At 66.9% G+C, this 56912-nt stretch carries 52 protein-coding genes, 1 tRNA gene and 1 pseudogene (2 of these 54 cut by a window edge); 20 read left to right on the forward strand and 34 right to left on the reverse strand.

Features of this window, described 5'->3' with window-relative positions; genetic code table 11:
* From rpsA to polA, 3 genes are all read right to left on the reverse strand, one after another.
* A protein-coding gene (gene rpsA / locus ACV095_RS10600; protein ID WP_018770974.1) for a 30S ribosomal protein S1 crosses the window boundary here: on the reverse strand, nucleotides 1-1260 show its 5' portion. It extends 216 nt beyond the left edge of the window; 1260 of the gene's 1476 nt are visible here — the first part of the coding sequence; it begins with the start codon at nucleotides 1258-1260; its stop codon lies off the left edge, out of view.
* Between the two features lie 277 nt (nucleotides 1261-1537).
* On the reverse strand, nucleotides 1538-2836 hold the full coding sequence (locus ACV095_RS10605; protein ID WP_208324280.1) for a GNAT family N-acetyltransferase: 1299 nt from the start codon (nucleotides 2834-2836) through the stop codon (nucleotides 1538-1540).
* A gap of 50 nt (nucleotides 2837-2886) precedes the next feature.
* Nucleotides 2887-5529, reverse strand: coding sequence for a DNA polymerase I (gene polA, locus ACV095_RS10610; RefSeq protein WP_478223443.1), 2643 nt, complete (start codon nucleotides 5527-5529; stop codon nucleotides 2887-2889).
* A 217-nt stretch (nucleotides 5530-5746) separates the two neighbouring features.
* Between polA and ACV095_RS10615 the strand changes: the two genes are divergently transcribed.
* Nucleotides 5747-6211 carry a hotdog fold thioesterase gene (locus ACV095_RS10615; RefSeq protein WP_026266023.1) on the forward strand — a complete coding sequence of 155 codons (465 nt, stop codon included), beginning with the start codon at nucleotides 5747-5749 and terminating at the stop codon, nucleotides 6209-6211.
* Nucleotides 6212-6221: 10 nt separating this feature from the next.
* On the opposite strand, the gene ACV095_RS10620 is transcribed toward ACV095_RS10615, so the two are convergent.
* The 6 genes from ACV095_RS10620 to ACV095_RS10645 all read right to left on the reverse strand — a co-directional run bounded on the left by ACV095_RS10620 (nucleotide 6222) and on the right by ACV095_RS10645 (nucleotide 10247).
* Nucleotides 6222-6782 carry a dihydrofolate reductase family protein gene (locus tag ACV095_RS10620; protein WP_134165375.1) on the reverse strand — a complete coding sequence of 187 codons (561 nt, stop codon included), beginning with the start codon at nucleotides 6780-6782 and terminating at the stop codon, nucleotides 6222-6224.
* A gap of 89 nt (nucleotides 6783-6871) precedes the next feature.
* A complete protein-coding gene (locus tag ACV095_RS10625) occupies nucleotides 6872-7093 on the reverse strand; it encodes a hypothetical protein (RefSeq protein WP_018770979.1) in 222 nt (73 codons plus the stop codon).
* On the reverse strand, nucleotides 7090-8337 hold the full coding sequence (locus ACV095_RS10630; RefSeq protein WP_018770980.1) for an inorganic phosphate transporter: 1248 nt from the start codon (nucleotides 8335-8337) through the stop codon (nucleotides 7090-7092). Before ACV095_RS10630 ends, ACV095_RS10625 begins: the two co-directional genes overlap by 4 nt.
* A gap of 153 nt (nucleotides 8338-8490) precedes the next feature.
* Nucleotides 8491-8997, reverse strand: a complete 507-nt coding sequence (locus ACV095_RS10635) for an HAD domain-containing protein (RefSeq protein ID WP_056390203.1) — start codon at nucleotides 8995-8997, stop codon at nucleotides 8491-8493.
* Between the two features lie 18 nt (nucleotides 8998-9015).
* Entirely contained in the window at nucleotides 9016-9720 is a 705-nt protein-coding gene (locus ACV095_RS10640; protein WP_134165376.1) for a hypothetical protein, read from the reverse strand.
* Between the two features lie 95 nt (nucleotides 9721-9815).
* A complete protein-coding gene (locus ACV095_RS10645; protein WP_134165377.1) occupies nucleotides 9816-10247 on the reverse strand; it encodes a VOC family protein in 432 nt (143 codons plus the stop codon).
* 212 nt (nucleotides 10248-10459) lie between these two features.
* Between ACV095_RS10645 and ACV095_RS10650 the strand changes: the two genes are divergently transcribed.
* Nucleotides 10460-11080 (forward strand): L-threonylcarbamoyladenylate synthase, encoded by a 621-nt coding sequence (locus ACV095_RS10650; RefSeq protein WP_134165378.1) that lies wholly within the window; start codon nucleotides 10460-10462, stop codon nucleotides 11078-11080.
* Between the two features lie 123 nt (nucleotides 11081-11203).
* Here ACV095_RS10650 and ligD read toward each other — a convergent pair whose 3' ends face one another.
* Nucleotides 11204-12241 (reverse strand): non-homologous end-joining DNA ligase, encoded by a 1038-nt coding sequence (gene ligD / locus ACV095_RS10655; protein ID WP_134165379.1) that lies wholly within the window; start codon nucleotides 12239-12241, stop codon nucleotides 11204-11206.
* A 67-nt stretch (nucleotides 12242-12308) separates the two neighbouring features.
* On the opposite strand from ligD, the gene ACV095_RS10660 reads away from it, so the two are divergent.
* Complete coding sequence (locus ACV095_RS10660; protein ID WP_134165380.1) at nucleotides 12309-12986, forward strand: alpha/beta family hydrolase; 678 nt, start codon at nucleotides 12309-12311, stop codon at nucleotides 12984-12986.
* A 5-nt stretch (nucleotides 12987-12991) separates the two neighbouring features.
* Here the strand turns inward: ACV095_RS10660 and ACV095_RS10665 are convergent, their stop codons facing one another.
* The 9 genes from ACV095_RS10665 to ACV095_RS10705 all read right to left on the reverse strand — a co-directional run bounded on the left by ACV095_RS10665 (nucleotide 12992) and on the right by ACV095_RS10705 (nucleotide 22812).
* Entirely contained in the window at nucleotides 12992-13138 is a 147-nt protein-coding gene (locus ACV095_RS10665) for a hypothetical protein (RefSeq protein ID WP_018770987.1), read from the reverse strand.
* 150 nt (nucleotides 13139-13288) lie between these two features.
* Nucleotides 13289-15910, reverse strand: a complete 2622-nt coding sequence (hrpB, locus tag ACV095_RS10670; RefSeq protein ID WP_478221791.1) for an ATP-dependent helicase HrpB — start codon at nucleotides 15908-15910, stop codon at nucleotides 13289-13291.
* Between the two features lie 42 nt (nucleotides 15911-15952).
* Nucleotides 15953-16561 carry a hypothetical protein gene (locus tag ACV095_RS10675; RefSeq protein ID WP_018770989.1) on the reverse strand — a complete coding sequence of 203 codons (609 nt, stop codon included), beginning with the start codon at nucleotides 16559-16561 and terminating at the stop codon, nucleotides 15953-15955.
* Nucleotides 16551-16853 (reverse strand): hypothetical protein, encoded by a 303-nt coding sequence (locus ACV095_RS10680; RefSeq protein WP_018770990.1) that lies wholly within the window; start codon nucleotides 16851-16853, stop codon nucleotides 16551-16553. The genes ACV095_RS10675 and ACV095_RS10680 overlap by 11 nt, the downstream gene beginning before the upstream one ends.
* A gap of 137 nt (nucleotides 16854-16990) precedes the next feature.
* Complete coding sequence (locus ACV095_RS10685) at nucleotides 16991-17506, reverse strand: flavin reductase family protein (protein ID WP_018770991.1); 516 nt, start codon at nucleotides 17504-17506, stop codon at nucleotides 16991-16993.
* A 210-nt stretch (nucleotides 17507-17716) separates the two neighbouring features.
* Nucleotides 17717-18655 (reverse strand): 5'-3' exonuclease, encoded by a 939-nt coding sequence (locus ACV095_RS10690; protein ID WP_478221792.1) that lies wholly within the window; start codon nucleotides 18653-18655, stop codon nucleotides 17717-17719.
* A 61-nt stretch (nucleotides 18656-18716) separates the two neighbouring features.
* On the reverse strand, nucleotides 18717-19334 hold the full coding sequence (locus ACV095_RS10695; protein ID WP_377204693.1) for a dihydrofolate reductase family protein: 618 nt from the start codon (nucleotides 19332-19334) through the stop codon (nucleotides 18717-18719).
* 74 nt (nucleotides 19335-19408) lie between these two features.
* Nucleotides 19409-21409 carry a vWA domain-containing protein gene (locus ACV095_RS10700; protein WP_478221793.1) on the reverse strand — a complete coding sequence of 667 codons (2001 nt, stop codon included), beginning with the start codon at nucleotides 21407-21409 and terminating at the stop codon, nucleotides 19409-19411.
* Nucleotides 21410-21423: 14 nt separating this feature from the next.
* Nucleotides 21424-22812 (reverse strand): sigma 54-interacting transcriptional regulator, encoded by a 1389-nt coding sequence (locus tag ACV095_RS10705; protein WP_018770995.1) that lies wholly within the window; start codon nucleotides 22810-22812, stop codon nucleotides 21424-21426.
* A gap of 159 nt (nucleotides 22813-22971) precedes the next feature.
* Here ACV095_RS10705 and ACV095_RS10710 point away from each other — a divergent pair, with 159 nt between their 5' ends.
* Nucleotides 22972-23604 (forward strand): MSMEG_4193 family putative phosphomutase, encoded by a 633-nt coding sequence (locus ACV095_RS10710; protein WP_142073092.1) that lies wholly within the window; start codon nucleotides 22972-22974, stop codon nucleotides 23602-23604.
* 25 nt (nucleotides 23605-23629) lie between these two features.
* Nucleotides 23630-24364, forward strand: coding sequence for an SCO1664 family protein (locus tag ACV095_RS10715; protein ID WP_478221794.1), 735 nt, complete (start codon nucleotides 23630-23632; stop codon nucleotides 24362-24364).
* A 36-nt stretch (nucleotides 24365-24400) separates the two neighbouring features.
* Here the strand turns inward: ACV095_RS10715 and ACV095_RS10720 are convergent, their stop codons facing one another.
* A complete protein-coding gene (locus tag ACV095_RS10720) occupies nucleotides 24401-25141 on the reverse strand; it encodes an SGNH/GDSL hydrolase family protein (protein ID WP_018770998.1) in 741 nt (246 codons plus the stop codon).
* A gap of 226 nt (nucleotides 25142-25367) precedes the next feature.
* On the opposite strand from ACV095_RS10720, the gene ACV095_RS10725 reads away from it, so the two are divergent.
* Entirely contained in the window at nucleotides 25368-26168 is an 801-nt protein-coding gene (locus tag ACV095_RS10725; protein WP_478221795.1) for an MBL fold metallo-hydrolase, read from the forward strand.
* Between the two features lie 47 nt (nucleotides 26169-26215).
* Here ACV095_RS10725 and ACV095_RS10730 read toward each other — a convergent pair whose 3' ends face one another.
* On the reverse strand, nucleotides 26216-27040 hold the full coding sequence (locus ACV095_RS10730; protein WP_018771000.1) for a DUF1206 domain-containing protein: 825 nt from the start codon (nucleotides 27038-27040) through the stop codon (nucleotides 26216-26218).
* A gap of 184 nt (nucleotides 27041-27224) precedes the next feature.
* Between ACV095_RS10730 and ACV095_RS10735 the strand changes: the two genes are divergently transcribed.
* The 5 genes and pseudogenes from ACV095_RS10735 (at nucleotide 27225) to ACV095_RS10755 (ending at nucleotide 33065) form a co-directional block, all read left to right on the forward strand.
* Entirely contained in the window at nucleotides 27225-29828 is a 2604-nt protein-coding gene (locus ACV095_RS10735; protein WP_478223444.1) for an excinuclease ABC subunit UvrA, read from the forward strand.
* A gap of 99 nt (nucleotides 29829-29927) precedes the next feature.
* Nucleotides 29928-30701 (forward strand): annotated as a pseudogene (locus tag ACV095_RS10740) (SDR family NAD(P)-dependent oxidoreductase).
* A 113-nt stretch (nucleotides 30702-30814) separates the two neighbouring features.
* On the forward strand, nucleotides 30815-31114 hold the full coding sequence (locus ACV095_RS10745) for a hypothetical protein (RefSeq protein ID WP_478221796.1): 300 nt from the start codon (nucleotides 30815-30817) through the stop codon (nucleotides 31112-31114).
* 266 nt (nucleotides 31115-31380) lie between these two features.
* Nucleotides 31381-32814, forward strand: coding sequence for a flotillin family protein (locus tag ACV095_RS10750; protein WP_056390168.1), 1434 nt, complete (start codon nucleotides 31381-31383; stop codon nucleotides 32812-32814).
* 8 nt (nucleotides 32815-32822) lie between these two features.
* Complete coding sequence (locus ACV095_RS10755; protein ID WP_056390165.1) at nucleotides 32823-33065, forward strand: hypothetical protein; 243 nt, start codon at nucleotides 32823-32825, stop codon at nucleotides 33063-33065.
* A 32-nt stretch (nucleotides 33066-33097) separates the two neighbouring features.
* Here ACV095_RS10755 and ACV095_RS10760 read toward each other — a convergent pair whose 3' ends face one another.
* From ACV095_RS10760 to ACV095_RS10775, 4 genes are all read right to left on the reverse strand, one after another.
* Nucleotides 33098-34129, reverse strand: coding sequence for an aldo/keto reductase (locus ACV095_RS10760; protein WP_134165391.1), 1032 nt, complete (start codon nucleotides 34127-34129; stop codon nucleotides 33098-33100).
* 15 nt (nucleotides 34130-34144) lie between these two features.
* Nucleotides 34145-35038 carry an SMP-30/gluconolactonase/LRE family protein gene (locus ACV095_RS10765; protein ID WP_134165392.1) on the reverse strand — a complete coding sequence of 298 codons (894 nt, stop codon included), beginning with the start codon at nucleotides 35036-35038 and terminating at the stop codon, nucleotides 34145-34147.
* Between the two features lie 99 nt (nucleotides 35039-35137).
* A complete protein-coding gene (locus ACV095_RS10770) occupies nucleotides 35138-37273 on the reverse strand; it encodes a bifunctional polysaccharide deacetylase/glycosyltransferase family 2 protein (RefSeq protein ID WP_261377335.1) in 2136 nt (711 codons plus the stop codon).
* A gap of 43 nt (nucleotides 37274-37316) precedes the next feature.
* Nucleotides 37317-37892 (reverse strand): ribosomal eL19 family protein, encoded by a 576-nt coding sequence (locus ACV095_RS10775; protein WP_134165394.1) that lies wholly within the window; start codon nucleotides 37890-37892, stop codon nucleotides 37317-37319.
* 273 nt (nucleotides 37893-38165) lie between these two features.
* On the opposite strand from ACV095_RS10775, the gene ACV095_RS10780 reads away from it, so the two are divergent.
* Together ACV095_RS10780 and ACV095_RS10785 are read left to right on the forward strand one after the other, a co-directional pair.
* Entirely contained in the window at nucleotides 38166-40238 is a 2073-nt protein-coding gene (locus ACV095_RS10780) for an SGNH hydrolase domain-containing protein (protein ID WP_134165395.1), read from the forward strand.
* A 201-nt stretch (nucleotides 40239-40439) separates the two neighbouring features.
* Entirely contained in the window at nucleotides 40440-41606 is a 1167-nt protein-coding gene (locus ACV095_RS10785; protein ID WP_478221797.1) for a cytochrome P450, read from the forward strand.
* 75 nt (nucleotides 41607-41681) lie between these two features.
* Here the strand turns inward: ACV095_RS10785 and ACV095_RS10790 are convergent, their stop codons facing one another.
* Entirely contained in the window at nucleotides 41682-42434 is a 753-nt protein-coding gene (locus tag ACV095_RS10790) for a lytic transglycosylase domain-containing protein (RefSeq protein WP_018771012.1), read from the reverse strand.
* 121 nt (nucleotides 42435-42555) lie between these two features.
* On the opposite strand from ACV095_RS10790, the gene ACV095_RS10795 reads away from it, so the two are divergent.
* Nucleotides 42556-43071 carry an AAA family ATPase gene (locus tag ACV095_RS10795; RefSeq protein WP_478221798.1) on the forward strand — a complete coding sequence of 172 codons (516 nt, stop codon included), beginning with the start codon at nucleotides 42556-42558 and terminating at the stop codon, nucleotides 43069-43071.
* Nucleotides 43072-43080: 9 nt separating this feature from the next.
* Here the strand turns inward: ACV095_RS10795 and ACV095_RS10800 are convergent, their stop codons facing one another.
* Nucleotides 43081-43278, reverse strand: a complete 198-nt coding sequence (locus ACV095_RS10800) for a hypothetical protein (RefSeq protein WP_134165398.1) — start codon at nucleotides 43276-43278, stop codon at nucleotides 43081-43083.
* Between the two features lie 901 nt (nucleotides 43279-44179).
* On the opposite strand from ACV095_RS10800, the gene bioB reads away from it, so the two are divergent.
* From bioB to ACV095_RS10820, 4 genes are all read left to right on the forward strand, one after another.
* Nucleotides 44180-45232, forward strand: coding sequence for a biotin synthase BioB (gene bioB / locus ACV095_RS10805; RefSeq protein WP_056390141.1), 1053 nt, complete (start codon nucleotides 44180-44182; stop codon nucleotides 45230-45232).
* Nucleotides 45229-45462, forward strand: a complete 234-nt coding sequence (gene bsaP / locus ACV095_RS10810) for a biotin synthase auxiliary protein BsaP (protein WP_223995005.1) — start codon at nucleotides 45229-45231, stop codon at nucleotides 45460-45462. The genes bioB and bsaP overlap by 4 nt, the downstream gene beginning before the upstream one ends.
* Nucleotides 45463-46081: 619 nt before the next feature.
* On the forward strand, nucleotides 46082-47152 hold the full coding sequence (locus ACV095_RS10815) for a zinc-dependent alcohol dehydrogenase (protein WP_056390138.1): 1071 nt from the start codon (nucleotides 46082-46084) through the stop codon (nucleotides 47150-47152).
* Entirely contained in the window at nucleotides 47149-47946 is a 798-nt protein-coding gene (locus tag ACV095_RS10820) for a sugar phosphate isomerase/epimerase family protein (RefSeq protein WP_134165400.1), read from the forward strand. The genes ACV095_RS10815 and ACV095_RS10820 overlap by 4 nt, the downstream gene beginning before the upstream one ends.
* A gap of 82 nt (nucleotides 47947-48028) precedes the next feature.
* On the opposite strand, the gene ACV095_RS10825 is transcribed toward ACV095_RS10820, so the two are convergent.
* A complete protein-coding gene (locus tag ACV095_RS10825; protein WP_134165401.1) occupies nucleotides 48029-48511 on the reverse strand; it encodes a hypothetical protein in 483 nt (160 codons plus the stop codon).
* A 229-nt stretch (nucleotides 48512-48740) separates the two neighbouring features.
* Here ACV095_RS10825 and ACV095_RS10830 point away from each other — a divergent pair, with 229 nt between their 5' ends.
* Nucleotides 48741-49619, forward strand: coding sequence for a type II CAAX endopeptidase family protein (locus tag ACV095_RS10830; RefSeq protein ID WP_134165402.1), 879 nt, complete (start codon nucleotides 48741-48743; stop codon nucleotides 49617-49619).
* Here ACV095_RS10830 and selB read toward each other — a convergent pair.
* The 3 genes from selB to ACV095_RS10845 form a co-directional block, all read right to left on the reverse strand.
* Nucleotides 49616-51412 carry a selenocysteine-specific translation elongation factor gene (gene selB, locus ACV095_RS10835; protein WP_478221799.1) on the reverse strand — a complete coding sequence of 599 codons (1797 nt, stop codon included), beginning with the start codon at nucleotides 51410-51412 and terminating at the stop codon, nucleotides 49616-49618. The two genes, ACV095_RS10830 and selB, sit on opposite strands and share 4 nt — an antisense overlap.
* Nucleotides 51413-51415: 3 nt before the next feature.
* Nucleotides 51416-52747: an L-seryl-tRNA(Sec) selenium transferase gene (gene selA, locus ACV095_RS10840; RefSeq protein WP_018771021.1), complete on the reverse strand. Its 1332-nt coding sequence runs from the start codon at nucleotides 52745-52747 to the stop codon at nucleotides 51416-51418.
* A 36-nt stretch (nucleotides 52748-52783) separates the two neighbouring features.
* Nucleotides 52784-52878, reverse strand: a tRNA-Sec gene (locus ACV095_RS10845).
* Between the two features lie 89 nt (nucleotides 52879-52967).
* Between ACV095_RS10845 and selD the strand changes: the two genes are divergently transcribed.
* Entirely contained in the window at nucleotides 52968-53948 is a 981-nt protein-coding gene (selD, locus tag ACV095_RS10850; RefSeq protein WP_026266032.1) for a selenide, water dikinase SelD, read from the forward strand.
* A gap of 15 nt (nucleotides 53949-53963) precedes the next feature.
* Here selD and nrfD read toward each other — a convergent pair whose 3' ends face one another.
* The 3 genes in view from nrfD to fdh are tightly spaced (each overlapping or abutting the next) and all read right to left on the reverse strand, a layout consistent with a single transcriptional unit that may run on beyond the window.
* Nucleotides 53964-55055: an NrfD/PsrC family molybdoenzyme membrane anchor subunit gene (gene nrfD, locus ACV095_RS10855; protein ID WP_056390125.1), complete on the reverse strand. Its 1092-nt coding sequence runs from the start codon at nucleotides 55053-55055 to the stop codon at nucleotides 53964-53966.
* Nucleotides 55052-56062 (reverse strand): 4Fe-4S dicluster domain-containing protein, encoded by a 1011-nt coding sequence (locus ACV095_RS10860; protein WP_018771024.1) that lies wholly within the window; start codon nucleotides 56060-56062, stop codon nucleotides 55052-55054. Before ACV095_RS10860 ends, nrfD begins: the two co-directional genes overlap by 4 nt.
* Nucleotides 56063-56912, reverse strand: partial view of a formate dehydrogenase gene (fdh, locus tag ACV095_RS10865; RefSeq protein WP_134165406.1) — the final stretch only. 2477 nt of this gene lie beyond the right edge of the window; only the last 850 of its 3327 coding nucleotides appear in the window; its start codon lies beyond the right edge, outside the window; the stop codon is at nucleotides 56063-56065.

The raw sequence follows: 56912 nt of genomic DNA on the forward strand, positions 1-56912 counted from the left end.
CCAAGCGGCGCGCTGGGTCTCGTAGCCTTCGAGCCATTCGTTGGACTCGGGGTCGAAGCCCTCGGGGTACTTGTAGTTGCCCTCTTCGTCGTACTCTGCGGCCATGCCGTACAGAGCCGGATCGAATTCGGTGCTGTCGGCGTCGACGCCCTCGTTGGCCTGCTTGAGGGACAGCGAGATGCGGCGGCGTTCCAGGTCGATGTCGATGACCTTGACGAACAGTTCGTCGCCAACGGAGACAACCTGCTCGGCCAGCTCCACGTGGCGCACGGCCAGCTCGGAGATGTGGACCAGGCCTTCGATGCCGTCTTCGACGCGGACGAACGCACCGAACGGAACCAGCTTGGTGACCTTACCCGGGACAACCTGGCCCAGGGCGTGGGTGCGGGCGAAGGTCTGCCACGGGTCTTCCTGCGTAGCCTTGAGCGACAGGGAGACGCGCTCGCGGTCCAGGTCGACCTCGAGGACCTCGACGGTGACTTCCTGGCCAACCTCGACAACCTCGGACGGGTGGTCGATGTGCTTCCAGGACAGCTCGGAAACGTGGACCAGGCCGTCTACGCCGCCCAGGTCCACGAAGGCACCGAAGTTGACGATGGAGGAAACAACGCCGGGACGGACCTGGCCCTTTTCCAGCTTGTTGAGGAAGGTGGAGCGGACCTCGGACTGGGTCTGCTCCAGCCATGCACGGCGGGACAGGACCACGTTGTTGCGGTTCTTGTCCAGCTCGATGATCTTGGCTTCGATCTGCTGGCCGATGTACGGAGCCAGGTCGCGCACGCGGCGCATCTCGACGAGGGATGCGGGCAGGAAGCCGCGCAGGCCGATGTCGAGGATAAGACCACCCTTGACAACCTCGATGACGGTACCGGTGACGACACCGTCTTCTTCCTTGACCTTCTCGATGTCGCCCCAGGCACGCTCGTACTGAGCGCGCTTCTTGGAGAGGATCAGGCGGCCTTCTTTGTCTTCCTTGGTGAGCACCAGGGCTTCGACCTGATCGCCAACGGAGACGACGTCTCCGGGGTCAACGTCGTGCTTGATGGAAAGCTCGCGGGAGGGGATGACACCTTCGGTCTTGTAACCGATGTCGAGCAGAACTTCGTCGCGGTCGACCTTGACGACGGTACCTTCGACGAGGTCTCCGTCGTTGAAGTACTTGATGGTCGCGTCGACTGCTGCGAGGAAGTCCTCAGCGGTACCGATGTCGTTAATGGCGACTACGGGGGTACCGGGCTTCTCGGTGGAGGTGATGGTCATGTAGTAGGGGCTCCGTTGTGGATAGTTAGTCGGTCAGGCAAACCGGCGCGCCCGCGTTATGGAACGCAGGCGCGATTCGCGGTGAATCCGACGGATCCTCCGGGTCATCCTGATTTTGTGGATTGCTTTCAATGCGCCCCGCGAGGGGACGCAAGTGCGTGCACGTGGTACACGCCCGTTTATTCTAGTCGCTGCCCGCAATTCGGGTCAAAGCGGGCAGGCGCAGTACGCCGGTGGCGCGTTCACCCAGGACCGGACCCCATGCAGTCAACCGACCTCAGAAGTGGGTGAGGCAGTGCGTCGCCCGTTCGACGGCGAACATCTGCATGGCCGTCAACGCCGAACCTGCCGTGTGCTCCCGGATTTTGCCGGCTGCCGCCAGCGTAACCGGACTGACCCCGCCGACGTAGATGGACGACAGGGCGGACACATCGAGGGTCAGGTCCGCCTCCGCGGTTTCCGGCAGGCGCTCGACGGTGGCCTGGCTGCCGTCAGACGAAAGGGCGTATGTTCCAGCCGTGAGGCCGAGCGGGTCCAGGACTTTCAGCGCCAGGCGGCCTGCAGTTGGGTAATGCCGCCCGGAGAGTGCCTTGGGGACATCGAGGATGCGCAGCCAGAGCATGTCCCGGCTGTCCGAGGAGTCGATGCAGCGGGGATCGTCCAGGGCCCAGGCCAGGGGGTCGTCCAACGGGGCTTCCGTCCAGGACACGCGGTCCACCAGATCGATGGCACCAAGGAACTGCCAGAGTTCCAGGTAGGCATCGTTGCTGCCGGCCAGCAGGTCCACTACTTCCACGGTGTAGGGCTCGGTGTCCCAGCCGAGGAACTTGTAGGAAACGTAGCCGTCAATGTCGCCGCCCGGGCCGTAGTGGAGCGCCACCTTGATGGCGGGATCCTCCTTGCCGTCGCGGCCGAGCGCGCCCGACGCAAGCAGCCGATACCAGTCCTGCCGGCCTACGGACCCCGGAGTCAGCCGGTGCACCTGGTCGAAGACTTCAGGAGCCAGCTGCAGCAGGGCCTTGGGGTCGGCGACCTCCACGGTGCCGGTGGCCTGGTGCCGCAGGCTGAACCGCGCAGTGGTGTCCACCTTGGCAGTGCGTTCAAAGCTGGCCACGCCGTAGCCGAACCGGCCATAGATGGTTCCCTCTGATGCGGTCAGCGCCGCCACCGCCACCCCGTCGTCCTTCGCGAGCTGCAGGTCCTCGCTCATCATCCGCCGCAGCAGCCCCCGCCGCCGGTGCGAGGTGCGGACGGTAACGGCGGTGACCAGGTGGGCTTCCACCAGGCGCCCGAAGCCTACGTTGAGGGTATTGCGCATGGTGCCGAAGGTGGCCACCGGCACGTCCGCGGGCAGCGACGAGGGCGCTACCGGGCCCGTTTGGTAGGCGCCGGTGAGGACGCGCCGGTCTGCCTCATACGTTTCGAGCGTCTTCGCGACGTGTTCCGGGGTGCGGGTGGATTCGTGGAAGCCGAAGGATACGGCGCGGCTCCAGGTTTCCGCCTGGGCGTAACCGTCTTTGCCCCTGGATACAGCACCAAAGCGCCGGATTTCGTAGTTTCCACTCAGATCAGCCACGCACCTGAGCCTAGCCAAGACCTCCGGCGCCTGGCCAGCATCAACACACGTTAGTGCCCGGCGTCGTACCAGCTGGGTCCGACACCGATCTGGACTTCCAGGGGCACGCTCAGGTCCGCGGCTGCCGCCATCTGCTCGGTCACCAGTTTCTCCACGGCGGCCCGCTCCCCGGCAGCGACTTCCAGGACCAGTTCGTCATGGACCTGGAGCAGCATCCGCGATTTCAGGCCCTGCGCCTGCAGTTCGGCATGGACACCCAGCATGGCGCGCTTGATGATGTCCGCCGCCGAACCCTGGATGGGGCTGTTGAGCGCGATGCGCTCGGCGTTCTCGCGCAGCTGGCGATCGGTGCTGGTCAGGTCCGGCAGGTAGCGGCGGCGCCCCTCAATGGTGGCGGTGTAGCCGTCAACCCGGGCCTGGTCCACCACTCCCCGGAGGTAGTCGCGGACGGCGCCGAAGCGGTCGAAGTAATCCTTCATCAGGGTCCGTGCCTCATCAACGGAAATCTCCAGCTGCTTGGACAGGCCGAAGGACGTCAAACCATAGGCAAGCCCGTAGGACATGGCCTTCACCTTGGAGCGCATGGCGCTGGTGACCTGGTCCGTGGGGACGTGGAAGATGTTGGAGCCGACGAAGCGGTGCAGGTCCTCGCCGTCCCTGTAAGCCTGGATCAGGCCCGCATCTCCCGAAAGATGCGCCATGATGCGCATCTCGATCTGGGAGTAGTCGGCGGACAACAGGCATTCGTAGCCATCGCTGACCACGAAGATGCCACGGACGCGCCGGCCTTCCTCGCTGCGGATGGGGATGTTCTGCAGGTTGGGGTTGTTGGACGAGATCCGGCCGGTGGCGGCCACGTTCTGGGCGTAGGTGGTGTGGATCCGGCCGTCCTCCGCCACGGACTTCTTCAACGATTCGAGCATCTGGCGCAGCTTGGCCGCCTCGCGGTGCGCCATGAGCTGCACCAGGAACTCGTGCCCTGTCTTTTCCAGGAGGTTCTTCAGGGAAGCGGCGTCCGTGGTGTAGCCGGACTTGATCTTCTTGGTCTTGGGGAGCTGCAGTTCGTCGAACAGGACGGTCTGCAGCTGCTTGGGCGAGCCCAGGTTGACCTCGTGGCCGATGGCAGCGAAGGCCTGTTCCTGCGCCTGGTCGATCACCCGCGCGAGGTCGGCAAGCTGTTCATCCATCTTGTCCATGTCGATGGCGATGCCGGCGAGTTCCATGTCGGCGAGGACCCGGCTGACCGGCAGTTCCAGGGTGGACAGCAGTTCCTCCGCCTTGCGCTCCTTGAGCTCGTCCTCGAAGTAGCGGCTCAGGGCCAGCACGACGGCGCCGGCCTGGACCAGGGCGTCGGCGGCTGCGGTGTCGTCGCCGTCGAACGACAGTTCCAGCTGCCCGGCCTTGGCCGTGGCGGCGGGGATTCCCACGTTGAGGTGGTGCTGGGCGAGTTCGGCGAGTTCATAGGTGCGGCGGTCCGGCTGGATGAGGTAGCCCGAGATGGAGGTGTCGTCCACCACGCCCTCCAGCTCCAGGCCGCGGGCAGTGAGTGCCTTGAGCGCGGCCTTGAAGCCGTGCATCACCTTGGGTGCTTCGGGGTCGCGCAGCCATCCGGCCAGTACATTTTCGGTTTCGGCGTCCTGGCCGGCGAGGTCGACGTAGACGGCGGCGTCGCCGCGCACGATGGCCAGCGCGGCGGCGTCCTCGCCAATGCGGCCGGGCACGAGGTCCACAGCGAGGGCGGTCCGCTGGCCGGCGCCTGGGGCCAGAAAGGCGGCCAGTTCGGCGGCACCGGCAGGCGTGGTGTAGTGCGGTGTTTCGATGCTGTCGCGTTCGGCGGCGGGAGTGTCAGCGTCGCCGTAGAGGGCAAACAGCCGGCCGCGGATGGCCTTGAACTCCAGCTGGTCGAAGAGGTCCTCAATCGCGGCCTGGTCGGGGCGCGGCTGGTAGAGGTCGTCCAGGGTGACGGGGAGGTCAAGATCGGTGTGGAGCTGGTTCAGCCGGCGGTTGCGCTTCACGGCGTCGACGTTCTCCCGCAGGGCGTCGCCCACCTTGCCCCCGATGGAGTCAAGGTGCTCCAGGACGCCTTCCAGGCCGCCGTACAGGTTGATCCATTTCGCCGCGGTCTTGGGCCCGACGCCGGGCACGCCCGGCAGGTTGTCGGCCGTCTCCCCCACCAGGGCGGCAAGGTCCGAGTAGCGGGACGGGCTGACGAAGTATTTCGCTTCAATGGCCGCAGCGTCCATCCGCGGGATGTCGCTGACGCCCTTCCGCGGGTAGAGCACGAAGACGTTGTCCGTGATGAGCTGGAAGGCATCCCGGTCACCGGAGACCAGCAGGACTTCGAATCCGGCCTTTTCACCCATGGTGGCGAGCGTGGCCAGGATGTCGTCGGCCTCGTAGCCGGGCATTTTGATGGTCTTGATGCCCCACGCTTCCATGACCTGCGCGATCAGGTCGATCTGGCCGCTCATCTCGCGGGGGGTTTCGTTCCGGCCGCCCTTGTAGTCGCTGTACTCGGTCTTCCGGTGGGTGGATTCGTCCGAGACATCGAACGCCACCGCGATGTGGGTGGGCTGCTGCTCCTTGATGAGGTTGATCAGCATGGAGGTGAAGCCGTGGATGGCGTTGGTGTGCTGGCCGTTGGACGTGGAGAACTTGTCCGCGGGCAGGGCGAAGAAGGCGCGGAACGCCATGGAGTGGCCGTCAAGGACCAGCAGCCGGGGCTGGTCGGTGATGGGAATCACGGGCGCTTCCGTGGCTGAAACAGACCCACCGGCAGCGGGGGTGGCGGCCTTTGCAGCAGGCCTGGGCGTGGAGGACGAAAGCTGCGCGGCAGCCTCCTCAGCGATGGCCGAAGACGGGAAAGGGGCCGGTTTGGTTGTTTCACTCACAGGTGCCAGCCTAGTTGCCATGACAGACAATTTCACGCCGGGCGCTTTCGCGGAGGAGCTGGCGGCCGCCGGCATTCCCGACCACATGCACGGCTGGCTGGGCCGGTTTGGCGTTGGCGCCCTGGTGGTCAAAATGGGAATCCATTTCCTGGAGATGAGTCCGGAACGGACCGTTGCCACCATGCCGGTGGAGGGCAACACCCAGGTGGCAGGCATACTCCATGGCGGCGCGCACGTGGTGCTGGCCGAGACCCTGGGTTCGTTCTCCGCAGGGATGCACGCCGGTCCCGGCCGGCATGCCGTCGGCATCGAGGTCAGTGCCACGCATCACCGGTCCATTGCGAAGGGCATGGTGACGGGCACCTGTACGGCGATCCATTTGGGGCGCACGCTTGCCACCCATGAAATCGTCATGACCGATGCCCAGGGACGGCGCCTTTCAACGGCACGGATCACCAACATGCTCCGGGACGACGCCGGCTGAGGTACGTGCGTCAGGACCGCGGGCCCGTTCGCCCGGGCAGCAGATAGCGCAGCTCCACGATCCCCCTGCCCATGGTGCGGGACGCAGCCAGCTCAAGCGGCGGCGTCGGTCCTTTTACCGGGAGCAGCCGCTTCCCGCTGCCCAGGACCACCGGGATGACGGAAAGGATGATGTCGTCCAGCAGTCCGGCATCCGCGAACTGGGCCGCCAGGTTGCCGCCGCCCACTACCCAGATGTTCCTGTCCCCGGCCGCGCGCTCGAAGTCGGCCATGAACTCCAGGACATCCCCGCGGACGAACGTGATGTCTGCGCCCTCCGGGGCACGGTATTCGTGGTGCGTGAAGACGTAGCTGGGTGTGTCCGTGTACGGCCACCTGCCGGGCTCGTGCTCCATCAGCCAGGCGTAGGTTTCCCCGCCCATGACGATGCAGCCCACCCCGGACATGAACTCGCCGTAACTGTCGGCCCCGCCTTCGAAGCCGTCGAACTGCAGGAGCCAGTCCAGATCGTCGGTGGACGTGGCGATGAAGCCATCAAGGGACGCGGCCACAAAGTATTGGATGCGGGGCATGGCCCCAGCCTAGCCAAGCGGCCCAGTCCAGCCAATGGCCCGGGCCATGCCCGGGCTGCGGCTCTCCGGGCAGCAGCTTCCGGGAATGGCTACTTGGAGAAGTACGGAATGATCAGGTACAGCCCCACCAGGACAGCCAGGCCGCACAGGCCGAAGCAAGCATAAGCGAACGAGCGCTTCATGGCCGGGGACGTCTGTTCGGCGTCAGCGGCGATCGCCGTCAGCCGGACGCCGAGCGAGTAAAGGGTCACCACTGTTGCGGCAGCAACCAGCGTGGCGCCGGCAACGGTCAGGAGTTCCAACCACTTCATCGCCGATTCTCCTTGGGGTTGTTGGCTTTGGCGTCCGCCTTGGCTTTAGCTTTGGCTTCGGCCCGGGCGCGGGCCATGGCCTTCTTCTTGGCGAACCGGACAGCCTGGCCGGCTTCCTCCACCTCGACGGCGTTCTGGTGGCTCACGGAGGACTTGCGTGAGTAGAAGAACATGAAGAGCACCGCGGCGCTGCCGGCAATCGCGGCAATGAGCACGCCCACGACGCCGGTCTTCACCAGCAGGGCGGTCAGGGCACCGACGATGCCGGCGGCAGGCAGGGTGAAGAGCCATCCCAGCGCGATCTTGCCCACCATGTTCCAGCGGACGGTGGTCCCGCGGCGTCCCATTCCGGAGCCGATGACGGAACCCGAGGCTACCTGCGTGGTGGAAAGGGCGAAGCCAAGGTGGGACGAGGCGAGGATGGCGGACGCAGTGCTGGTCTCGGCCGCGAAGCCCTGGGCGGGCTTGACTTCGGTCAGGCCGGAACCCATGGTGCGGATGATCCGCCAGCCGCCGGCATAAGTACCGATGGCGATGGCGAGGGCGCAGGCGGCGATCACCCAAAGCTGGGGACCGGACCCGGGCGCCTGGCTTCCGGCGGCGATCAGGACCAGCGTGATGATGCCCATGGTCTTCTGGGCGTCATTGGTTCCGTGTGCCAGGGCCACCAGGCTGGACGTGAAGACCTGCCCCGTGCGGAAGCCGCCGCGCTTCTGGGTGAGCTTGGTGCCCGTCTCGGGATCGTGGCGTGACGTGAGGGCGTAGGCAAGGCGCGTGCAGACGTAGGCGGCAAGGCCTGCGATCAGCGGTGCGAAGACCGCCGGAAGAATGACCTTCTGAAGGAGCGTCTCAAGGTTGACGGAGTTGAACCCTGCGCCGACGATGGCCGCGCCGATCAGTCCGCCGAACAGTGCGTGGGATGAGCTGGAGGGCAAACCCTTCAGCCATGTGACCATGTTCCACAGGACGGCCCCCATCAATCCGGCGAAGATGATCTCCGGCGTGATCTGGACGCCGCCGGACCCTTCGCGGATGATGCCGCCGGACACTGTCTTGGCCACCTCGGTGGAAAGGAAGGCGCCCACCAGGTTCAGGACGGCTGCCAGGGCCACGGCTGTCCTGGGCTTGATGGCACCGGTTGCGATGGGCGTTGCCATGGCGTTCGCGGTGTCGTGGAAGCCGTTCGTGAAGTCGAAAAATAGTGCCAGTGCGATGACCAGCGCCACCATGAAGGTGATATCCACCTGTTGCCCAATCTGCAGAGTCGACGTTCAGCAGTTTCTCTTACCCGGCTGCCTTGGACAGCATAGTTCACCAGTTGTTTGCTTTGGAATGACTTGCGGCGATGGCACAACCGGCGGGAAACCTTATCGATCGTACGCGTACCGGGCAGGAGGTCAAAACACGGGCCCGGCCAGGAAAGAGCGGAGCACGTCCAGTTCCGCGGGCGTGATTCCCTGCCGCGGATGGGGCGACACCGTGAGGATGCGCCTGCCCAGGAAGCGTGCCCATGATTGTGCTTCAGCCTCGAACGCCAGCTGGTCATCCACCCACGCCACCGAGTCGGGTCCGGTCTTCTCGACGTCGCCCTGGATGGCCCGGAGCTTCCACCAGACGGCCCCGCCTGCTGCCCCGTCCGCGGCAAGGTATGGCCAGCCGCTGCCCGCAAGTCCGACGGCGGGACACAGGTATTGGGGCGCCAGCTCCTCCCAGCTGGTAAGCCAGACACAACGCAGCCCGGGCGTCATGGCCAGGGAGTTGAGCCCCGATACGAGTTCTGCGGCGAAGGTGACGGGCAACAGCCCAGCGTCGGCGCGCTGCCAGGCGGACCCCCAGCCGGTGGTTCCCTCCGGGCCGAACGGGCAGACCACGCCGTCGACATCCAAATAAAGCGTCCGCCGCACGCTGCACCTGCAGGGGCTTCAGCCCTGGTGGAACTGCGGCGGCCTGGGACCTGCATCCAGCGGCGGTGCGATTCTGCCCTCAAGGGCCGCCACTGTGACGTCCGGCAGGACGATGAGCCCGTCCAGCTCACGCCGGGCCCGCTTGTAGGCAGACTGCCGTTCGGCCGGGGTAGCCGCATGGTTCTCGGCAATCATGAGCAGTTTCCGTGCCACGGCAAGCCGTTCGCGTTCGGGGCCGCTGAACTTGCTGTCCCTGATCCGTATGGCTTCGCGCTCGGCCACATCCAGGGCCACCGCGAAGTTGTTCACGGCCTGCCGGTAGGCGTCAAGGCCGGCCACTGATGTCAGGTCTTCGGCAGAGGGTGGCCGCAGGCCGTCGGCTTCGCGTTTGGCGCGCAGGAAGGCGACCGTGAGGGGTTCCCGGACGTCCGTCATGAGGGGAAAATCAATGAGCTTTCCCACGTCGAGCTCATAGTCAAGCCATCGCCGGTTGGTGGCATCGTGGGTGGCCATGAGCGACTTCACGTCGGCCACCGACGCCCTGTCAGCTTCGCGTGCCTGGTTCTGGAGTTTGTCCTGGTTCTGGAGTTTGTACAGTTCGACCCGGCGCCGGTACCGGCGGTCGCCGGCACGCCGCCAGCCGCCTGCCCAGCGGCCGGCCACCGCCATCAGTGGAAACACCATCCACCACTTGTCGTACAGGAACTCCATGAGGGGCCTCACGCATCAATCCTCCCAGCCCGGGGGCCCGGCCTCAAGGCGCAGGGGCAGATCCATGCAGGCTGGCCGGCCCTCCCCCCTCCACGTCCTCAGGGTCCTCAGGGTGCCGGCGTGGCCTGCGATGCGTTGACGTTGACCAGCCAGGCGACTCCGTACCGGTCGGTGCACATGCCGAAGATGTCACCCCACGGCGACTTTTCCATGGGGACTGTCACCGCGCCGCCATCGCCGCTGAGCTGCTCGTAGTAGCCGCGAAGCTCCACTTCATCATCGCCGCTGAGCGAGATGGAGATGGCGGAACCCGGGTGGTACTCCATGCTGTTGGGGGTATCAGCGCCCATGAGGACCAGGCCCTGGGTGGTGGTCAGCATGCCGTGCATGATCTTTTCCGCTTCCGCAGGATCCTCGCTGGCCTGGAAGTCACCAAAAGTGCTGAGTGTCAGCTCGCCGCCGAACACCTGCTGGTAGAAGTTCAGTGCCTCACGGGCATTGTCCCGGAAACTTATGTAGGGATTGAGGATTGTTGGCATGGCAGGTTCTCCTTCACAGGGGCCGGAACTGCTTCGGCCGGAACGCGGGCAGACAACATCCTGCCCTATCCGGCCGCCACCCGGTAGGGGAAGTCTCCCCTGTTCATCCCGTGTTCCGGGGTTTGAATGTCAGGGGACGAAACTGTTTCCGTGTCGAGGCATATCCCGCAGGAAAGGGTGCGGCGCGGGCCGCGGGAACGTAGGCTCGGGGCATGGCCCGATTCTTTGATGTGCATCCCCAGGACCCCCAGCCGCGCGCCATCGCGCAGGCAGTGAACATAATCCGCGACGGCGGCCTGATCGCCTACCCCACGGATTCCTGCTACGCGCTGGGGGCGCAGATGGGCAACCGGGAGGCGCTGGACCGGATCAGGAGCATCCGGCACCTGGACGACAAGCACCACTTCACGCTGGTCTGCCGCGATTTCGCGCAGCTGGGCCAGTTTGTGAACATCGGCAACGACGTGTTCCGCAGCATCAAGTCCGTTACCCCGGGCAGCTACACCTTCATCCTGCCCGCCACCAAGGAGGTTCCCAAGCGCCTGCTCCACCCCAAGAAGAAGACGGTGGGCGTGCGGATTCCGGACAACCGCGTGGTCCAGGCGCTGCTCGCCGAACTGGGCGAGCCGCTGCTGTCCAGCACGCTGCTGCTGCCGGACGAGGAAGAGCCGCTGACCGTGGGCTGGGAAATCAAGGAGCGGCTGGACCACCAGGTGGATGCCGTGATCGACGCCGGGGACTGCGGGGCAGAGCCCACCACCGTGATTGATTTCTCCAGCGGGGTGGCCGAGGTGGTCCGGCGTGGCATGGGCGACCCGTCCCGCTTCGAATAAACCTGCTTCGAAGTAACCCGGGCCGCACCTGCGGTCCCGGGGCACTTTGGCGGCGCCGCCGTCGTAATTTCCGACGGCGGCCGCCGTGTCCGTGCCAAAGTGCCCCGTTTTGGAGGGCCCAGGTCAGTCGTTGTTGGCGTCAGTCTGCTTTTTCGCCCGGCTGGGCTGGACCCGGGGCGGTTCGCCCGGCATCTTGGGGTAGTCCGGCGGGAAGGGCATCTCCCCCAGGCCGGCTTTGCAGTCGCGGTCCCACCATTCCAGCAGCGTGTCGATGGTCCCGGGCTTGGCGTTGAAGCCAGCCCAGGGGTCTCCCACCGTCTTCAACCGTTCCGGAACCGTGAGGATGGTGAAGTTCTTTGGATCCGCGTGTTCCAGTTCCTCCCAGGTGATGGGGCAGGACACGGGGGCGTGCGGCAGGGCCCGCGGGCTGTAGGCGCCGGCGATGGTGCGGTCGCGGTTGGCCTGGTTGAAGTCCAGGAACACCCGTTGGCCGCGTTCTTCCTTCCACCACGCCGTGGTTACTTTGTCCGGGATCCGGCGCTCCACTTCCCGGGCAGCGGCGATGACCGCGTGCCGGACGTCCAGGAATTCGCGTGTTGGTTCGACGGGTGCGTAAACGTGCAGGCCGCGGTTGCCGGACGTTTTGATGAAGCAGGTGAGGCCTGCCTCGGCGAGGACGTCCTTCAGCACCAAGGCGGCGGGAACGGCGTCGTCGAAGTCCGTGCCCGGCTGCGGGTCAAGGTCGATCCGCAGCTGGTCCGGGTTGTCCGTGTTCTCCGCCCGGGAGGGCCAGGGGTGGAAGACCACGGTGTTCATCTGTACGGCCCAGACGGCAGCTGCCGGTTCGTCAAGGACCAGCTGGGGGTGGGACCTGGCGCTCGGATACACCACCTTGACGGACCTGATGAAGTCCGGCGTGCCTTTTGGCGGGTTCTTTGAGAAGAACATCTCGCCTTCGATGTTGTCCGAGTACCGCTGGAGGGACACGGGCCGGTCCCCGTTGGCGGCGATGAATGCCTCCCCCACGTCGCAGATATACCTGGCGAGGTCCAGCTTGGTCAGGCCCAGGTCCGGCCAGAGGACGCGGCTGGGGCTGGAGATGCGCATTTCGCGCCCGCCGTTGGGACCCGGGACAGTGATGGTGGTCTGTTCGCTCGCCATGGGGACAACGTACACCCGGCCGCCGGCAGACACCGGCATATCCGCCGGCCTCCGGCATGATGGAGCCATGCCCTCATCCGATCAGCAGCTCATGGTCGCCGTCGGTGACGCCTCGTTTTCCGCCGTCTACGCCCGTCCCGGGAAGCCTACCGCCACTGTAGTGGTGGCGCATGGTGCCGGTGCCGGCAAGGACCATCCGTTCCTCCGCGGCTTCAGCGACGCCCTGAACGGGCTGGGCCTGGCCACCCTACGCTTCAATTTCCCGTACCTGGAGGCAGGGCGGAAGTTCCCCGACCGCCCTCCGGCTGCCATCGCCGCATGGCGGGCCGCCATGGACACAGCCCGCGCCCAGGCGGAGGCCAACGGCGACAGCGGCCCCGTCTGGGCGGCGGGCAAGTCGTTCGGCGGCAGGATGGCGTCCATGGCCGTTGCCGACGGCATGGAGGCCACAGGCCTGGTGTACCTCGGCTACCCGCTGCATGCCCCCGGCAAGCCGGAGAAACTCCGGGATGAACACCTGTACGGGATCACGGCGCCGATGCTGTTCCTGCAGGGAACGCGCGACACGTTTGCCACGCCCGACATCCTGGCGGGCGTCGTGGCCCGGATCGGATCCAACGCGGTCCTGCAGTGGGTGGAGGGCGGTGACCACTCCTTTGCCGTGGCGGGAAACAAGCGCCCCGCCGATGAGGTGGGTGCGTCGCTGGCGCTTCCGGTGGCGGAGTTCATCGCCGGGCACGGCTGACGCTGCTAGGCAGCGTCCTCGTGCCACCAGCCTTCCCAGGCGGCGGAGGTGAGCCGGCCTTCCGGGAACGTGCCGGTGTCGGTGTTGCGGGACCCGCCGGCCTCACTGCGTCGGCCGTCCAGCAGGAGGTTGAGGCTGTTCAAGAGAAACATGGTGTGTCCTTCCGTAGGGGAATGCGGACCACGTTGTCCGCGTACTTAAGAGCGTAGGGAAGGCATGTTTCAGCACGTCGACGCGACGTTTCGGCTGTGTATCGAAGTTCTCACGCAGCCTTCCCCGGCCGGAAAGAATCGGACGTGGTTTCAGTTCCGCTTGTTGGTCCGTGCCGTGGCGGGAGCCGACCAGGGGTCCTCCGGCCAGGGATGCCTGGGGTAGCGGCCCCGCATTTCGGCGCGCACCTGGGTATACGGGCCGGACCAGAACGATGTGAGGTCGCCGGTGACCGCCAGCGGCCTGCGGGCCGGGGACAGCAGGTGGAACAGGACCGGGACACGGCCGCCCGCCAGGCGCGGGGATTCAACCAGCCCGAAACACTCCTGCAGTTTCACCGCCACCACGGGCGCGGCGGAATCCCCACCTGGTTCCGGGTAGTCGATCCTGACGCGGGAGCCGCTGGGGACCTCCAGGTTTTCCGGCGCAAGCTCGTCCAGCCGGGCCGCTTCGGGCCAGGGCAGCAGCCGGCGCAGGGGGTGGGCCAGGTCGATTGAGGTGACCGGTTTCCCGGCCGCCAGGTCTTCCAGCTCGGGCCCCAGCCACTCTTCCAGCCGCCCAAGCAACGCCCCGTCCGACACATCAGGCCACGGCGCCCCCACCTCGCGGTGCAGGAAGGCGAGGCGGCGCCGCAAGGAGGCCGCCGCCGTCGACCACGGCAGGGCGGCAAGGCCGCTTGACCGCAGCGCGGCTTGCACGGCCCTCCTGCCCTGTTCGGCGGTGGGGCGCACGGGGGTTGCGGAGAGTACGACCGCTCCCAGCCGCCTGGTCCTGCGCGCGCTCAGCCGGCCGCCGCTGAATTCCGCGTCCACACTGTCGGACAGCAGGTGGGACGCCGCCGCTTCGGCAATGCCAAGGGTGATGGGGGCTGCGGCGCGGATCACGGCGCCCGTACCGGCCGCGTCCCTTCCCTCGGCGCGGGACACGTCGGCCACGGCCAGCCACTCGTGGCCTGACAACGTGCTGCCTGCCGGCAGCCCTGCCCTGGTCCCGGACGTCAGCAGGTACTGTCCGGCGCCGTCGCTGCCGGGCACGCGGCGGGCCACGCGGTCGGGAAAGGCGAGCGCGACGACGGCGCCCGCAGCTTCGTTTCCAGCGGCAAAGATGGCGGGAGGGGCCGTGGCGCCGTCCTGTTGCCGACCCGCCAGGGCGCCCAGCCGCCTGGACTCGTCCGCCCAGCACCTTCCGGCCGGGCCTGTGTCGGCTTTGAGCTGGACCAGCAGGCGGGTCAGGTCCGCTCCGGGTGCGCGGTGGTCCCCGGAGAGCGCGGCTACCACCCCGGCGGCGAACCGGTGTCCGGTGGAGGTGCCGCCGTCGAGCAATGCCCGGGCAAGCCGTGGATCGGCGGGGATGCCGGCAAGGGCGCGGCCCGCTGCAGTCACGTGGCCGTCACCGGACACTGCGCCCAACTCCCGGAGCACCTCAACGGCGTCATCCATTGCCTGGCCGGGCGGTGCGTCCGGCAAGGCAATCCCCTTCCCCCGGGGCGCGCCCCAGCAGGCAAGGGTCAGGGCGGCGCCCGTCAGGTCCGCCACCTTGATTTCCGGCGTCACGTGGGCGGGAGCGGCGCCATATGCGTGCTGCGAGTAGCAGCGGACCACTGTCCCCGGGCCTTGCCGTGCGGCACGCCCGGCCCGCTGGTCGGCTGACGCCCTGGAACAGGACACGGTAACCAGCCCGCTCATGCCGCGGCCTGCGTCCCGCCGCGGTTCCCGGGCCAGTCCGGAGTCTATGACCAGCCGGACGCCGGGCACTGTCAGGGAGGACTCGGCAAGATCGGTCGAGACGATGATCCGCGGGAGGTCCCCGGGAGCACGCCCCGCCACTGCCCTGTCCTGCTCGGCTGTCCCCACCTGGCCGTGAAGTTCCAGCACGTCAACACTGCTGCCCAGCCGGCTGCGCAGGACCGCTGCAACGTGCGAGACCTCCCTGGCCCCGGGCAGGAACACGAGCGCGTCCACGGACCCGTCGGCCGCAACGGCACGTTCATGGGCGTCCGCGGCTGCCGTGGCCACATAATCCAGGAAGGTGCGCGCCACTCCCCTCGCGTCCAGCCGGGCGGCGGGCGCCGGGAGCCACTGCACGTCCAGTGGATGGTTGACGGAGGGGAAGTCGACGACGGGTGCGGGCAAGGCGCCCTCGTCATCCCCCAGCAGGGCTGCGAACCGGGGCGCGTCCAGGGTTGCGGACATGGCGACGACGGCGAGGTCGCCGCGCAACGCACGGACCTCAGCGAGCATGCCGACCAGGAGGTCTGTTTCCAGTCCCCGCTCGTGCACTTCATCCAGGACGACGGCGGCAGTGCCCTCCAGCCCGGGATCTGCCAGCAGGCGTCGCAACAGGATGCCCGGGGTGACGAACTCAATCAGGGTGTCCGGGCCCGCCTGGCGTTCCCCGCGGACGGTGTAGCCCACGCGGCCGGCCATCCGGCTGCGGTCGAGCGCAGAAAGGCGCCGGGCGGCGGCACGGGCGGCAACCCGCCGCGGCTGGGTGACGACAACGCGGCCCCGCCGGCCGTGGAGGTTCGCCAGCAGGGGCGGTACGAGGGTGGTTTTTCCCGTTCCCGGCGGTGCCTGCACAACGGCGGCACCCGGGATACCATCACTTCCCAGTGCCTCCCGCAAAGCGGAAAGGGATCCTTCGAAGGCGAGTCCGGCACCGATCACGCGGAGGTCGAAGGCGTCGGCGGCGGGGCGGCCCTCAGGAGGATTCATCCATCCATTCTCCCTTGGCCGGGGAGCTGTTTGCCGCTGCGGTCAGGGCTTGCCCTGGCCTTTGCCCTTGCCTTTGGCTTCCTTCGCGGTGTCCTGATGCTCCGGCCCGGGGGCCTGCGGAGCGGAGTCTGCCGGGACCGGCGCCGGAGCGACGGCCGGAACGGCGGGTTCCACGGGAGCGGCTTGGTTCTGCCCGGTGCCGGCAAGGGCAGGGTCTGGCGAAACGGCGCCCGGCGCTGTGTCAGGGGATGCTGCCGCGGACGCTGCTGCCACCTGCGTGGCGAGATCTGTCCGGACCACCGACAGTGCATTCTCGATGCTCCGGTACCGCGATGCCGAAAGCCGGCCATTTGCTGCCGCATCGCCCAGGTCCTTCTCGAGGGCCTGAAGGGCAGCCAGCGCCCCATCCATCCTGTTCTCGGCGGCGGCCTGGCTGATACTCAGCACCCGGATCTGGAAACCGCGCAGGACGTTTTCGTCTGCATCCCCGGAACGGATGCCGGAGGCGCCGGCAACCAGCGCCGCCGCAACGACGGCGCAGCACAGGAGCATCAGGGCACGGACTCCGCGGCGACGCCGGGGTGCGGGATGCGGGGCGCGTTGCTCAGGAGTCAGCACCAGGTCCGCCGGTGCCTGCGCCTCAAGCGGCATGCCTGCCCCGCAGCGGGACTGCGGAGGCGGTCCGGACGGGGAGTACAGTCACGGAGGCGAGCTCCGCTGCCGGGGGTGCCACGGGAGCGCTCCGCCGCTGGGATCCTGGCCGGGCCAGGAGATACCGGATGCCGATGCGCAGTCCGGTGGCGAACAACAGGCCGATCCCCACTCCGAGGAGCACGTGCCCGGCCAGATAGTGCTGCGCGGCTCCCGGGCCGCGTTCTGCCGCCACCGCCGCACCGCCAACGGTCAGCACCAGTGACAGGGCCGTACCGAAAATTGCGCCCATAGCTCCTGCTCCCATCCCATTTAATCAGCAAGCTTACTAGTAATGCTCAGCAAGCTTACTACTGGATGGAGCTAAAGCAAGGGCACGGAGGCGGGGTCCCGGGGCATCGGCAATGCCCGGTGGATTGGGCGCGCCAGTCAGCCGGCCGCTTCGAGCAGGCGCTCCGCGGGGGCGAGTCCTGCATACCGGCCCTTGAAGAACAGCAGGGGTTCGGCGTCGTTCCGGGCACTGAGGTGCCGCACGGCAGCCACCGCAATGGTGTGGTCGCCGCCGTCGTATTCTGCATGGAGTTCGCAGTCCAGCCAGGCGAGCGCGTCATCCAGCACCGGGTTCCCCAGGGGCGAGGATGCGTGGCTGACGCCGGCGAACTTGTCCGTCCCCGAGCGCGCGAACTGGCCCGCGAGGTGCTGGTGTTCGGCCGGAAGGATGTTGATGGTGAAGGACCCGGCCCTTCTCAGTGCAGGCCAGGTGGTCGATGTCCGCGCCGGGCTGAAGGTGACCAGCGCCGGCTCCAACGAAAGGGATGCGAAGGACTGGCAGGTGAACCCGGTGGGCCCATCGGGGGTGGAACCCGTAATGATGGTCAGGCCGCTGGCAAACGTGCCGAAAATGTCCCGGAGCCGGCGCGGAGCAAGATCTGAAGTGACTGTCATGGAAATGGCCTCTCATCTGGATCGTTACCTCACCAAACCATCAGCAAATCGGCTCATTCAAGCCGCCTGAAACGCACCGACCCGCGGCGAAACGAATTGTCATGCCCGTACTTCCGGCGTCATCGGCGCGTGGCTTCAGGGACGCTGACGTGTCGTTGTTTGACGCAACAGAAGGACGTAACCAGCACTGGCCGGTCGGGACGGCCCCGGTTAAGGCCGCAGGTCCAGCGCGGCCAGCAGCCGGCGGACCGAGCCGCCCAGGTTCCACTCGACGCCCAGCTGCTCCAGTTCCGCGCGCCGGACGCCCGTGACGGGCTGCAGGCGGGCGCCCGCCTGGTCCAGGGTGGGAAGCTCCAGGTTCCGCACCAGGCGTACGACGGCGGGGGCTGCTTCCAGGTACGCGGAGGCAGCGGAGAGCTTGGCCCGGACAGGTGCCGACACGCCCGTGCCCGGCTCGTCAGCAGCCGCCAGCAACCCTTCGAGGGTTCCGTACTTCAGCAGCAGCGACGCTGCCGTCTTCTCGCCGATGCCCGCCACTCCGGGCAGGCCGTCGGAGGCGTCTCCGCGGAGTGTGGCGTAGTCGGCATACTGCTGGGGCAGCACCTTGTATTTGGCCACCACGGTTTCTTCCGTGATGACTTCGAGGTTCTTCATGCCGCGGGCGGTGTAAATCACCCGGACACCCCGTTCGTCGTCGCACACCTGGAAGAGGTCGCGGTCACCCGTGACCACGTCCACCGGGAAGCCGGCATGGCTCGCATAGGTGCCCACGACGTCGTCGGCCTCGTGGTGTGCCGCGCCCACAATGGCGATGCCGGCCAGCTCCAGCACGCGGCGGATCATCGGCAGCTGCGCCTGGAGGCCCTCCGGAACCACCTCGATGTCGGCGCCGCCGGAAACCGCCTCGGCCACCCGGTGGGCTTTGTAGGTGGGGATCAGGTCCACCCGCCATTGCGGCCGCCAGTCGTCGTCCCAGCAGGCCACCAGGTGGGTGGCGTGGTAGTCGGTGCTGAGCCTGGCGATCATGTCCAGCAACCCGCGGACCGCGTTGACCGGCGTTCCGTCCGGGCGGCGGATGCTGTCCGGCAGGCCGTAAAAGGCGCGGAAGTACAGGGAGGCAGTATCGAGCAGCATGAGTCGCCGGGGCATACCTTGATCCTGACACGGAATCGGCCGCCGGGGCAGCAGCGGCTGGCAGTTGCCGAGGGTTTTACGGTTCGCCGGTGAGCGGCGGGCGGTCGATGACGCGGGGGATGTACTCGAGCAGCTGCAGGCGTCCGTCGAAAATCCTGCTGTCCACCATCTCCAGGGCGACGTCCGGATAGCCGTCATAGATGCGTTCACGTCCGGTACGCCCGGTGATCAGGGGGAAGACGACCAGCCGGAACCGGTCCACTAGACCCGCTGCCACCAGGGAACGGCAGAGGCTGAGGCTGCCGAGGGTGCTTAAGAGTTCGTCGTGGGTCCGCTTCATCTGCCGGACGGCCTCGACCGCGTCCCCGGCCACCAGTTCGGAGTTCGGCCAGCGGAGGGGTGCGGCCAGGCTGGAGGAGAACACGACTTTGGGAACGGCGGCAAGACCCGTCAGGGAGGTGCTTTCGTCCTGCGAATATCCCGTGCCCCCGGCGGCAGCATCTTCCGACATCCCCGACATGAGGCGGTAGGTGTTGGCCCCCATCAGGTAGGTGCGGTCTCCTCCGGCCTCCTGCTGCAGCCAGGCCAGATATTCAGGACCTTCCAGGCCCCACCAGCCAGGCCATCCCTCGCCCGAGGCGAAGCCGTCCAAAGTGATGATCATGTCCACCATCAACTGGCTCATGGCGGCCATGGTATTCCCGCCCGCGAAGCCCGGCAAGGGACCAGTGACCCGGACTCACGGACCAGCCCGGACCGCAGAACCGGTCAGAACCAGTCGCCGTCGGCGTAGGCGCTGCGGACGTGCGCCCGGAGGTACTCCCCCACCACCGCGGCACCCAGGTCCCCCACCTCCGGCGCCAGGACCCTGCCGTCAACGCGCTGCGCCATCCGCCGGATGAAGCGCTCCAGGCCGGGGTCGTTGCCCAGGCGGAAGAACGTGGTCTGGACGCCCGAACGGCCAATCCGGTCCAGTTCGGCAACGGTGGCGCGGATGGTCCCGGCGTCCGGCGGCCAGTTGAACCAGGAGTCCCCGTCCGGCAGCAGGTGCGCCGTCGGTTCGCCGTCGGTGACCACCAGCAGCACGGGCTGCATGGAGGGGTGCCGGCGGAAAAAGCGCCCCGCCAGCAGCAGGCCGTGGTGCAGGTTGGTGCCCTGTTCGCGGAGGGCCGGCAGGGCCGTGAGTTCCCCGATGTCCATGGACTGCGCGTAGCGGCCGAACGTGATCAGCTGCAGCCTGTCACCGCGGAACCGGGTGGAGACCAGGTGGTGCAGTGCCAGCGCGGTCCGCTTCATGGGAACCCACCGCCCCTCGGCAGCCATGGAGAAGGAAACGTCCACCAGCAGGACAACGGCGGCCTGGGTACGGGCCTCGGTCTCGCTCACTTCGATGTCGCCGACGGCGAGCCGCAGTCCGCGGGCCGGATCGCCGCCGTCGGCCATGGTGCGCCGGATGGCGTTGGTCATGGTGCGGGTAACGTCCCAGGGCTCGGCGTCCCCGAACTCCCATTGGCGGCTGGAACCCGTTTGTTCCCCGGCGGCCCCGGCCACCCTGGTGTCACGGTTCCCCTGGCGCCCGGAGAGCTGCCTGGCGGTGTCCCGCAGCAGTGATTTCCCCAGCCTGCGCATTGCCTGCGGTGACAGCCGCAGGTCGCCGTCGGCACCGCGCCGCAGGTAGCCGCCGTCCTGCATGGCGCGCTCGATCTCGGCAAGCGTGCGCGCACTCACGGCTGCGTTCTCGCCCAGCTGGCGGGCAAGGGCATCAAGGTCCAGGTCATCAAGCCGGGAGCCGTTGTAGGACTGGGACAGTTGCTCAGACAGTTCGTCAAGCTCGGCGATGTCCTGCAGGACACCTGTCCCGTCACCCAGCCCCAGGCCTTCCTGTCCTTCGAAGCGTTCCGATCCCGTCCAGTCCTCCCCGGGACGCAGCGCCTGCAGGGTGGCGTCGAGCTCGCTGAGCTGGGCCATCAGCTCAGGAGAGCCGAAGGCCTGGACCGACAACCGCATCAGCTCCTCACGCTGTTCCGGGGACATGGACTGCAGGAGCCGCTGGGCTGCGGCGGCCCGTTGCGCCAGGGCATCCACCAGTTCCTCGACCGATTGCGGATTCTCCGGAAAGAACTGGCCGTGCCTGGCCATGAACTCCTGGAAATCGGCTTCCGTGTCCTCGCCCCGCCGGTGTTTGCCCAGCAGCTCATTGAGGTCCCGGAGCATTTCGTTGACTGCCTCGCGGTCCTCATCGGTGGCGCTTTCCAGCGCCTGCTTCATGCCGGCGAACCGCTGTTCCAGGACCTCCCGGCCCAGCAGGTCCTTGATCCGGTCGTACGCTTCCCTGGCCGCGCTTGACTGCCAGTCGTAGGACGCAAGCTCGTTGACGGCCGCCGCTGTGGAGGGCGGCAGGTTCTGCAGCTGCATCTCGCGGAAGGCGCGTTCGGTGTTGTCCATCATGGCGTCCCGTGCCAGCTGCTTGCGCTCCTCCAGGATGGCGGTGTCCAGGAGTTTCTTCACTTCATCCAGGGTGCCGTCCAGCCGGTGGCGGCTGAGCAGATCACGGCGCCGCTGCTGGACGCGCCGGGCGAGATCGTCCAGTCCGTCGCGGTTCCGGCCGCCGCGCCGCAGGAACTCCTGCAGGGCATGGCGGGGCGAGTAGCCTTCCATCACGTCCTGGGCGACGGCTTCGAGCGCCTCCGCCAGGTCAACCGGCGGGGCCAGCGGGTCCGGACCGCCGGTGTACCGGCCGTACCTTGCGGACCGCTTGTGGATGGCCATGGTGCCTCCCGTGCCTAGCCGTAAATGGTTTCCTCGTCGTCGGATTCCTTGGAGATCCGCCGTCCGAGGTACAGGCCTTCGAGCGCCAGTTCGACGGCGGCTGCCCGCTGCCCGTCATTCGTCGCACCCAGGCGCCGGCCGATTTCGTCATACAGGCCTGATCCGTTCAGGGCCGGGAGGTTGCCGAGGAACTCCTTCGCCGTGACCTGCTCCCCGGTGGTGACGGTCCGGTGGCCGTCCAGGGCAGCCACGAGCGGACCCATGTCCAGGCCCTGGAAGTGCGCCCTGACAGCTTCGGCGGTGGCCGTGCGCAGGAGGTGGTCCAGGACGCCCTGTTCGCGTCCTTCCTCGCCCGATTCGAACTCAAGCTTGCCGGTCAGGACTTCCACGGCGGGCTCCAGGTCAATGATCCGGGCCACGGCCTGGTCCTCTCCCCGCAGGCTTGACCTCCGCAGCGCGGCCGCGGCCACCGTCTCTGCCCCCGCGATGGCGAACCGGGCGGAGACGCCGGATGTTTGGTTGATGGCCGGAGACTGCCGCAGCGCCCGGGTATAGCGGGCCAGGATCTCCAGGATGAACGGAGGAACGTCCGCCACCAGCCGGCCCTCCTGCCGGATGACCGAGACCTCGTCCTCCAGTTCAATTGGGTAATGGGTCCGGATCTCGGCGCCGAAGCGGTCCTTCAAAGGGGTGATGATCCGGCCCCGGTTGGTGTAATCCTCCGGGTTGGCGGACGCGACCACCAGCACGTCCAGCGGCAGCCGCAGGACGTAGCCGCGGATCTGGATGTCGCGTTCCTCCATGACGTTGAGCATCGCCACCTGGATGCGCTCGGCCAGGTCCGGCAGTTCGTTGATGGCGATGATGCCGCGGTTCGAGCGGGGAATGAGCCCGTAGTGGATGGTCTCGGGGTCTCCCAGGCGGCGGCCTTCGGCGACGCGCATCGGGTCCACGTCGCCAACCAGGTCGGCCACCGAGGTATCCGGCGTCGCGAGCTTTTCCACGTAGCGCTCGGACCGGTGACGCCAGGCGATCCGGAGCCGGTCCCCTTCGGTCAGGGCCCGGGCGCGGGACTGTTCGGTAATCGGTTCAAAGGGGTGTTCGTTCAGCTCCGAATCCTCGATCACCGGCGACCACTCGTCCAGCAACCCGGCCAGGGTACGGAGCAGGCGGGTCTTGCCCTGCCCCCGTTCACCCAGCAGGACAATGTCATGCCCCGCAATCAGGGCCCGCTCCAGCTGCGGAATCACGGTCCGGCCGAAGCCGTACAAACCCGGCCAGGGGTCGCGCCCCGCAGCCAGGGATGCGAGGAGATTGTCGCGGATCTCGTGGCGCAGGTCCTTGTGGACATGGCCTGCCGCACGCAGTTCACCAACGGTAAAGATATCGGGGCGATCAGTCACCCCTCTACGGTAGTCCCCGCCCTGCGGCTAATCGAGAGTTTCCTCCAGATTCCTCGAAGCAGCGTGACGATGCCGCGTGGCCGGCCAAGGGAGCCAGCCGGCGTCCCGGCCCGTGCCGGCGGGGCGCAGGCAGGCAGCGGGGCGTTAGGCTGGTTGCTGATGACTGCTGAGAGTACGTTGATCCTCCTGGTGCGGCACGGCGAAACACCCACCACGGGTACTGTCCTGCCCGGCAGGGCCCCGGGACTGCACCTTTCCGAGCGCGGCCGTGCCCAGGCGGACGCTGTTGCCGAACGCCTTTCCGGCCTGCCCGTCCAGGCCATCTACTCCTCGCCCCTGGAGCGTGCAAAGGAAACCGCGGAACCTGCGGCGGCACGGACAAGCATGGCGGTGACGGAAGAACCCGGACTTCTGGAGTGCGACTTCGGTGACTGGACCGGCGCCGCGCTCGCCGGCCTTGCGGGCCTGCCGGAGTGGCAGACCGTCCAGCACAATCCGTCGGCCTTCCGGTTCCCCAACGGAGAGGGCTTTTCCGGGATGCAGGCCCGGATGGTCGGCACCCTGGAGAACCTTCGCGCCGCCCACCGGGGCGGCGTGGTGGTGTGCTTCTCCCACGCGGACCCCATCAAGGCGGCCGTGGCCCACGCCCTGGGCACCCATCTGGACCTTTTCCAGCGGATCATGATCAGCCCGGCGTCGGTCTCCGCGATTTCCTACGTGGACGGCCGGGCGCCGGCCGTGCTCACGGTGAATTCGACGTCGGAACCCCTGAGCGGGCTGAGGTCGCCGTGATGCCGTGCGGAGTGTCATCGGATGGATGGCCGCGGGACGCGGCCGCACGGGGCATGCGGTGTCCGGCCGGGAACTGACCCTCCTTAACGAGGGCCGCGTGGAACTGCTGGGCCGCATCATGAGCGGCAGCAACGCCACCTTCCTGGTGGAGGTTTCCTGCGCGGATGAGTCCGCCTGGGCGGTCTACAAGCCCGAAGCCGGGGAACGGCCGCTCGCGGATTTCGACGCCGGCCTGTACCGCCGGGAACGCGCAGCCTATCTGCTCAGCGAAGCACTGGGGTGGGGCATCGTTCCGCCAACAGTTGTCCGATCGGACGCGCCGCTTGGGGTGGGCTCCCTGCAGTGGTTCGTCGAAGGGGACCCAGAGGAGCACTACTTCACCCTCTACGCCGACTCGCCCGGGACCCACGCCGCGTTGGCCCGGATCGCCCTGTTCGACTACGTGGCAAACAATACGGACCGGAAGAGTGGGCACGTACTGCGCAGCACTGACGGCCACATCTGGGGAATCGACCACGGCCTGTGTTTCTCTGCCGCGTTCAAGCTGCGCACCGTGATCTGGGACTTCGCCGGCGACCCCATTCCGGACGACCTGCTTGAGGACATCAGTCCCCTGGCCACCACGGTGCCGGCCGATGTGGCCGGGCTCCTCGACCACGCCGAAGTGGCAGCCCTCCGGCGGCGCGTCCAGCGCGTGCTTCAGGACAAGGTACTTCCCGTTGACCACACGGGCATGCGCTACCCGTGGCCCTTGATCTGAGTCAGCTGCGCCGGGAAATCCCGGTCCGGCCGGCGCTCACTGGGCCTCCGGGCGGCCTTGCGCTGCGGCCGCCGCCGGGGCCGCCTGCTCCAGGTAGGCGCCGATGTGCTCCAGCAGGTAATGCTGTCCCAGCACCGTGGGGTGGTCGCCGTCCGGGCCGATGAGGTCGTCAAAATCGTCGCTGATCCAGCCCTCGGCGATGGGGTCCACGAACTCCCCGCCTGCCTGCCGGGCAGCGGCCCTTAGCTGATCGCTGATGTCCACGAGGGCGGGGTCCGGGGTTGCAGAGTACGACGGCGGCCCCACCACGATGATCTTCGCTTCCGGGGCAAGGGCTTCCGCACGGTCCATCGCGGCCAGGGCGGCGCCGCCAACGTCTGCGGGCGCAAAGCCAAGGTCATTCTCTGAACCGAAAAAGACCACGATGCCGGTGTCCGGTGTCACGAAGTCTTCGACCTCGGTGCCGAAAGTTCCGTCAAGATCACCTGTGCTGAGGTAGCCGCTGCCATTCTCGGCAGCGTTGACAACCTCCAGGCCGGCGCCCAGCGGGTCCTTGCGCATCAATGCCGGCCACGCCTGCTGCGGCGAAGTGCCGTGACCGGTGCTCAGCGAGTCCCCCACTACCACTACGCGGACCGGCGCCGCGGCGGCCGGGGGCTGGGTGGGGGCCGTACTCCCTGAGGTTATGGCCAGGACCAGGCCAACTGCTCCCGCCGCTATCACGCGGCCGGGATGCCGGTACACAGGATGTCCCTGAAGCAGCACGCCGTGGTGCATCGGTCCACCTCCTGCCAGCAAATCGTCGCGGGCCGGAGGCGGCTGCGCGCCGCCAATCCGTCCCCTGTCCGTATCCCATCGTAGGCAATGGTGGGAATACTGTAGGGCCAAGGTGACCAGGATCAAAGGATGCACAGCGACTGCACAGGAACTTTAGGGGCCTTAGGTATCCCTGGGCTTGAGCCGCATCCGCCATATGCGGCTGCCTGCGGCTACTCTTTTACCCGTGCAGCAGCAAACCGCGGGGTGGGACCCCGCAACCAGCCTTTCCGAGCAGGCACCCGGCGTGTATTTCGCTGAAGGGCCGGCGTCCAACTGGATAGTGGTGCGGGACGGCACGGGATTCATCCTCATTGACAGCGGATATCCCGATGACCGCCGCCACGTCATCGCGTCGCTGCGCCACCTGGGCCTGGAACCTGCGGACGCCCTTGCCCTGCTGGTCACGCACGGCCACGTGGACCATACCGGCTCCGCGGCATTCTTTTCCGAGTCCTTCGGGACCCCTGTCCTGTGCGCTCCCGCGGAGTTGGCGCATGTGCAGGGGAAGGAGAAGCACCAAGTCACCCTGGGCCAGGTCCTCAGGCGAGCGTGGCGGCCGCGTGTGTTCCGCTGGATGGTGCACGCCATCAGGGCAGGCGCGCTGGCGGCCAGGCCCGCGACGCAGGCGGAGGCCTGGGACGACGCCACACTCAAAGCCCTGCCGGGCAGCCCTGTTGCCATCTCGGTGCCCGGGCATACGCCCGGCAATGCAGCAATCCTTCTTCCGGCTGCGGGTGCCATCGCCGTTGGAGATTCGTTTGTCAGCGGCCACCCGATCAGCCGGACGTCCGGTCCGCAGATGCTGCACGCGATGTATCACTCAGACCGGGCCGCGGCGCTGGCCTCCGTGCGGACCCTGGCGGGCGTTGACGCCCCGGTTGTCCTGCCCGGCCACGGGCCGGCCCTGCGCATCCAGCTGGACGAAGCGGTAGCCGGCCTGGTCAGCCAGGCCGGCTCGGCAAGTCCGGGCAGGCGCCGTAAGTAAGGCCGCATCCGGGCATCCCGGTCCCGGAAGGGGCCCAGGGGCACAAGCTAGAACTTTCCGTACCGTGCCCGGGCCATGGAGTACACCCCGTAACAGATGAGCCCTGCGGCGATGGCGCCCAGCAGGAACACCCCATAAGGCTGCGAGCCCAGGGTCTTCAGCCCGCCGTCCAGGCCGGAGGACTTGGAAGGGTCGGCAGTTGCGGCCGCCACGATGATCAGCACGCCAACGACGGCGAGCACCACGCCTTTGGCTGCGTAACCGACTGTTCCGAGCCACTTGACGGCAGTCCGGGCGTTGCCCGGGTCCTGCAGGTCCTTCATGAACTTCCGGGTGATGCCCCGGTAGGCGTAATAGACGCCGGCGCCGATGATTGCCAGCCCCACCGCGATCACAAGAACCACGCCTGCGGGCGCTCCCATGAGCTTTGCCGTGAAGTCACTGGCCGACTGGCTGGAGTTCTTGCTGCCCCCGGAGGCGAAGACGGCGAAGGTGAAGGCCAGGAAACCGAAGACCACGGCCTTTCCCCCGGCGCTGGCGGCAGCCTTCAGCTTCTTCTTGGAGTCTGTCTCGGAGCGCGCCCCAATAAACGCCTCACTGAGCATCCACAGGGCAAGCGCAGCGCAGGCCACCGCCCCGACCCACAGCAGGATGCCGCCGCCGGGCTTGGAAGCCAGGGATCCGATCGCCCCGGACTGGTCGGCTTCACCACCCTGGCCCCGGTCCACCTGCAAGGCGATGGCCCCGATCAGGATGTGGACCAAACCGATGAAGACAAATCCGGCACGGGCCAGAATACGGACCGCGGGGCTGCGGCTCGCCGACGCGGCCTCGGATACTGCCTTGTTCGCTCCCTGCGACGCGTTGCCCATGGCCGGCCCTTCCTCAATATGTAGTTGGTCTTCTGTCCCCGGTCGGCGTCCCCCGCCTGCCTGCGTCACGGAATGCTTTAGTGTAAATCCGTCCGCGCTGTCCCGACAGGTCCCCTCAAGTTCCGGCCAGGCACGGTTGGCCACTACAGTCGAAGCGGTGCATGCCAAACAGAACGCTGAGCAACTGACCGAGTTGGACCACCCGAATTTTGCGGCTGACCAGGCCGAAGACGGCTTCGTCCGGGTGCGGGGTGCACGTGAGAACAACCTGCGCAACGTCAGCGTGGATGTGCCGCGGGATGCCATTGTGGCGTTCACTGGAGTATCGGGCTCCGGCAAGTCGTCCCTGGCCTTTGGCACGATCTACGCCGAGGCACAGCGCCGGTTCTTCGAGTCCGTCGCGCCATATGCCCGCCGGCTCATCCAGCAGGGCCACAACCCCAAGGTGGAGCAGATCACCGGGCTGCCGCCCGCCGTCGCCCTCCAGCAGCGCCGGGGCACAGCCACTTCCCGGTCCACGGCAGGGACCGTCACCACGCTCTCCAATTCGCTGCGCATGCTGTTCTCCCGCGCCGGCAGCTATCCCGCCGGAGCTCCCCCGTTGGACTCGGACGCTTTCTCCCCCAACACCGCGGCAGGCGCCTGCCCGGAATGCCATGGCCTTGGCACCGCCCACACCGTCACTGAAGCATCACTGGTTCCGGATCCGTCACTGAGCATCCGCGACGGCGCGATCGCCGCCTGGCCCGGCGCCTGGCAGGGCAAGAACCTGCGGGACATCCTGGCCCACCTGGGCTACGACGTCGACACCCCCTGGCGGGAACTGCCGAAAAAGGACCGCGACTGGATCCTGTTCACTGAGGAACAGCCCGTGGTGGAAGTGACACCGCAGCGGGACCGCGTGGCCAAGCCGTACAAAGGCCGGTTCTGGAGCGCCCGGAGCTACGTAATGCACACGCTGCTCGATTCCAAGAGCCCGGCCATGCGTGAAAAGGTGCTGCGCTTCATGGAAACCGGACCGTGCCCGCGGTGCGGCGGAACGGGGCTTCGGTCCGAGGCCCTTGCAGTGACCTTCGCCGGGCACACCATCGCCGGGCTCAATGCCGTGCCCATGACCGAGCTGGCGGAGATCATCCGCCCCACCACCCTGCTGGCCGCGGCAGGCACGGCCTCGCGGAAGCAGTCATCCGAATCCAACGAAGTCGCTGTGGCCATCACCCGGGACCTGCTGCAGCGCGTCAGCGTGCTGCTGGATCTTGGCCTGGGCTACCTGGCGCTGGGCCGGGCCACGCCAACGCTCTCGCCGGGCGAGATGCAGCGGCTCCGGATTGCCACCCAGCTCCGGTCCGGGCTGTTCGGTGTGATCTATGTGCTGGACGAGCCGTCGGCCGGCCTGCACCCCGCCGACGCCGAACCACTCCTGGCGGTGCTGGACCGGTTGAAATCATCCGGAAACTCCGTGTTCGTGGTGGAGCACAACATGGATGTGGTCCGGCGAGCCGACTGGCTGGTGGATGTGGGTCCCCGGGCGGGCGAAGACGGCGGGCAGGTGCTCTACAGCGGGCCCGTTGAGGGCCTTAACGCCGTGGCAGGGTCCGTGACCCGGCCGTTCCTGTTCCCAAACGGTTCAGCAGGGTTGACGGACGACGGCGGCGGCGCCGGCATGGGTGCGCCGCGGGAACCCTCCGGGTGGCTCGATCTGCGCGGCATCAACCGGCACAACCTGCGGAACCTGGACGTGGCCTTTCCGCTTGGTGTCCTGACAGCCGTCACCGGCGTCTCCGGCTCGGGAAAGTCCACCCTGGTCAGCAAGGTCCTGGCGGACGTTGCCGGCACGTCCCGGCAGGCCAGCGACGACAGCCTCGAGCCGACTGAGGAGCCAGGTATGGACCGTGACGAAGACGGTGCCGGCAGTGTGGGGCACGCGTCCGGGCTGGAGCGGATCGACCGCACGGTGAAGGTGGACCAGAAGCCGATCGGCCGCACCCCCCGTTCCAACCTGGCCACCTATACAGGGCTCTTCGATGCCGTCCGCAAGGAGTTCGCCGCAACGGGCGCGGCCAGGAGCAGGGGCTTCGGTCCCGGGCGGTTTTCCTTCAACGTGGCCGGCGGACGGTGCGAAACGTGCCAGGGCGAGGGCTTCGTGGCCGTGGAACTGCTCTTCCTGCCCGGCAGCTACGGTCCGTGCCCCGAATGCAGCGGCTCGCGCTACAACCCCGAAACCCTGGAGGTCACCTACCAGGGCAGGAACATTGCGGAGGTGCTGGGCATGACCGTCAATGCCGCGGCCGGCTTTTTGGCCGGGGTTCCCACTGCCGCCCGGTCCCTGCAGACACTCCAGGAAGTGGGCCTGGGCTACCTTCGCCTGGGCCAGCCCGCCACCGAGCTGTCCGGGGGTGAGGCGCAGCGCATCAAGCTGGCCACCGAGCTGCAGCGCGCCCGCCGCGGCCACACGCTGTACCTGCTGGACGAGCCCACCACGGGACTGCATCCGGCCGATGTCGAACTCCTGATGGCGCAGCTTAACCGCCTGGTGGACGCCGGCAACACCGTGATCGTGGTGGAACACGCCATGGATGTGGTCGCGGCCGCGGACTGGGTGATGGACCTGGGACCGTCCGGAGGCGACGCCGGCGGGAAGCTCGTCGCCGCCGGCCACCCCGCCGCCGTCGCACGTTCAGCCAACAGCCGCACAGCGCCCTACCTGGCAGCCGCCCTCCGGGACCGGAAGGCCGGGGACGGAACGGTAGCGGGCAACGCCCTTGCCCCGGACCGCGCAGAGGCGTAGGACGGAGGAATGCGTTCCCGGCCGGCCATGCCCCCTCACACTGTGCTCCAAGGCAGGGTGGCGGTGGTGACCGGCTCCAGCCGCGGGCTGGGGTTTGCCATGGCCCGGGTGCTGGGCCTGCATGGCGCGGCGGTGGTGCTGGCATCCAGAACGGACGACGGCGTTGCTGCCGCCGTCGGGCGTCTGCGCCTGGAAGGCATCGCGGCGGACGGAAGACGCTGCGACACCGGCGACCCGGCGGACGTTGACGCACTCCGCGACATGGCCCTCAGCCGTGGGACGCTGGACATCTGGGTCAACAACGCCGGCACGCCAGGGGTCTAAGGACCGACGGCATCGACGCCCGTGGCTGACTTCACACGGGTGGTGCGGACCAACATCCTGGGCACTTTCCACGGTGCCAGGGCTGCCCTGCCGGTGTTCCTGGAGCAGGGCCATGGTGACCTGGTGAACCTCTACGGCCAGGGTGACCGCGGTCTCGTGGCGCTGCAGAACGCCTATGCATCAAGCAAGCGGTGGGTCCGCCAGTTTACGGAGACGCTTCGGCTGGAAACCAAAGGTACGGGGGTCCGGGTGCACGGCATGAATCCCGGCCTGGTGGAGACGGCCCTCCTGGGAAAGGTCGCGTCCCAGGCCGGGTACGAACAGCGTCTCGGTGCACTGCAGGTGGTGGTGGGCCTGTGGGGGCAGAGTGCCGACCAGGCCGCTCAGCCAATCGTGAAGCTGGTGACGTCCGACAAAGCGGAATACCGGTTCCTGACCACGAGGCGGCTGGTGACCCACGGGCTGCACAACGTCCTCGCCGGCCGCCTGCGCCGGACAAACAGGATGCCCCTGGAGGTCACCGTGGTGGACTCAGACCTGGAGCCGTGACCGGACTGCTCCCCCCGGCGCGCCGTTAGGGAACCGAGACCTTACCAATGCCGGCTTGTGACGCGGAACACACTATGCTCGACAGCACCATCGGGATCGCGGGAAGAGGCACCATGAGCATCGACACTGAGGTTGGGTCCATCCACAACACCGGGGATGCAGCGCTGGTCACCGCGGCAGCGAATGCCATCACCACAGCCATAGCCGCCGCCATGCAGGGCGTCCTGGAACGTCACGCAGCCTACAACTGGGTATGGACCGACGAAATCCGGTGCCGGGGGTGCGGAGCCAGCCTCGCAATTCCTTACCTTTCCAGCACACGCGCCAATGCAGACCTCGTCTTTGAGGCCCACCGTTCGGCGGAAGTCGGAGCACTGCTGGGAACGGGTTCCGGACACCCGAACCGCCGCTGACCCGTCACTGCGGCAGCCACGGACCGGCCCTTTCCTGCCGGACGCCTGACCGGACCCCTCCGGCATCTGCCAGGTGCCGCCGTCGTACGCCCATCTTCGTTGCTGCAGGCAAATATCCGCCCGGCTCTGGACTCTTGACCGGGGCCCAATCAGACTGGCTACAACAGCTGGCCAGGCGCAGATTCCAATGGTTCGGGTAAATGGACGGCTGCATTCATTGGGGTTTTACCGTGAAGCGTTTTTCGCGGCATTGAAAGGACCTGGCCATGCCGGACTTTGCACCGTTCTTCCCGCTAATTGCCACTGTTTTGGGCGTACTTGTTGCCATTGTCTTCATTTGGGTGGCGACAAAGCTGATGTGGAAGGTGGCTGAACCCAACGAGGCCCTGATCATCTCCGGACTCACCCGGGGAACCCTGGAGACCAGGGCAGGAATGGACTTCAAGATTGTCACCGGTAAAGGCGCCCTGGTCCTTCCCGGCCTCCAGACGGTACGGACGCTCTCGCTGACATTGAATGAAACCGAACTCAAGGTTTCCTGCGTGACGTCGCAGGGCATCCAGGTCATTGTGGAGGGCGTGGTCATTTACAAAATAGGTGACGCACCGCCATTCATTGCAAATGCGGCCCGCCGCTTCCTGGGCCAGCAACCCAAAATGGAAAGCCAGGTCTACAACGTCTTTGAGGGCCACCTCCGCTCCATTATCGGCAGCATGACCGTGGAGGAGATTATCCGCGAACGGGACAAGCTTGGGTCCCAGGTCCGCAGCGCCAGCGGAGTGGAGATGGAGAAGCTGGGCCTGGTGGTGGATTCCCTGCAGATCAAGGACCTGCAGGACCCTACCGGCTACATCCAGAACATCGCCAAGCCGCATATTGCCCAGGTGAAGATGGAGGCCCGGATTGCCGAGGCCACCCGCAACCGGGAGGCGGCAGAGAAGGAAGCGGAAGCTGCGGCCCTGATCGCGGACGCGCAGAGCGTTTCGGCAATCCGGCAGTCCGTGGCGCAGGCCAACGCGGAACGCGCCAGGGCCAACGCAGCCCAGGCCGGCCCGCTCGCCGAGGCCACGGCCCGGCAGCAGGTGGTGGTCCAGGAAACCGAAGTCGCCAAGCTTGAGGCGGACCGTGAGGAGCAGAAGCTGCAGACGAGTATCCGCAAACCCGCTGATGCGAAGGCCTACGCCAAACGCACCGATGCTGAAGGCCAGAAGGCGGCGGATATCAGCGCTGCGGAGGCGCTGGCACGCCGCACCGAGCTCGAGGCGCAGGCGAACGCGCGGCGCACGGAACTCCAGGCCCAGGCGAATGCCACCGCAGCCGCCGCCGCAGCAGGAGCAACCAAGGTCACCGGCGAGGCTGAAGCCGCCGCCACCAGGGCCAAAGGCGACGCCGCGGCGTCCGCCATCAAGGCCAAGGCACTGGCCGAAGCGGACGGCATCAAGGCCCGGGCCGAAGCGCTGGGCACCAACCAGGACGCGGTCATCTCCCAGCAGCTTGCCGAAAACATGCCCGCCATCATCGCCGCTGCAGCCGAGCCTTTCTCCCACGTGGGCAACATGACCGTCCTCAACGGCGGCGAAGGCGTCAACAAGATGCTGGGCGGCATCCTGGCACAGGCGGGCGACTACCTGCCTGCCCTCGCATCAGCGCTCCGGAAGGGCGAAGACACCAAGCGTCCGCCGAAGGCTCCCGGTGCATAGGCCCGCCCATGCGCAAGGACGTTGACCGGAGCCTGACGGGGAAGATCGGCCGGGTGACCGGGCGCATCGGCCCGGGCACCATCGGGGAAGTCATGCTGCCCTACCTCGGCGGCATCATGGCGTTCCACGCCCACCCGTTCGACAAAACCAGCGACTTCCCGGTGGGCAGCGAGGTGCTGGTGATCTACTACGAGCCGCCGCAAACGGTGTATGTGGACGAGCTGCCGGACGTGCTGAAGCACGCGGAGTAGGTCCTTCCACCGTGCCCTCGTTCGCGGTGTAGCTAACGCCCGCCCTCCATTTTCCGGCTGCGCTGTTCCTCAGCCATGGGTCCGTAGGGATAAACGCCGGCCTCTGGCTGGCTGGCCTGGGTAAGCCGGTCCACTTCATCGGCACTGAGCTGCAGTTCGGCGGCGGCGAGGTTGTCAGCGAGCTGTTCCGTGGTCCGCGCCCCCAGAATCACCGAGGTAACAGCCGGGCGGTCCGCCAGCCAGGCCAGGGCCACCTGGGACGGGCTCACGCCGTGGGCGTCGGCGATGTCCTGGACGGTGTCGATGACAGCCCACGTGCGCGGGTTCTCGTTGCGCGCCTGCCACGCCTCCATGCCGCGTTTGGGGTTTTCCCCCAGGCGGGTTGCACCGGTAGGCTGCTGGTCGCGCTTGTACTTGCCCGAGAGCCAGCCTCCGCCCAGGGGCGACCACGGCAGCAGGCCGATTCCTGCGTCGAGGGCTGCCGGAACGATCTCGAATTCGATGTCGCGGACCAGCAGGCTGTACTGGGGTTGCAGGCTGACGGGCGGGTTCCATCCCAGGTTGCGTGCAACGTGCACAGCCTTGGTCAGTTGCCAGCCAAGGAAGTTCGAGAAACCGTAGTAGGCGATTTTGCCGCGGCTCACAGCGTCGTCCAGGAAGCGGAGGGTTTCCTCCAGCGGGGTGATCGGGTCCCAAGCATGCATCTGGTACAGGTCGATCTGCTCCACGCCCAACCGGCGGAGGGAATCATCAAGGGCGCGGGTCAGGCGACGCCGTGAGGTTCCGACGTCGTTTGGTGCCGTCCCCATGGGAAAGCGCCCCTTCGTGGCGATCACCGCCCTGTCCCTCACGTCGGGGCGCTCGGCCAGCCAGCGGCCGATGACTTCTTCGGACACTCCCGCACTGTAGACGTCCGCGGTGTCGATGAAGTTGCCGCCCGCGTCGAAATAGCTGTCAAGGATGGCATGGGATGTCTCCTCCGTCGCCTCCGCGCCGAAGGTCATGGTTCCCAGCGCGTAACTGGTGACCACGGCGCCGCTGTGGCCAAGGGTTCGATGCTGCATGGCTTCTCCTCGTATTCAGTGGTTATGGGGCGGAAAGTGGCGGGCAGCCGCGTCCCTGGTGGTGGTACGGATCCGGTACAGGCTTGTGGTTGCCGTGATGTAGAGGTCCTGGCCGTCGGAACCGCCAAAGCACAGGTTCGAGACCGTCTCGGGCACTGGGAGGGTGTCCAGGAGTTCGAAGGACGGTGAGTAGACCCTTATGGACGGGCCGGCGGAGGTCCAGATCCTGCCTTCGACGTCCACCCTGAGGCCGTCGGCCGGGTGGCCGTCCTCAAGCTCGAGCGTCCCCGTCCTGGCGCTGCAGCGTCCCTCATGGACGTTGTACGTTGCGATCCGCAGCGGAACGCCATAGCGGGAACCGGCCGTATCCGCGACGTAAAGAACGGACTCGTCGGGCGAGAAGGCAAGCCCGTTGGGGTGCACCAGGTCGGTGATTTCGGCCGTCATCGATCCGGAATCCGGCTCGAAGCGGAAGACATGGCAGCCACCATATTCCTGCTCACCCTCGTGGCCTTCCCTTGTCCCCGGCAGGATTCCATAGGGCGGGTCCGTGAACCAGATGCTTCCATCGCGGGCGATGACCACGTCATTGGGTGAGTTCAGCCGGTGACCCTCGAAGGAATCCACCAGGCCCGTCACTATGCCTTCGCGGTCGCGCTCCACCCGGCGCTGCCCGTGGCTGCACTGGACCACGCTGCCGTCGGCGTCGAGGGTGCGGCCGTTGGTGAACTCGACGCCCACCGCGTAGTCCCGGGTGGCCCCGGTGGCGGGATTGAACTCGAGGATGCGGTTGTTCGGGATGTCGCTCCACCGCACGGTTTTCGAGGACGGCACCCACACGGGGCCCTCTGCCCAGACCGAACCCGTGAAAAGGCACTCGAGCCGGCCCGTGGTTAGTTCGTCAGCCAATGGAGCTCCTTTGCGTTCCAGGTACCTGCCGCCGGCTTGCCGGCAAGGGGACGGGGTCCCGGCCCGGGGGGCCAGGGATCCCACAGGCCCGAACTTACCCTAGCCCTGTCGTTGGGTCTGCGGGACGCGCAGGCTGCCGTACCTTTCCATCCGGTGCCACCGAAGGTGCACTCCGGCCACTGCTGTGACGACGGCCTGGATGACCACCAGGTACATGAGCTGCCGGTAGACGAACTGCTGCAGGGGAAGCGTCCAGAGCGGGCCGAGCCGTTCCCTGTCGAGCCGGAACGCGTAAGCAGCCATAAGGAATTGAACCGCCAGGAACAGGAGCCACAGCACCCCGATCCGCAGGGGGTCAAGGAAGATCAGGCCGTACAGGGCAAAGACATCAACGACGGGCGCGAAGAGGGGAAGCAGTACCTGGAGGACAAACAGGTAGCCGAGCCCGCGCCGGCCGAGCTTCCCGGCCGCGCCTTTTTGCAGCACAGCCCCCCGGTGCTTCCACATAGCCTGCAGGGTGCCGTAGCACCAGCGGTACCGCTGGCGCCACAGGGCGCCGAGGGTTGCGGGCGCCTCCGTCCAGGCCTTGGCATCCTCCTGGTACACCACGCGCCAGCCGTCCCGGCACAGTGCCATGGTCAGGTCGGTGTCCTCAGCGAGCGTGTCATCGCTGACACCGCCGACGTTGCGGAGGGCCTCGATCCGGAAGGCCCCAATTGCCCCGGGAACGGTGGGCATGCATTCGGCGACGTCGAACAGCCTGCGGTCGAGGTTGAACCCGACAACATACTCGATGTGCTGCCATGCACCCAGGATGCCTCCCCGGTTGGCCACCTTGGTGTTGCCGGAGATCGCGCCCACGCGGGGGTCCGCGAAGGGCTGGATGAGGGCGCGGACTGTATTCGGTTCGAAAACGGTGTCACCGTCCACCATGACAACAAGGTCGTGGCCCGCGGCCTGGATTCCGGCGTTCAGGGCGGACGGTTTGCCGCCGTTCTCCTTGCGGATGACGGTCACGCCGGGCAGGCCGAGAGCCTCCACGATGTCGGCGGTCCCGTCGGTGGAGCCGTCGTCCACCACAATGACTTCCACCGGATGCGTGGAGGCAAGGATAGACCGGACCGCCGCTTCAATTCCGGCGGACTCGTTGTAGGCGGGGACAATCACCGTCACCGGTTCGATGACCGCCGGCCCCACCATCACGTCGACGCGGCGCCTGCCCCGACCAGGCGTGGGGAGGCGCCGCGCTGCGCGACTGTGGCGGGCAGCGAAGAACATCACCAGGACGGCGCGCACGAAAGTCACGGCGCCGGCGGCAACGAGTCCCCACGAGATGGCCGTGACGACGAAGTCGCTGAGGCGGATGCCCCACACGAACGCAGAGCCGCGAACCTGTTCCACGCTGGATGCGGGGCGCATGCTGTCAATGCCCACCGCATCCCCGACCGTGGTGACGCGGTACCCCTGCTCCGAGAATCGGGAGAGGGCGGAGTCCAGCGCGGCGACGGTCTGTTCCCTGTCGCCGCCGCCGTCATGCATGAGAACCACCTGCCCCTGCGGCCCGGACGGCGTGAGATTGTCCTCGATCGCTCCGGCGCCCGGCGTTTGCCAGTCCTTGCTGTCCATGCTGCTCAGCACGGTGAGGTATCCCTCATCCGCCAGCCCCCGCAGCGCGGACCACATGCTGTCCGTAATGGCCCCGTTGCCGGCGGTGTAGGGCGGCCGCAGCAGGGACGCGGCCCGGCCGGTGACGCCCACAATCGCGTCCTGTCCGCCCTGCACCTCAAGTTCCCGGCGCCAGTCGGGAGCTGGGCCGAGGTCCGTGTGCGTCAGCGTGTGGACCCCCACTTCATGGCCTTCGGCCACGATGCGGCGCAAAAGATCCGGGTTGTCCACCGCTGCGGAGCCCACGACGAAGAAGGTCGCATGGACACGGTGTTCCCGGAGGACGTCGAGGATGCGGGGCGTCCACAGGGCGTCAGGGCCGTCGTCGAACGTCAGGGCGACCGTCCGGTCCGGCGGCCTGACGGACGTTACGGTCCCGCCACGGGAATCCAGCACCGGGCCACCGTGGGAAACGGCATCCGGGACATTCCCGGCGGCCTGGTTCACGGGCACCTGGTCCACGCCGGCACCGCCCAGGTGGTGCAGGTATCCCTGCACCACCAAAGCCAGCCCCAGCGCCATCAAGGTGGCCAGGAGGACGAACCAATGGGCCCTGACATTCGCGGGCACATTGCTCTTTGCGTTTCTGGTGCCCTTGTTCCGGAGGGTCATGTTACTGGCGGGAAGGGGCCGACGGCCGCGTTGCCTGGCCCGGCGCAACACCGCTGGACCCCGGCGCAACACCGCTGGTACCCGGGGCCGTCCCGCTGGAGCCGGGGGCGGTTCCAGCGGCACCGGGAGCCGTCCCGCTCAGTCCGGGTTGAGTGGACGCAGCAGGAACCGGAGCAGCAACAGGGGCGGAAGTCGCGACGGCGGTACCGCCCACCGGGGGTGCGGCCGGTGCGGCGGCCAGGGCCACCGGCACTGCCGCCGGGGACTGCTCAACGGGCGGAGCGGCGGGGCCGGACAAGGCTGCGGCAGTGTGGGAATCAGCCGCTGGTGAAGACGGCGGAATTGACGGCTGGTCGTGGGGGCCTGCCGCGGCGGGAAGGGGCAGGAAGGGCGCGGAGACCCCGGAGCCGCCAATGAACGCGGCAAGCACCAGGACGACGTATCCGGCCACCAGCCCGAGAACCCCCAGGCCAATCAGCTGGACCCGCCGGAGGCGCCGTCCTGAGGCATCAACAAAAACGGGTCCGCGCGGGGAACCTGCGGGCAGCTGATCGGAAGTCTTCTCAGGGGCTTTCATCGAGCATCAACCTTAGGGGACCCGGATTGGCTACCACAAAACCCGGGCCCCCGGCCCCTGGCCAACGGCGGGGTGGAAATCCAGGGGCGGGCCGTCACCATTCCACCCCGGCGCCGGCAAAGGCGGGCACCACTTTGGCCGGTCAAAACGAAAACGGCGTTCGAGTGCCACAACCATGGCATTGGTGTCGGATAGAATCCCCTCTCGGCGAGTCCCACTCGCCTCGATACCCGCTAAAGGGCGGAGGTTGACAGCAGAATACAAGGGGAAGCAATGAGGCATGCCGCGGCTAAGGTCCGGGCGCACGGCACCAACGGCTCCGGGGCCAGACGGGACATCCAGGGCCTCCGCGCACTGGCCGTTGGGATCGTCGTCATCTACCATCTTCGGCCTGAAGCCCTCCCGGGCGGGTTCGTAGGAGTCGACGTGTTCTTCGTCGTCTCGGGCTTCCTCATCATCGGCTCCCTTGCCAGGGAAGCGTCAAAGAACGCGTCAATCTCCGTTCCCGAGTTCTACGCACGGCGCATCCGCCGCCTCTTTCCGGCGTCGGCCGTTGTTTTGGTTGCAGTCCTGGCCGGGGCAATGCTGCTGCTTGCCCAAAGCCGCTGGCAGAACATCTCCTCCGATGTACTGTTCTCGCTGCTCCAGGTACAAAACTGGCATCAGGCCCTGTCCGCAGTCTCATACGCCGGCGCAACGCAGGAAGTGTCTCCCCTTCAGCACTTCTGGTCCCTTGCCGTCGAGGAGCAGTTCTACCTCGTCATCCCGTTCTTCTTCCTTGGCCTGATCTCCGCGGCGCTCGCCACAGGCAAGCCGCCCGGCCGCTTCATCGTCCCGGCGTTGTCCGTGACTGCCCTGGCGTCGTTCGTCTACAGCATCTACCTGAGCGACCATGAACACACCATCGCGTACTTTGCCACGACGACGAGGATCTGGGAACTCGCCGTCGGCGGGCTCGCCGCTCTCCTGCCGGCACTGCCGAAACCGTCCGGCCGGCTTGCAGCGGTCAGCGGGTGGCTGGGCGTCTCTGCCATCGTCGTCCCCGCTTTTCTCTTCAGTACTGACATTGCCTTCCCCGGCAGCATCGCCGGCATCCCAGTACTCGGGACCGCCATCCTCTTGCGCACTGGCCCTCCATCATCAGCCGTTCCGTGGTCCGCTTCCAGGTTCCTTGCCATCCGGCCCATGACGCTCGTCGGAGACGTGTCGTATTCCCTGTATCTGTGGCACTGGCCCGTCATCGTTTTCGCTGTCGCGCTCTTGGGCCGCGCGCCACGCATCAGGGAAGCGCTGCTTCTCGCCCTGCTCAGTCTTGTCCTCGCCGTAGCCTCCTACCACCTGGTGGAACAACGCTTCCGGCACCGCTCAGGGCATGCTGGCTGGAGCGTGTACCGCCGGACTTACGCGATGGCGCTGTGCGGCGCGATGGTGGTGTCCGTTGCAGCGTGGGCGCCGTGGCAGGTAATTGAGATTAAGCGCGCACAACTGTCGACCGAACTGTCGGACCACGATTACCCCGGCGCCCAGGCGTGGTCCACCCGCCCCGCGCCGGTACCTGCCGGCCTCCCCATCCGCCCTGATCCCTCGGTCGCCATGCAGGATGTACCTGCCACCAGCGCCGGGGCCTGCGGCGTTTACGACCCCGCCGTGGTGCCTGACACTGATTGCTGGTTCGGTTCGGTGGCACAGCAGGATGCGCCTGTTGTTGTGGTTGTCGGGGATTCACACGCCGGCCAGTTTGTTGACCCCCTCATTGCCGTATCCCGGAAGATCCCGCTGAGAATCCACGCCCTGGTGCGGAACGGCTGCCCGTTTGCCTTGACTCCGCCGCGGTCCGAGACCACCCTCTACGCCAACTGTTCGAACCAAAATTCCGTAACAGCCGAAAGAATCGCGGCAGGAAAACCGGACCTCGTCCTGGTTGCCGGGATGCGCGAGCCCGGTTACAAAAAGGCTCTTGGGTGGTCCTGGGCGCCGGATGCCCCGCTTGTCGAGGGTTATGTTCAGACCCTTTCCCGGCTGCGTGCTGCGGGACTGCGGGTCGCGGTCGTCGCGGACCTGCCGTATCCACAGGGCAACCCGGTGGAATGCATTCAAAAGTATGCCGACCACGGCGCTTGCGCCACGCCTGCCTCGGAGGCCCTTGCGGGCGGGGATGACGCGCTTGTGGGGGCGGCCCGCCGGGTTGGAGGCATTGAAATTGTTGACCTCTCCAGGCTCTTTTGCCGGGACGGCCTTTGCCCGGCTGTCATCGGGAACGTCTTGGTCTATCGGGACAACCACATGACCAATACCTTCGCGAAGTCACTGGGACCGGACCTCGCCGTCGCCTTACGCCTGGGGTAGGTGTCTGTTGCGGTTCCGGCAATCCCACAGACGGCGGCGGGGCCCGCTGACAGCCAGACTTCAGTAACGGCCAGGGATTTCGACGGCCGGACTGATGACCCAGGCGCAGGCTTTGGTTAGGATCAAGGTTCCACGCTCAGTCGTTTGAGGCCTTGGCGCCCGCCGTGCCCCCGGGAGCGCCAAGGAGGCAGAGAGGCCACCATGGACGTCACACAGGCTGCTGATTATCCGCTCGACCCCTTTCCCCACTACGAACAAATGCGTGCAGCCGCTCCTGTCTTCCAGGACGGCCAATCGGGGAGCTGGCACGTGTTCCGGTATGACGATGTTCAGCGGGTGCTGTCCGAGCACGCTACGTTCTCATCCCGCATGGGCGGTGAAAATCCGTCCGGCTCCGGCCAGCTCTTCGCCTCAAGCCTCATCACCGCCGATCCCCCGAGGCACCGGCAGCTGCGCTCCCTGGTGACACAGGCTTTCACGCCAAAGGCCGTTGACGCGCTGGCTCCACGTATCGCCGGCCTCACGGACGAACTCCTGGAGGGGATCGCGGCCCGCGGGAGCGGCGACCTGATCAAGGAATTGGCGTACCCGCTGCCGGTCATCGTGATTTCCGAGCTCATGGGCATCCCGGCGGAGGACCGCGAGCGTTTCAAGCAATGGTCCGACGTGATTGTCAGCCAAACCCGCACTGGCCCGGCCAGCGACGGGCAGGACGCAACCGCCTCAGAGATGATCGAATACTTCCTGGCCCTCATCGACCAACGCAGGAGCCGCCCCGGCAGGGACCTGATCAGCAGCCTGCTGTCTGCCGAGATTGACGGCCAAAAGCTCACGGTCCCTGAACTGCTCGGCTTCTGCAGCCTGCTGCTCGTCGCCGGCAATGAGACCACCACCAACCTGATCGGCAACGCCGTTCTATGTTTGTCTGAGTCGCCGGGCTCTCTCGAGCGTGTCCTTAAGGAGCCGGCCCTGCTTCCCCAAACCCTCGAAGAGGTGCTGCGGTTCCGGTCGCCGGTCCAGTCCATGTACCGGGTGACGGTGGCGGAGACGATTTTGGGCGATCAGCGAATCCCGGCCGGGGCACCGGTTGTTGCCTGGATCGGGTCCGCCAACCGCGACGGGCAGCAATTCGAGCGGCCGGCGGAGTTCGACATTGACCGCAACCCCAACCGTCATCTGGCGTTCGGCCACGGCATCCACTTTTGCCTCGGCGCGCCCCTTGCCCGGCTGGAGGCCAGGATTGCGCTGGAGGCACTGCTGGCCCGCTTGCCTGGGCTCTCCTTGGCTCATGAAGCGCAACTGGAGCGGATGGAAAGCACCATCGTTTACGGACTGAAGGCACTTCCCGTCAGGTGGCAGCCTGCCTGACGCACGGACGGCCGAGTCCACGGGGAGACCCCGTATGCACCTGAAGCCGGCACTGCGACCGCCAGCCGCCCGGCATCATTCGGGGGTGCCCGTTTCTGCGGCGTAAGCGGTCGCCTGGGCCCGCACCTGACGGATGTAGGCATCGGACTGGTTGTAGGAGTGGATGGCGTCTGCCCACCCCTGCGGGGTTGTGAGGTCCCGGCCGTGGGCGCACAAATATGTGGCCGCGCTGAGGGCGGCGTCGTCGATGTTGGACGGGTCCGCTGTTCCGTCCCCGTTCCCGTCCCTTCCTGCAAGCCGCCACGTGGAGGGAATGAACTGCATCGGCCCCACCGCGTGGTCCCACCGGGCGTCGTCGTCAAGGGCGCCGCCATCCGTATCCGCGATGGCGGCGAATCCATCGCCGTTAAGGCTTGGTCCCACGATGGGCCCGCTCGCATGGCCGTTGCTGTCCAGGCGGCCGCCGCCATAGGTTCCATGGGCTGATTCGACGAAGCCGACAGCAGCCAGAGTATTCCAGCCGATTCGACACATCGGGGTGGCGTCATTGGCCGTGGCGGCGGCACCAACGTAGGCCCGCAGGGCCCGGGCAGGGATACCGGTCTGGGTGGAAGCCTCCAGCAGCCACTGGGCGTCCGGGCTGCGTGTTACGTTGACGGCGGTGTCGATGCCGGCGGGGCCGAGTGCGAAAGTTGCCCCTGCCCGCGGCGGTGCGGAAAAGGCCACCCGGGCGTCCGCGCCTGGCTGCCGGATGAGCCAGAAGGAGACAGCAGTGCTGATGCAAACGACAAACAGGCTGAAAACAACAAAGCGTTTTACACGGAGCACTGACTAATCAAACCATCAACCGCGAGGGCTGAAGGACGAGCCGGTTCCCAACCGGCCATGCAGCGCCCGGGAACATCGTCGGATCCATCTTCTTCAGCACGCAGTATCGGTACCATCAGGCATGGGCAGGAAGAACTACCTCATCGAAGGCGGCTCAGGAACCGGCAAGACCGCTGTCTGCGACGAGTTGCGCCGGCGCGGTTATCACGCAATCAACAGTGACCGCGAACTGGCCTATCAAGGCGATCCTGAGACCGGTGAACCACTCGCCGGCATCACCGGCGTCTCCGTGCACCATCACCATCTCTGGAGGGTGGACGACGTGAAGGCCCTCACCGAAGACCGGCGGGAGGCGGTGACGTTCTTCTGCGGCGGATCCAGGAATCTCTCAAAGTTCATTGAGCTTTTTGACGCGGTGTTCGTTCTTGAGGTGGACCTCGAAACGCTTCGCCGGCGGCTTGATGCGCGCCCAAAGGACGAGTGGGGAGGGCGCCAGGCTGAACGGAAGCTCATAGAACGCCTTCACGGAACACGGGAAGAAATCCCGTCCGGTGCCATTGCGATCGACGCTACTGCACCACTCCAGAGCGTGGTGGATGACATCCTCCACAGGACCGGAACAGGTTCCGGGAGCTAAGCAGGCGGTTTACGAAACCTGCGCGCGATGGTTGTCTGCAAGGACGGCAAGGTCGCGGATCAGGCGCTGTACCTCATGTTCCCGCCTGCTGGAACGCGAGGTCTGTTGAACCGTGCTGGGTCTTGCCAAGGGCCCCACAGGTGGAGCGGGCACCGGCCGCGTCACCGTATGTTCGTCCTTGGCGGCCGGCGGATTGCTTGTGCTCATGCGGCCCCCCTTGGCCTGGTCAATTGGGGGACTGTCCCCCAAGTCGTAGCTGTACGGCCACTTTAGGAAGCCCTGCGGCCACGGGGAAGATATTTTGTCCACTACAGGGATTTATTGTTTCAATCTTGAGCTTGGCTTCATTGTCGGCTGTCGACCAAGAACCCCCACGGCCTCCCGCCGCGAAGGTGCTGCCAGTGACCGGACCATTGCCTTGAACCGCGGCCATGGCGACCATGGAAAGGTGGGAATGAAGGACAGGCAGCGTGGTCTTGCTTTCACCCTTTGCTTGCCGATTGTGGCCTGGGGAACCGCCGGCTGCGCGTATGAGTACAAAGAGACTGTGCAGAGTCCCATGGCGAGCCCGTCCCCAGTCGCTGATTCCCCTGCCCCCTACGTTGACCCGCTCGTCCTGGAGCGCGAGGTGGGAAACTATGCTGAGCTGGACCGGCTTCTTAAGGCAGTACCTGGGCCTGCGCTCCTTTTCGAGGAGGGACCCCTGGATGGCCCCGTCAGGGGGTTTGGCACGATGGCGAAGGTGCCGGCGGCTGGGCTGTACACCATCACCGTAGCCTGCGTGGGTGGTTCCGGCGCTGTGGTCTCCGTGGGGCAGGAGCATCCCGGCGCCCCCTTTCAGCCGGTGGAGCTGTGCCTGAAGTGCGCAGGGGCCACGTCCAGGGTCCTCCCACTTGAGCAGGGGTACGTTTTTGCGCATCTGGTGCTGCCCGTTCCGGGCGATACGCCGTGGACAGGGGCGGGGGGCGGAGTACGTGTCACCGGTCCCGGCGCGTCATCGTTGGGCCCGTCACCGGATTCTTTGTTGGACTCCTCCAAAATCGAGTCGCCCAGGGAGAACTAGCGTCTGCTGTGAGGCATATTCCGTGTAGACGCAAAGGACCAAGTAATGACCATCCAGGCAAACCTTCCCAGCGCCGGCAGCACCGGGACCACCGCGGGCGGAGGCTACGCAATCCTGGAAACCGCCCGCCGGCAGGTTCTCGGGGACGGCATCGGCCTGAACCAGGCCCAGCTCGAAGAGGTCCTCCGGCTCCCGGATGAGGCGCTTCCAAGCGCCCTTGAATTGGCCCACCAGGTACGGCTCCGCCACTGCGGGGAGGAAGTGGAGGTAGAGGGTATTATCTCCATCAAGACCGGCGGCTGCCCGGAGGACTGCCATTTCTGCAGCCAGTCCGGTCTCTTTGACTCCCCCGTCCGTGGCGTGTGGCTGGATATCCCGGAACTGGTCAAGGCCGCCAAGGAGACAGCCGCCACCGGGGCCACGGAGTTCTGCATCGTCGCTGCCGTCCGGGGGCCCGACATCAAGTTGATGAACCAGATCAAGTTCGCCATCGACCGCATCACCCAGGAAGTGGACATCAACATCGCCTGCTCGCTGGGCATGCTGACGCAGCGCCAAGTGGACCAGCTCAAGGAGTGGGGGGTGCACCGCTACAACCACAACCTGGAAACGGCACGCAGCTACTTCCCCGAAGTCGTCACCACCCACACCTATGAGGAACGGCTGCAGACCTGCGCCATGGTCAAGGACGCCGGCATGGAACTGTGCTGCGGCGCCCTTATCGGAATGGGTGAAAGCCTGGAGCAGAGGGCTGAACTGGCCGCCCAGCTCGCAGCCCTGGAACCCCATGAAGTGCCGCTCAACTTCCTCAATCCCCGGCCTGGAACTCCGCTGGAGAACCAAGGCATCATGGACGGCAAGGACGCCCTCCGCGCCATCGCCGCCTTCCGCCTGGCCATGCCCCGCACCGTTCTTCGGTACGCCGGCGGCCGCGAACTCACCCTCGGCGACCTCGGCACCCGCGATGGCCTGCTCGGGGGCATCAACGCCGTCATCGTGGGCAACTACCTCACCACCCTCGGCCGCCCTGCCACCGCAGACCTGAACCTGCTCGTGGACCTCAACATGCCCATCAAGGAACTTCAGAAAACGCTGTGAAGAGAGCTTTTCCCTCCATGCATTCAGCCGCCGGGAACTTTTGCGGGCACTGCGGCGAGGCGTTCGACGGCGGCAACCACCCGCCGTCGAACGCCCACCAACGCTGCGGCGAACGCATGGCAATGGAACCGCCGCGGTACTGCGCCGCCTGCGGGCGCCGGATGAAAGTACAGGTGACGCCGCTTGGCTGGACAGCGGAGTGTTCCCGGCACGGCGTGGTGGTGGCCTGAGCCGGGGGCTTCGCCCACGTCTATTGACTATGGTGTGGCACCGCGCTATACCTCAACTAAGTCCAGCAGCAGGCCCCGCTTCAGCTCAGCCGGAGGCCGCTGTGACATCACCCCTATCCCCCACCCGCTGCAGGATCCTGCGCGTCAGCAGCCACCCCGGACCCCACCATGGCATGGGACCGCCCGTGGTGCGTCCGGGTACAGAGGCACCACGCCAATGACCCCGTTCTTTACGTGAACCAGCAAACCCCTGCTTCCTGAGGAAGTGCCGCAGTGGACACGATTCCGACAGTGCTCCTTGTCATCGGCGTTGCGTTCGCCTGGATCGGCCTGACCGTCCTCGTGATCGTCCATCTTCGCCGCCGAAGGAACGGATCCACCCTGGTGGCATCAGCGCCGTCTACCACGGTCCACCTTCATGCAAGGCCATGGCACAGCCGCATGCGCCGAAACCGTGCCGCTCCACACCCCCGGAGGGTAAGCCTGCGGCGGGCACGGGGCCGAGGCAATACCCCCCACATCTGATCACTGTCTCGAAAGCAGCGCCGCGCTGGACCCATGCATACTGAAAGCACCGCCATGGTCCCAGGCACCAAATCGCCATCAAGGAAGATAAGCCGTGTACCGCCTTCTTCGCTTTGCAGGCCCCGGCAAAGTAGAGATCATCGAGAGCCAGAGCGTTGCCCTCCAGCCCGGAGAGGTTCGGGTCCGCACCCTGTTTTCGGGTATCTCGGCCGGGACCGAGATGACCGCGTACCGGGGCACTAATCCCTACCTGACCTCCGTATGGAATCCCGGGATCCGCCTGTTCCAGCAGGATCTACGTGAACCGCGGCTTGGCTACCCCCTGGACGGGTGGGGATACTCGGAGGTCGGAGAGGTCGTGGAGGTTGCTGCCGTGCCCGACCCGGTCGATGAGGGGAAGGACGCCGGCCGGCCTGTCAAAGTCGGAGACACCGTCTGGGGCATTTGGGGGCACCAGTCCGAGGCTATCCTGCTGGCAAAAACCGTGGCCGGTCACCAACTGCCCGAGGGCATGGACCCGCTCGCTGCCGTATTTGTGCGGGTGGGAGCGATAGCCCTGAACGCCGTCCTGGCAGCTGACCTGGGGGTGGGTTCGACGGTTGCCATTTTTGGCCAGGGCGTCATCGGCCTGCTGGCCACCCGCTTCGCCGTTTTGAACGGCGCGACGGTGATCGCAGTTGACGGAATCAGGGTGCGCCAAAACAAGGCACTCGCTTGGGGTGCGGAGGAAGCCTTGGCGCCGGACCCGGATCCCGCAGCCCGGATTCGCGAACTTACCGGCGGCATGGGGTGCGATTGCGCCATTGAACTCAGCGGGAACTACCGCGCCCTCCACGAGGCCACACGGGCCGTGGGTGCCGATGGCACAGTGGTTGCTGCCGGCTTTTACCAGGGCGGCGCGGCACCTCTCCGCCTGGGAGAAGAGTTCCACCACAACCGGGTCCAGATACTCGCCTCGCAAATCGGTTCGGTCCCAAACCGGCTGCGCACCCGGTGGAGCGTTCCCCGCCTGGAACAGACAGTGATCGCTTCGATCGCGTCCGGCGCCCTGGATGCAGCCTCCCTGGTGACCCACCGGTTCGACATCGCAGATGCTGCCAAGGCCTACGAGCTGTTGGATAACAATCCCGAGTCTGCCCTTCAGACAGTTTTGGAGTTCCGATGATCCCGCTCACCGTACAAGAGCAGCACCTGCCCGGTAGCTGCCTGGAGGAGAAATTTGAGAGAGCCGTTGCCTGGGGCTTCGACGGAATTGAGCTCCGCGCCCAAGGCGACCTGGGTTTCCAGAACCGTCTGTCCGAGCTTCGGCGCGCACGGCAGAACGGAGTGGTCATGCCCACCGTATGCGTGGACATGCTTCACTTCATCGGAGACTTTGACGAGGCCCTCCGTCGGGACGCCGTGGTTCAACTTCGATCCCAGCTAAGTGTCATGGCCGAGCTGGGGGGCCGGGGCGCCGTAACCCCGGCCTCGTACGGCATGTTTTCAAAACGCCTTCCCCCGTTCATTCCGCCGCGAACCCAGGAGGAGGACACGGCCGTGCTTGTTGATGTTCTCGGTCAACTTGGCGGGCACGCCGAGCGCGAAGGCGTAGAACTCTATCTGGAACCCTTGAACCGGTACGAAGACCACATGGTCAACACACTCGCCCAGGGCGTGGAACTGCTGCGGAAAGTCGGACTCGGTTCGGTCAAGCTTGCCGCAGACACCTATCACATGAACATTGAAGAAGCAGATCCCGCAGCGGCACTGGAGGCAGCGGGCGCTTTCGTCGGCCACGTCCAGGCCAGCGACTCCAATCGACTGGAACCGGGCGCCGGCCACATCGACTGGGCTCCGATCGGCGCCGCCCTCAAGGCCATGGGGTACCAGGGAACAGTGGCCCTCGAGTCCCGGCTTTCCGGTCCCCCTGAACTGGTCCTGCCCCGGGTCCCGGAACTGCTCAGACGCTTCCTCTGAGACGCTGGCCTTTCGGGGGATAATCCATCGGTGGCCGGCGCCTTTGTAGAACGATGCTTTCTTGCCGCCGCTGAACGCCCTCCTACATCCGTCCTGAGGCAAGATCTGCGTCGACATTCGCATCCGCACCGCTCATGTCCTGCGAACTGTCCGAACGCACCGTCTCTTCTTTGGACGCCTGCATTGAGCGCCAGACTGCTGCCCCGGCTGCCAACGCTACGAGCCCTGCGATCCACCACCACATCCGGAAGGCCGGCTGCCGGGACCTCACCGGGCCGCGTCTCTTGGCTCGTGCGGCCGGTTTCGGGCCAACGCGCTTAAGCTGTCCCTGGACCCGTGGCGTCAGTGTCTCCACACCCCCGGCAAGCTCATCGGCCAACCGGCGCAACAGCGCCTGGAGGCGGGGAGAAGCGGTCTCGATGCCTGCATCCAGCCCGGCCACCGCCCGCTGAAGCGCAGCCTGCACACCAGGCGTGGCCCATTCCCTGCCTCTGGCCAGCTGGCCCATGAGGTTCTCGGAGAGATGATGGACCCGCTCGGTTTCAGTCATTGCTGCTCTGCGCATGGATGCCTCCTTGATGTAATGGATGACGACAGACTAGGGCGCGGAGAAGTGCCCAAACAGGGTCTTTGGAACCAAGACAGGTATCCGGGACGTCCCGGCGCTCCAGAGGTACAGGGTGCCATGACCAAAGCCCCTACTCCGCCATTGCCTGCGCTATCACGCTGGGAGTTGGGGGTAGCAGCTCCCGGGTCACCGGCTGGCGCGCGTTTGGTCAGGCAGGAGGGTCCCCATGACAACGCAACCACAGCCCGGAGTGCCGCTCGTTTCGGGCGCCGCCGGCAAGGGGTTCTCCTCGTTCACGAGGCGCCATCCCTTGCCTGTTTTCTACCTCCTCGCATTTTTCATCTCCTGGGGCGGAATGGCTGCCATTCTCAGAGCAGGGCACCTAACCGTAACCTGGGCCGCGGCGGCGCTCCCGGCAGGGCCCGCCGCAGCCGGCGTTTCCCTTACCGCCCTTCTATACGGCCGAACAGGGCTTCGGGAACTCGGGACCCGGCTGCGCCAATGGCGGGTGGGCCCCCGGTGGTACCTTTTCGCCCTTCTTACTGGCCCGATCGTCATGGCTACGACGGCGGCCTTGGTCTCGATGATGTTTCCGGGTTACTACGCGGGCACGACCACACTGGAGGGGACAGCGGCCATTATCCTGGGCGGCCTCCTGGTCGGGCTCGCGGTCGGCATCCTGGAAGAGCTTGGCTGGACGGGCTTTGCCCTGCCCAGACTCCGTAGGCGTTACGGCATTCTTTTGACTGGCCTCATCATGGCCCTGCTGTGGGGAACCTGGCACTACCCGATGTTCGCGGACAGCACTGACCCTTCAGGAGCTATACCAAACGCGGTTATCGTGGCGGTGTTCCTGTTTGCCTGGCTGCCCCCATTCCGGGTGCTGATGGTGTGGGTCTACGACCGGACAGGGAGCCTCCCGCTGGCGATGCTCATGCACGCGCCGCTTTCGGCAGGGGCGTTCATCAACTCTTTCATGGCATCAGGTACGGCGACCGGAATGGCGGTCCTGATGCCGGCACTGCTTTGGGGTGCTGCATTCTGGACGATTGTTGCGGTTGTCTTCCTCGTCAAGGCCCGTCGACTTCGGGACGCAAACCCTTAGCGCACCACCTTGCGGTGGCCTGCGTCCAACCGCTGGGTCCACCCCCGCGAATCGAGGTGTTCCAGCAGTGGAACCGCTATCCGGCGCGTCGTTCCGAGGGCTTGGCGCGCCTGGCTGGTGGTAAAGGGCTGCTCCAGGCCGGCGAGGGTTCGCATCGCAAGGGCCGGCGCCGTTGGCAGCAGCACCACGCCGTCACGCAGCCTCAGCAGGCGGCCCGAGCGTTCTGCAGCAGCCAGCTCCCGCGTGCCCAAACCCAGCGCGGCCAGCTCCTCGGATTCCGGGGCCTGGAACGTATGCGTGGTGAGCCTGCGCTCCAGCTCGGCAATTGCCGGTTCGATGGGGCCAAGGTGGCCCCGGCTGCCGGGCAGCCGGATGTGGCCTGCGTCCTGTTCCAGGGCGGCCCCACGGATGACATGGGAAAGCAGCTTCTCGTCGGGCAGGCGAAGCAGGTTGCGGGCTGCCCCCATGGAAAGGCCCGGCGCCAAGGGATCGGATTCCTGCAGCGCCTGGACTGCATTGCGAAGCTGGTGCTGCCAGGCCTCAAGGACAGGAGCGTGCACCCACCAGTCGTCGATGACCTGCACGCCGGGCGGCCCTTCCGGGTCCTGCCCGGACAACAGCCCGAGCCGGCGCAGATGCTCCACCTGCACGGCTTTGCGGGCTGCCACCTCCCCCAGCACGTCGCCCGCCGGGTCCATGGCCGCAAGCCGCTGGGCCCAGTGGGCGCCGTCTCCGCGCCGCCGCAAGGCCGGTGGATCGGCGTCGAGGATGCGTGCCCCGCCCAGCACAGAGCGGCTTCCGGGGTCGCGAAGCACCAGCCGGTCGCCCAGGACGAGAGGCAGGTGCCTGTCAAGGACGAGCCTGGCGTGGTCGGCGCCGAAAGGACGCAGCCTGGCCGGCACGGACGCGGTGCCAACATGGACCATGAGCTGCTCCGGCACATCCGTATACGCCACACCGGTGGTCCGTTGGATGCCCACGACGCCGGTGGTGGGCCAGGCATCCGGGGTGAGCAGCGCATCACCGCGCCGGATGTCCGTGGCGGAAACGTCGCGCAGGTTGAGGGCCACACGGCTGACTGGCGCCACCGAGGTGTACGAGGTGTCGCGGCTTTGCAGGCCACGGACGACGACGGACCGGGAACCAAGGTGACCGAAGAGGCCCAGCCGGTCCCCCTGGACGATCGTTCCTGCGGCCAGCGTTCCGGTCACCACGGTGCCGGAACCGGTGATCGTGAACGACCGGTCCACCCACAGCCGGACCCGCCCAACTGTGGCGGGTTGGGGCACACTGGCCAGGACGCCGTCGAGCGCTGAACGCAGCTCAGCCAGGCCGGTGCCGTCGATGGCGGACACGGCAACGGCCGGGGCATCCCTCAGACCAGTCCCGGCCAGCTCCACCCGGGTGCGTGCCAGGACGTCCGCCACCCGCTGGCTGGACGCCCGGTCCGCGCGGCTGAGGACCACCACACCGTGCTCGATGCCCAGCGCCGCCACGGCGTCCCGGTGGTCACTCGACTGGGCCTGCCAGCCTTCGTCGGCGGCGACGACGAAACACACCACCGGCGCGGGTCCGATGCCGGCAAGCATGTTGCCCAGGAAACGCTCGTGGCCGGGGACGTCGACGAACGCAACGTCCTGCCCGGACGGCAACGTGGTCCAGGCGTAACCCAGGTCGATGGTCAGCCCGCGGCGCCGTTCTTCTTCCCAGCGGTCCGGCTCCATGCCGGTAAGGGCGCGGACAAGGGTGCTCTTGCCGGAATCGACGTGACCGGCCGTGGCAACGACGTGCACGGTTCAGCCCGCCCTGCCTGCATCCGCAGCCTCGAGGGCTGCCTGCGCCTGCCGAATGGCCTCGAGAATCCGGTCGTCGTCCGCGGCGGGCACGCACCGCAGATCGATCAGGCAGGAACCGTCGTGGACGCGCGGAAGCACGGCGGGATCGCCGGTACGCAGGCGCCGCGCCAGTCCTTCGGGGAGCCGGAGCGCCCACCCGGGCAAGGCAAAACCGGGGGCGCCCCCGCCGCCTACCCTGCCGTCATGCGGCACCACCGCTGCCCCGAGTTCCTGGGCCAGCCGTTCCGTGCGGCGCCGCAATTGCCCGACGTCGGCGTGCAGCGCCTGTACGACGGGCGGCATTCCGCCGGCCACGGTCGCCTCCAAGGCAGCGAGGGCAAGTTTGTCGGCCCGGACGGCCCGGGCAAGCGGGTGGCGGGCCAACCGGGTGATGACCTCCTTGCGGCCCAGCAGCAGGCCCGCCTGGGGTCCGCCGAGAAGTTTGTCGCCGCTGGCGATGACGACGTCGGCCCCGGCCGCCAAAGCGGAGGCAACATCAGGTTCATCAGGGAGGTGCGGGTCGGGTGCCAGCAGTCCACTGCCAAGGTCGGCCACGAGCGGTACTCCGCGTGCCTGCGTCAGCGGGGCCAGTTCATGCAGCGGAACAGCGGAAGTGAAACCGTCTACCCGGAAGTTGCTCGGATGGACCTTCAGCACGCAGCCCGTATCGGGGCCGAGGGCCGCTGCGTAGTCGTGCAGGTGGGTCCGGTTGGTGGTGCCCACCTCGCGAAGCCTTGCCCCTGTCGATTCCATCAGGTCGGTGAGCCTGAAGCCTGCACCGATCTCAACGAGTTCGCCGCGGCTCACCACCACGTCCCGGCCGGCGGCCAGGGCTGTAGTGGCCAGTACCAGCGCCGCTGCTCCGTTGTTGACCACCAGTGCGTCCTCAGCGGCGGGACAGGCGGCGAGCAGTACCGCCCGGGCCCCGGCGCCACGGCGGGAGCGGTTTCCGTCAGCCAGGTCGAGTTCCACGTCAACGTAGCCGCTGGCTGCGATAACAGCTTCGACCGCGGCCGCGGAAAGGGGTGCCCGCCCCAGGTTGGTGTGGACGATGACCCCGGTGGCGTTCAGCACCGGGCGGAGGGTTGTTGCCTTGCGGTCAGCGACGGCGGCCAGCAGGACTGGCTCCACCTGGCCGGGAGGAAGGTCACCGCGCCGGGCCTGGTCCTGGATGTCCCGGACGAGTTCGCGGATCACACGCTCACTCAGCCGTGACCGGGCTTCGCGGACGGGCGGCAGTGCCAGCAGGTCGTCCGTGCGGGGAATCAGGCGGCGGGGATCGACGTGGTCCACAGCCCTCCTCATATCGCGGCATTCACTGCCGAAAGTTGGCGGTGGCGGACGGGAATCGAACCCGCCAGGCCGAGATGCTCAGCCGCACCGGTTTTGAAGACCGGGGGGCCCACCAGGACCCGGACGCCACCGCGCCTCAATATAGCAGGTCGATTCACGGGGGTACGCTAGGCGGGTGAATGAGGCCCAGACGTCAGTCCAGCAACTTGATGAGGGCGCCGTGGGCGCCCTTCGGCTCACCGACTACGCCCACGGAGGAGGCTGTGCCTGCAAGATCCCGCCGGGTGAGCTCGAAGATGCCGTCCGTGGCCTCATCGGCCAGCCGGGCGCAGAGGTGCTGGTTGGCCTGGACAGTGGCGACGACGCGGCGGCCGTCCTGGTGCGGGACGACCTCGCGGTTCTTACCACGGCGGATTTCTTCACTCCCGTTGTCAACGATGCCTTTGACTGGGGCCGGATCGCCGCCGCCAATGCGCTCTCGGATATCTATGCAATGGGCGGCCGGCCGGTCACGGCCATCAACCTGGTGGGCTGGCCCCGCGGCGTCCTGCCAATGGAGCTGATGACGGAGGTCCTCCGCGGCGGGCTTAGTGTGGCGTCGGAGGCCGGTTGCCCGGTGCTTGGCGGACACTCCATCGACGATCCGGAACCCAAGTACGGCATGGCCGTCACCGGCGTCGCGCACCCGGACCGGCTGCTGCGCAACGACGCCGCCCGGCCGGGCCTGCCCATCACGCTGACAAAGCCGATCGGCGTCGGGCTTCTCAACAACCGGCACAAAGCGACCGGTGAAGTGTTTGCCGAGGCGATAGCGACCATGGTGGGCCTCAACCGCGAAGCGTCCGAGGCAGCGGTGGCCGCCGGCGTCCGGGCAGCAACGGACGTCACGGGTTTTGGCCTGCTTGGCCATCTTCACAAGCTGGTCCGGGCATCGGAGGTGGGCGCAGTGATCGACCTGAAGGCGGTACCGCTGATTGATGGAGCCCGCGAGGCACTGCGCGACGGCTTTGTCTCCGGCGGGACCCGGCGCAACCTCGACTGGGTGCGGCCGCACCTGCAGACCGCACCGGGCATCACCGAAGACGACCTGCTGCTGCTTGCCGATGCCCAGACTTCCGGCGGGCTGCTGGTGGTCGGCGAGCTGCCCGGGCACCCCGTCATCGGCCACACCACTGCCGGCCGGGGCATCAGGATCCGCTGATGCCTGGCGGCCAGGTCAGCTGGCGGTCGTGATCGCGTCGCCGGTTACGCCGGCTGCGCGGCGGGCTGCGAGCCGGGCCTTCTGCGGTTCGATGGTGTACCGCGGGTCCTTGGCAGAGGCCAGCCCCGCTTCGAAGATGCCAAACCGGGTCAGTGCAGAAGCGGCCAGCAACGCCACCCCCGAAGCGGCAGCTGCGACGCGGTTGCGGCCACCCAGCACGGTTCCCAGGCCGCCGGCGACTGCCAACCGCTCGCTCCACTTCAGCATGGTGCCTGCCTTGCCCTGATGAAGGGGCTCGGCTGCCACCGGATCCATCCGGCGCTCCATGATCTTCATGGCAAGCACGTCGCCCACGACGCCAAGCACCGCGAGTTTGCGGGCGGGACCGGTCTCGCGGGCCGGCGTGGTGACCATGGCGAGCCCGGCAGAAGCGAGGCACGCCGAACTGACGAAGACGAACGGCAGTTCCTCGTGCGCAGCGTTCCAGGTGGGGGTGGCGGTGTCGCCAAGCAGCACAGCTGTGTATGCCGCCAATGGTCCGGCGAACACCGCAGCCTCGACGCCCGCCGGTCCTTCCACGGCCTGCAGCACCCTGCGCAAGGGTCCCAGCGGCAGCCGGTTTCCGCTCATCCGGTCGATTTCGGCCACTGCGGCAACGCCCGCACCTGCGCTGAAGGCGCTGAGGATCCACGAGCCCACGCTCATCGGCGAGGTCACTTTGAAGGTCCGCAGCATATGCAGGAAACGCTCCGGCCTGCCCAGGTCCTTCACCAACGCGACGGCGCCGGCACTCACGGCGGCCAAGGCACCCAGCCGGGCATTCCGGCGAAGTATCGGCCGTCCGGTCAACTGGCCGCCGAGGCCAAGCAGCGCCGAGCCTGCTGCCACGCCGCCCAGGAACAGGTAGATGGCAACGTCATCGCCCCACGGCGCGGGCTTTACGACGGGGCGGCCGTAGTAAGAGGTGAATTCAGGCTCCGGGACCATGGGCACTTCGCGGGAACCGTCCCCGTTGTCCCTGCGGCGGCGCAGGCCGGGTTTGCCGTCCTGCCGGCGGCGCCGGGCACGCTCCGCCGGCCGGAAGCTGTCGAATTCCGAAAGGGTCACGCCCGTCCTCCCAGGAAAGCCAATGCTGCAGCCGCGGCCATGCCCGCTACAGCCATGCCTGCCCGCCGGTACATCTGCGGCAGGTCGGCGGTGGGGACGCGCGGGTCCGGCGGGAGCCCGTACACCTCGGGCTCATCCAGCAGCAGGAAGACCGATCCCGTTCCACCGACGCCGTCGTTCTCGTTCGCACCGTAGAGCCGCGCTTCGGTGAGGCCTTGCGCGTGCAGGTGGGCCACCCGCTCCCGGGCTGTTTCCACCATGTCGTCGTGGTCGCCGAACTTGATGGACGTCGTCGGGCATGCCTTGGCGCACGCGGGCGTCTCATCGGCCACCAGCCTGTCGTAGCACAACGTGCACTTCTGGGCCACGCCCACGTTGGGGTCGGCGGGATGCTTTTCGTGCTGCTCGTCCCGCTGGCCGGCCACCTTCACCGTGCCATTGCTGCGGCGTTCGATCACGCCGAAGGGGCACCCGGCCACGCAGGTTCCGCAGCCGTTGCAGACGTCGTCCTGGACCACCACGGTGCCGAATTCGGTACGGAAAAGGGCCCCCGTGGGACAGACGTCAAGGCATCCGGCGTGGGTGCAGTGCTTGCAGACGTCGGAGGACATCAGCCACCGGAAGTCTGCCGTGTCCGGGGGCGTCGTGTCGGCCTCTGCCAGGTCGGTCGCTGCGGACCCTGCCGTGGCGGGAGGACCAATGCGGGGCATGCCCAAATTGACCAGGGCCCGCCCGGATTCCCGGGCCTCGGTAATGCGTTCCTGGCCTTGCTCAATGAACGCCACATGCCGCCAGGTGCTGGCGCCCAGGGATCCGGTGTTGTCGTAGGAAGACCCCAGCAACTCGAGGTTTCCGTCCTGCGGGTTGTGGTTCCATTCCTTGCAGGCAACTTCGCAGGCCTTGCAGCCGATGCAGATCGAGGTGTCGGTGAAGAATCCCTTGCGCGGATGGTTGTGTTCCCAGTGGGCATCGGCGGTGGGGTCGGTCGGTCCGGACAGCTGGCCCATCTAGTCCTCCGTTGTGGGATCGGTATGCGGGGCGGGTTTGTTGCCTTCCGCCGTCGGATTGGTGACGGCGCTGTTCCCCGTCTCGATGGTCACTCCTGCCCGGGCCTGGTACTCCGCAACCAGGGCAAGCAGTTCCTTCCCCCGCGGACGGCGGCCCGGACGGATATCGCACGAAGCCACCTTGGACTCCTGGATCTGGACGTTGGGGTCCAGGGTCACACCCAGCAGGTCGTTGGCCGCGTCACCACTGACCACGGCATTGCTGCCGACGCCCCAGTGGTAGGGCAACCCAATTTGATGCACGGTGTGGCCGCCAACAGCCAGGGGCCTCATCCGGTCCGTGACAAGAACCTTCGCCTCGATGGCGGAGCGCGGCGAAATGATCGTGGCCCACCCGTACGGCTCAAGTCCGCGCTCGGCGGCCAGTTCAGGCGAGACCTCGCAGAACATCTCCGGCTGGAGCTCCGACAGGTATGGGAGCCAGCGGCTCATCCCACCCGCCGTATGGTGCTCCGTGAGCCGATATGTGGTGAAGACGAACGGGTAGACGTCTGCCCCGCTGGTGCCGGCGCTCGGTGCGCTGAGGTTGTCCGCGCGGGGGAACACCAGCCGCGCAGGACTTTGCTGCTGCGGATAAAGCGCGTTCGCCACCGGTGATTCCTGCGCCTCGTAATGGGTGGGAAGGGGTCCATCCATGAGGCCCTTCGGCGCGAACAACCAGCCTTTGCCGTCTGCCTGCATGATAAAGGGATCATCACCGCTGAGTGCGGCTGGACCACCGACAGAGGGATCGGGTTTGCTGCCAGGTGCCCGGTCAACCGGGAAGTCCGGCACGTCGTCTCCGACCCAC

The sequence above is a fragment of the Arthrobacter sp. JDC6 genome, from assembly GCF_056484025.1.

Bases quoted from the DNA above. Each gene is read 5' to 3' on its own strand.
- polA (WP_478223443.1), bottom strand. From the start codon at position 5,529: ATGGCGTTCCGCGCCTTCTTCGCCCTGCCCGCGGACAAGTTCTCCACG.
- ACV095_RS10615 (WP_026266023.1), top strand. From the start codon at position 5,747: ATGACAGACAATTTCACGCCGGGCGCTTTCGCGGAGGAGCTGGCGGCC.
- ACV095_RS10620 (WP_134165375.1), bottom strand. From the start codon at position 6,782: ATGCCCCGCATCCAATACTTTGTGGCCGCGTCCCTTGATGGCTTCATC.
- ACV095_RS10625 (WP_018770979.1), bottom strand. From the start codon at position 7,093: ATGAAGTGGTTGGAACTCCTGACCGTTGCCGGCGCCACGCTGGTTGCT.
- ACV095_RS10645 (WP_134165377.1), bottom strand. From the start codon at position 10,247: ATGCCAACAATCCTCAATCCCTACATAAGTTTCCGGGACAATGCCCGT.
- ACV095_RS10650 (WP_134165378.1), top strand. From the start codon at position 10,460: ATGGCCCGATTCTTTGATGTGCATCCCCAGGACCCCCAGCCGCGCGCC.
- ligD (WP_134165379.1), bottom strand. From the start codon at position 12,241: ATGGCGAGCGAACAGACCACCATCACTGTCCCGGGTCCCAACGGCGGG.
- ACV095_RS10660 (WP_134165380.1), top strand. From the start codon at position 12,309: ATGCCCTCATCCGATCAGCAGCTCATGGTCGCCGTCGGTGACGCCTCG.
- ACV095_RS10665 (WP_018770987.1), bottom strand. From the start codon at position 13,138: ATGTTTCTCTTGAACAGCCTCAACCTCCTGCTGGACGGCCGACGCAGT.
- hrpB (WP_478221791.1), bottom strand. From the start codon at position 15,910: ATGAATCCTCCTGAGGGCCGCCCCGCCGCCGACGCCTTCGACCTCCGC.
- ACV095_RS10675 (WP_018770989.1), bottom strand. From the start codon at position 16,561: ATGCCGCTTGAGGCGCAGGCACCGGCGGACCTGGTGCTGACTCCTGAG.
- ACV095_RS10680 (WP_018770990.1), bottom strand. From the start codon at position 16,853: ATGGGCGCAATTTTCGGTACGGCCCTGTCACTGGTGCTGACCGTTGGC.
- ACV095_RS10685 (WP_018770991.1), bottom strand. From the start codon at position 17,506: ATGACAGTCACTTCAGATCTTGCTCCGCGCCGGCTCCGGGACATTTTC.
- ACV095_RS10690 (WP_478221792.1), bottom strand. From the start codon at position 18,655: ATGCCCCGGCGACTCATGCTGCTCGATACTGCCTCCCTGTACTTCCGC.
- ACV095_RS10695 (WP_377204693.1), bottom strand. From the start codon at position 19,334: ATGGCCGCCATGAGCCAGTTGATGGTGGACATGATCATCACTTTGGAC.
- ACV095_RS10700 (WP_478221793.1), bottom strand. From the start codon at position 21,409: ATGGCCATCCACAAGCGGTCCGCAAGGTACGGCCGGTACACCGGCGGT.
- ACV095_RS10710 (WP_142073092.1), top strand. From the start codon at position 22,972: ATGACTGCTGAGAGTACGTTGATCCTCCTGGTGCGGCACGGCGAAACA.
- ACV095_RS10715 (WP_478221794.1), top strand. From the start codon at position 23,630: ATGGCCGCGGGACGCGGCCGCACGGGGCATGCGGTGTCCGGCCGGGAA.
- ACV095_RS10720 (WP_018770998.1), bottom strand. From the start codon at position 25,141: ATGCACCACGGCGTGCTGCTTCAGGGACATCCTGTGTACCGGCATCCC.
- ACV095_RS10730 (WP_018771000.1), bottom strand. From the start codon at position 27,040: ATGGGCAACGCGTCGCAGGGAGCGAACAAGGCAGTATCCGAGGCCGCG.
- ACV095_RS10745 (WP_478221796.1), top strand. From the start codon at position 30,815: ATGAGCATCGACACTGAGGTTGGGTCCATCCACAACACCGGGGATGCA.
- ACV095_RS10750 (WP_056390168.1), top strand. From the start codon at position 31,381: ATGCCGGACTTTGCACCGTTCTTCCCGCTAATTGCCACTGTTTTGGGC.
- ACV095_RS10755 (WP_056390165.1), top strand. From the start codon at position 32,823: ATGCGCAAGGACGTTGACCGGAGCCTGACGGGGAAGATCGGCCGGGTG.
- ACV095_RS10760 (WP_134165391.1), bottom strand. From the start codon at position 34,129: ATGCAGCATCGAACCCTTGGCCACAGCGGCGCCGTGGTCACCAGTTAC.
- ACV095_RS10775 (WP_134165394.1), bottom strand. From the start codon at position 37,892: ATGAAAGCCCCTGAGAAGACTTCCGATCAGCTGCCCGCAGGTTCCCCG.
- ACV095_RS10780 (WP_134165395.1), top strand. From the start codon at position 38,166: ATGAGGCATGCCGCGGCTAAGGTCCGGGCGCACGGCACCAACGGCTCC.
- ACV095_RS10785 (WP_478221797.1), top strand. From the start codon at position 40,440: ATGGACGTCACACAGGCTGCTGATTATCCGCTCGACCCCTTTCCCCAC.
- ACV095_RS10795 (WP_478221798.1), top strand. From the start codon at position 42,556: ATGGGCAGGAAGAACTACCTCATCGAAGGCGGCTCAGGAACCGGCAAG.
- ACV095_RS10800 (WP_134165398.1), bottom strand. From the start codon at position 43,278: ATGAGCACAAGCAATCCGCCGGCCGCCAAGGACGAACATACGGTGACG.
- bioB (WP_056390141.1), top strand. From the start codon at position 44,180: ATGACCATCCAGGCAAACCTTCCCAGCGCCGGCAGCACCGGGACCACC.
- ACV095_RS10820 (WP_134165400.1), top strand. From the start codon at position 47,149: ATGATCCCGCTCACCGTACAAGAGCAGCACCTGCCCGGTAGCTGCCTG.
- ACV095_RS10825 (WP_134165401.1), bottom strand. From the start codon at position 48,511: ATGCGCAGAGCAGCAATGACTGAAACCGAGCGGGTCCATCATCTCTCC.
- ACV095_RS10830 (WP_134165402.1), top strand. From the start codon at position 48,741: ATGACAACGCAACCACAGCCCGGAGTGCCGCTCGTTTCGGGCGCCGCC.
- ACV095_RS10860 (WP_018771024.1), bottom strand. From the start codon at position 56,062: ATGGGCCAGCTGTCCGGACCGACCGACCCCACCGCCGATGCCCACTGG.